Origin of the sequence: Pseudomonas sp. Irchel s3b5, assembly GCF_900187435.1 — a bacterium.
GTDB lineage: Bacteria > Pseudomonadota > Gammaproteobacteria > Pseudomonadales > Pseudomonadaceae > Aquipseudomonas.
In genome coordinates this window covers 159,156-214,136 of the sequence record NZ_FYDY01000008.1, presented here as the reverse complement: position 1 = coordinate 214,136, position 54,981 = coordinate 159,156, and the positions used below count along the sequence as shown (strand labels likewise).

The following is a 54,981-nucleotide window of genomic DNA, read 5'->3' as shown; positions in this document are numbered from 1 at the left end:
TCATCTCATGGTCGATGGCCCGGGCGACGATGTCCCGTGGCGCCAGCTCGGCCCGGGGGTCGAAACGCTGCATGAAGCGTTCGCCGTTGGGCAGTTTCAGGTGCGCCCCTTCGCCGCGCAGGGCTTCGGTGATCAGGAAACTCTTGGCCTGCGGGTGATAAAGGCAAGTCGGGTGGAACTGGTTGAACTCCAGGTTCGCCACCCGGCAGCCCGAGCGCCAGGCCATGGCAATGCCATCGCCGCAGGCACCGTCAGGGTTGCTGGTATAGAGGTAGACCTTGGCGGCGCCGCCGGACGCGAGAATGACAAAACGTGCGCCGTAAGTGTCGACCTGGCCGGTGCCGCGATTGAGCACATAGGCGCCGAGGCAGCGATCGCCTTCCAGGCCCAGGCGTTTTTCGGTGATCAGATCGACCGCAACCCGCTGTTCCAGCAATTCGATGTTGGGTCTTTTCCCGGCTTGATCGAGCAAGGTTCTGAAAATCGCCGCGCCCGTCGCATCCGCGGCGTGGATGATGCGCCGATGACTGTGGCCGCCTTCACGGGTCAGATGAAACTCGAACCCGCCATCGTCTGTGCTCGAGTGCTCATCACGGGTGAAAGGGACGCCCTGGTCGATCAGCCATTGGATGGCTTCCTTGCTGTGCTCGACGGTGAAACGCACGGCATCTTCATGACACAGGCCACCGCCCGCGTTGAGTGTGTCATCGACATGGGACTCAACGGTATCGGTGTCATCCAGTACAGCCGCGACACCACCTTGCGCCCAGAAGGTCGAGCCATTGGCGAGGTTGCCCTTGCTCAGTACCGCGATGCGCAAATGACCGGGCAAGGTCAGCGCAAGGCTCAAGCCGGCAGCGCCGCTGCCGATTACCAGAACATCGTGTTGAAACTGTTGGCTCATTTCAGGATTCCGCTCAAAGCGACCCGGGTCGGGGTTGGCGCACCTGGACTGGCGAGTCAAGGCAGCCGCACAGCCCACTAGTATATAGAGGAGGGGAGCGGCACAATACCCGAGCGAGCATGGCATTGTGAAACTACTGTGACGGAAAATACCGGACGCTTCGTCGGGTGGATTTTCTGCCTTTTAGGCGACACGAAGACTGTATCGTCGATTTAACAGTGTTTTTCCCTGCACGGTTGCACAATGTCGGGACAGCACAGCTATAAATAATTGGAACTTTTGCCAAAGTGCCAAGATCAATAGACCGTTGCCTGAATCAAGGGACAGTGTCGGTTTCGTTGCGGGATCGGTGTTTGATCCTTGCTGAAGAATCCGATGACAAGATTATTCGCGCAGCCGGGTCAACTCGCGCTGCGCTTTTCGTGCGTGCCAAATCAGAGCCCGCAGGAAACTTGCCTGGAGGGGGAGAACTTTTGCGAAAAGCCCGAGTCTATGTTTGCAAGTCTGGTGGTTTAGTTCTGCAAGCCTCCTCCGAGCTTATCGAGGAGTGTTCATGCTAACCCAGGAAGAGGATCAGCAACTGGTCGAACGCGTTCAGCGCGGCGACAAGCGTGCTTTCGATCTGCTAGTGCTGAAATACCAGCACAAAATTCTCGGGTTGATCGTGCGTTTTGTGCACGACACCCATGAAGCCCAGGATGTGGCGCAGGAAGCCTTTATCAAGGCCTACCGTGCGCTAGGAAATTTCCGCGGAGACAGCGCGTTTTACACGTGGCTTTACCGCATCGCCATCAACACGGCGAAAAACTATCTGGTTTCACGCGGCCGTCGGCCGCCGGATAGCGATGTCAGTTCCGAGGATGCAGAGTTCTACGATGGCGATCATGGCCTCAAGGATCTCGAGTCGCCAGAGCGGGCTTTGCTGCGGGATGAGATCGAAGGCACCGTCCATCGAACCATTCAGCAACTGCCGGAAGATTTGCGTACGGCGTTAACTTTACGTGAGTTTGATGGTCTGAGTTACGAGGACATTGCGAGCGTTATGCAATGTCCTGTGGGCACCGTGCGCTCCCGGATCTTCCGCGCCCGGGAGGCCATCGATAAAGCCCTGCAGCCGTTGTTGCAGGAAAACTAAAGACAGCGGCGACAGCCAAGAGAGGAACGCCATGAGTCGTGAAGCCCTGCAGGAATCGCTGTCCGCAGTGATGGATAACGAAGCGGACGAATTGGAATTGCGTCGGGTATTGAATGCCTGTGACGATGTTGAAACCCGTGACACCTGGGCTCGTTATCAGATCGCTCGGGCAGTGATGCACAAGGATCTGCTGCTTCCACGCCTGGACATCGCAGCGGCTGTTTCTGCTGCGCTGGCTGACGAAGCCGTACCGGCAAAAGCCTCCCGTGGACCATGGCGCAGCCTGGGTCGTCTGGCGGTCGCAGCTTCGGTGACCCTTGCGGTGTTGGCGGGTGTTCGCCTGTACAACCAGGACGAGATCGCCGGTGTTGAACTCGCGCAGCACTCCACCCAGCCTGGCCTGGCCGTTCCTCAAGTAAAAGGCCCAGCTGTTTTGGCCGGCTATAATGAGAGCTCGGAAGCTACCGGCCCAATGGCCAATGGCGTATTGCAAGGCCAGCCAGGCTTGAACGATCAACGTCTGCCAGGTTACTTGCGCCAACATGCACAACAGGCTGCATTGAAAGGAACTGAGAGCGCGCTGCCTTACGCTCGTGCTGCAAGCCTGGAAAACCGTTAAGGAGGATCATGCGCGCCATACCTCTACTTACGCTTCTGCTCAGTGGCTGGTTCATTGTTCCAGCCCACGCCGATGACGCTCAGGACTGGTTGAACCGTCTTGGCCAGGCCGAGCGACAGCAAAGCTTTCAGGGTACTTTCGTCTACGAGCGTAACGGTAGTTTTTCTACCCACAACATCTGGCATCGCGTCCAGGATGGCAAAGTCCATGAGCGGTTGCTCCAGCTCGATGGCTCTGCCCAGGAAGTTGTGCGCATTGATGGGAATACTCAATGCGTCAGCGGCATGTTGATAGCAGGACTGGGGGACTCTCCCAATTCTGCCGCTCGCGCACTCGATCCACAAAAGCTCAAGAATTGGTATGACCTTGCGGTTGTCGGCAAGTCGCGCGTGGCGGGTCGCCCCGCAGTGATTGTATCGCTGAAGCCCCGCGACCAGCATCGTTACGGTTTTGAACTGCATCTGGACAAAGAAACCGGCCTGCCACTCAAATCCTTGTTGCTGAGCGACAAGGGGCAATTGTTGGAGCGTTTCCAGTTCACGCGACTGGATACCGCGCAGGCCCCATCCGACAGCGAGTTGCAGCCAGGCGCCGATTGCAAACCGGTCAAACTCGAAAGTGACAAGGCTTCCGCCGTCAAGGTGGCGCAGGTTTGGCACTCTGACTGGTTGCCCCCAGGTTTCGAGCTGATTGCCAGTGCCGCACGCAAAGACCCGGCCACCAAAGCTCAGGTCAATAGCCTGATGTATGACGATGGTCTGGCGCGCTTCTCGGTGTTCCTCGAGCCGCTGAATGGTGCCCCGGTCATCGATACCCGCACTCAATTAGGGCCTACCGTTGCAGTGTCCCGGCGCTTGACCACGGCCCAGGGCGATATGATGGTGACCGTTGTCGGTGAGATACCGCTGGGTACTGCTGAACGAATCGCGCTTTCAATGCGCACCGACGCTACTGCAACCAAGCAGTGAGCTGAAATCGAAATGTTTGGTGAGCATTTCAGTTTGCAAAATCCCCCAAAATTTTTTATAGGTCAGAGCCCCTCGGCTCTGGCCTTGTTTGTTGTTCCCGGAACAAAAATACCGGCGTATTGTTCCCGGTGTTCCTTGCTCCATATCGCTTAACCCTGCTCGTCGTAACGGGAGCCGTATGTCGATACCAAGCTTGAAGTCTTATCTTTCCATCTTTGCCACTGTGCTGTTACTCGGTCAGGCGGTCACCGCGCAAGCGGTCGAATTGCCTGACTTCACGCAGCTGGTCGAGCAGGCCTCGCCTGCGGTAGTGAACATCAGTACCACGCAAAAGCTGCCGGATCGCAAAGTAAACCAGCAAATGCCTGATCTCGAAGGCTTGCCACCGATGCTGCGCGAGTTCTTCGAGCGGGGCATGCCGCCGCCTCAATCTCGATCGCCCCGTGATCGTCAGCGCGAAGCGACCTCTCTGGGGTCGGGTTTCATCATTTCACCTGACGGCTACATCCTGACCAACAATCATGTGATTGCCGATGCCGACGAAATACTCGTGCGTCTCGCTGACCGCAGTGAAATGAAAGCGAAGCTGGTTGGCACCGATCCGCGTTCTGACGTGGCGTTGCTGAAAATCGAAGGCAAGGACCTGCCGGTCCTGAAACTCGGTAAATCCCAGGACCTCAAGGCTGGTCAGTGGGTTGTCGCGATTGGCTCGCCATTCGGCTTTGACCACACCGTCACCCAAGGCATCGTCAGTGCCGTCGGTCGCAGTCTGCCTAACGAAAACTATGTGCCATTCATTCAGACTGACGTGCCGATCAACCCGGGTAACTCCGGTGGTCCGTTGTTCAACCTGAACGGTGAAGTGGTCGGGATCAACTCGCAGATCTACACCCGTTCCGGTGGCTTCATGGGGGTGTCGTTCGCGATCCCTATCGACGTGGCCATGGACGTTTCCAATCAGCTGAAATCCGGCGGAAAAGTCAGCCGTGGCTGGTTGGGTGTCGTGATTCAGGAAGTGAGCAAGGATCTGGCTGAGTCGTTCGGTCTGGATAAACCAGCCGGTGCGCTGGTGGCTCAGATCCAGGACGATGGTCCGGCTGCCAAGGGCGGTTTGCAGGTCGGTGACGTGATTCTGAGCATGAATGGTCAACCGATCGTCATGTCGGCGGATCTGCCGCATTTGGTGGGTGCATTGAAGGAAGGCGCGAAAGCTGATCTGGAAGTGATTCGCGACGGCAAGCGCAAGAATGTCGCGCTGACAGTTGGCGCTATTCCGGATGAAGACAAAGAACTGGATGGACTGCCTAAATCCAGCGTTGAACGCAGCAGCAACCGTTTGGGCGTGTCTGTCGTCGAATTGACCGACGAGCAGAAAAAAACCTACGACCTCAAGGGCGGTGTGTTGATCAAGGAAGTCCAGGACGGTCCTGCTGCCCTGATCGGCTTGCAGCCGGGTGATGTGATCACACATCTGAACAATCAGGCCATTGGCTCCACCAAGGAGTTCGCGGAAATCGCCAAGGCGTTGCCGAAGAACCGTTCGGTGTCGATGCGAGTATTGCGTCAAGGTCGCGCCAGCTTCATCACCTTCAAACTGGCTGAGTAATCCGGTTGTTGGCTGAATAAAAAACCGCCTCGAAAGAGGCGGTTTTTTTATGACTGAAACAAATCAGCCCATCATGTCCTTGATCATGCGCTCTTGCTCCATCAGCTCGCGTTGGCGTGCATCGATCCGTGACGACAGCGGGAAGTTGGTACCCGCCTTGCGCTTGGCGAAGTCCAGCTGCTGGATGGCCTGGCGATAGTCGCCGACCAGCGCAAAGTATTCGGCGCGCGCCTGATGCAGGCCGATGATGTTTCCGGACAGGCCACGAGTCTCCGCGACCTGATACCACACGTCCGGATCGTCCGGGCGCGACTTGAGCAGACCTTCGAGGGCCTTCTCCGCATCGGCGGTGCGGTTCTGTTTCAGCAACAAATCGACGCGCATCTGGTTCAGCGGATAATTGCCGGGATACTGGGCCAGCATCCGGTCAACCCGGGACTGGGCGTCCGGCAAGCGATTGTTGGTGATGTCCAGATCGACTTGAGCGAGGTTGTAGATGATCTCGTTTGGCGCCTTGGCCAGGAGCAACTTGAGATTCTCACGGGCCTCATTCAGTTGACCGCCCTTGATCTGAGCGATAGCCAAGCCATAACGCGCGACGTCACTTTTCGGGTTTTCATCAAGTAAGGCGCGGAAGCGTTTGGCGCCCAATCCCGGGGTTTCTTCATAGATCAGCTGGACGCGTGCGCGAATCAACTGATAGCGCAGGGAGTCTTCGATGCCACCTTTTGGGGCCTGCTCGGCGCGGTTGCGGGTGTCGGCGATCCGAGATTCGGTGACTGGGTGAGTCAGCAGGAATTCCGGCGGCTTGGCGTCGAAGCGATACTGACGGCCCAGGCGCTCGAACATGCTAGGCATTGATCGAGGGTCGTAACCGGCTTTTTCCAGATTGACGATGCCAATGCGGTCGGCTTCCTGTTCATTCTGGCGTGAGAACCGACGCTGTTCCTGAATCGCCGCTGCCTGGGTGCCTGCGATGGCGGCGATCCCGGCGTCGCCGGCACCTGCTGCGGCAATCACGATGCCGGCCAGCAGGGCCGCCATCATTGGCACTTGCATACGTTGCTGGGCTTCGACGCCCCGGGCGAAGTGGCGTTGCGACAAGTGAGCCAATTCGTGGGCCATCACCGAGGCATACTCGCCTTCGCTCTGGGCGTTAAGGAACAAACCGCCGTTGACCCCGACAATCCCGCCCGGCGCTGCAAAGGCGTTGAGCTGTGGGCTGTTGATCAGGATGAACTCCAGGCGCCGGTCACTGACCTGGCTGGTTTCAACCAGCCGATAAACACTGGATTCGACATAGTCCTTGAGCTGCGGGTCGTTGAGTTGCGATACCTGACTGCGCAGCATTGCCAACCAGGCGCGCCCTAACTGGTGTTCCTGTTGGGGCGAGACAATGGCAGAACTGGCGTCGCCGAGTGACGGCAAGTCGTCGGCGAAGCCCGGTGAGGCAAGCAGGCAAGCGAGCGTCAGCAGGGTAGGGCGCAAAAAAGTCATGCACAAAGCCTTAGAAGACAAAGACCTTACTGTAGCCGGACACCAGCGCTGCGACCAGATATTCTAGGCGACTCAACCACCTGAACCCGGAGTGATGCAATGATCGACGCTGTAGAGCATGACGTTGAGCTGGACGCCAGCGGCCTGAATTGCCCTTTGCCTTTGCTCAAGGCCAAGATGGAGCTCAATCGGATGGCCAGCGGCGCGGTGCTCAAGGTGGTTGCCACCGATGCGGGTTCTCAGCGTGACTTTCGCACCTTTGCCCGATTGGCCGGTCATACGCTGCTTCGTGAAGAAGATGAGGCGGGTGTATACCGCTATTGGTTGAAAAAAGCCTGAAATCTGCGGCGTTTTGTTCTTAAGGAATGTTGATGTTCAAAGTGTTACGCGACTGGATTCAGCGCTATTTCTCCGATGAAGAGGCGGTGGTGCTGGCTGTCCTGCTGTTTCTGGCGTTCACCGCTGTCCTCACGCTGGGCGGCATGCTCGCGCCGGTTCTGGCGGGGATGGTGCTGGCGTATCTGATGCAGGGGTTGGTGGTGTCTCTCGAGCGCCTGCGCGTTCCCGGCGGGGTGGCGGTGGGGCTGGTTTTTGCGTTGTTCATGGGGTTGCTTCTGGTCTTCATCGTGGTGGTCGTGCCGCTGCTGTGGCATCAACTGATCACGCTGTTCAACGAGTTGCCAGGCATGCTCGCCAAATGGCAGTCGCTTTTGTTGCTGTTGCCCGAACGTTATCCGCATCTGGTGTCCGACGAGCAGGTGTTGCGGGTCATCGAAGTGGCACGGGGCGAGATCGGCAAGTTCGGCCAGTTGGCGCTGACCTTTTCACTGTCGAGCCTGCCTCTGCTGGTGAACATCATGATCTATCTGGTGTTGGTGCCGATCCTGGTGTTCTTCTTTCTCAAGGATCGCGCAATGATCGGTGAGTGGGTGCGCGGTTATCTGCCTCGTGAGCGGGCGTTGATTACCCGTGTCGCCCGTGACATGAACCGGCAGATTGCCAATTACATTCGCGGCAAGGTCATTGAGATTTTCATTTGCGGCGGCGTGACCTACGTCGCCTTCGTTGTCCTCGAGCTCAACTATGCGGCGCTGCTGGCGTTGCTGGTGGGGATTTCGGTGGTAGTGCCGTATGTCGGGGCTGTCGTGGTGACGGTGCCGGTGTTTCTGATTGCACTGTTCCAGTGGGGTTGGAGCGATCAGTTCATTTATTTGATGGCGGTGTACGGGATCATCCAGACGCTGGATGGCAACGTGCTGGTGCCACTGTTGTTCTCGGAAGCCGTCAACATGCACCCGGTTGCGATCATCTGCGCGGTCTTGTTGTTTGGTGGGTTGTGGGGCTTTTGGGGTGTGTTCTTTGCGATCCCCCTGGCGACACTGTTCAAGGCCGTGCTGGATGCCTGGCCGCGTAAAGAGCCTGTGGTGGCACCGCTGCTTTAGATTGTAAAAAGATCGCAGCCTGCGTGGGAATATGTAATCCCGTAGCTGCCGCAGGCTGCGATCTTTTAGGAATCAGGCTTTATTCAGTGCCTGGGCCGCCGCCAAAACAGCGTCAACATGCCCGGGCACCTTCACACCGCGCCATTCCTGACGCAGCACGCCATCCTTGTCGATCAGGAACGTGCTGCGATCCACGCCCATGTATTCCTTGCCGTAGAGCTTTTTCAGCTTGATCACGTCGAACAGCTGGCAGAGCGCTTCCTCTTTGTCGCTGATCAGCTCGAAAGTGAACGCTTGCTTGGCTTTGAAGTTTTCGTGGGACTTGAGGCTGTCTCGGGAAACGCCGAACACTTCGGTGTTCGCGGCTTTGAAAGCCTCCAGCTGATCCCGAAAGCCTTGGCCCTGGGTCGTGCAGCCCGGTGTGCTGTCCTTCGGGTAGAAGTAGATCACCACCTGCTTGCCCTTCAGGCCCGCAAGACTGACGGTTTGCCCGCTGGTGGCGGGTGCTTCGAAATCGGCAACCGGTTGGTCGATGGCAACCGCCATGAGAACTTCCTTACATTGGGTTCTGTGGACGCCACGGTTCGATCAGGGCGTCGAGGTTCAGCGCGTCGGCGAAATCCAGGAACTGATCGCGCAGCCAGCTGATTTGTACGCCAGCAGGCAAGGTCACGGTAAACGTGGCATTGAGCATGGTGCCGCCGGTTTGTGGAGCCTGATACGTGTCGCACGTCAGGTTTTCCAGCTCGACGTTGTGGTCCATGAAGAACTGGCACAACTCGTTGATGATGTCCGAGCGGTAGGCCGAGCTCACGTAGGCAACGTACGGCAAAGCCTGCGGGCGGTTCTCCAGCGCTGCGCTACGCACCACGTTGACGGTGAACGCGTGTCGTTTGGCCAGAACAGGGAGGCTGCCTTCAAGGCGTGCCAGGGCATCCCAGCTGCCGGTGATTTCCAGTACGAGCGCACTGCATTCGCCATGACGGGTCAGGCGAGAGGTGACCACGGCGCAGCGGTTTTCATGGCTGGCGCGGCACAGGACGTTGGTCAGCTCCATGGGGTTGGCGCCGAGGGCACTGATGACAAGGAATTGTTCGCGAACTGTGGGGGTGGACATGCAGCATTCCTAAAGCGATGAGCGGTCGATACTGTCAGGGCAGTTTTTTCGGGAGCAGGCCTGCGGATGTCGAATTCAGAAAGCCTCAGGCGCAGGTTGCAACGTGCTCCAGTATGGCAGGAGCGGGGGGTGGCAACGCTGGAATGGGGCTTGTGATGCCGAAAAAGGAGGCAAAAACCCGACGGACGAGCTTGTCAGTACCGATCAAAGTCTGAAGGGTAGCGAAAAGCGGCGCCAAGGGGAATGGCGGCAGCGCAGTACTTCGCTTGTGCAAGCATCTTGGCGCCAGTACCATTACGGCTCTCTTTTTCCGGCAGGAGCGGTTGCATGATTGCGGGCAGTATGGTGGCACTGGTCACACCCATGGATGCACAAGGTCGTCTCGACTGGGACAGCTTGAGCAAACTGGTGGACTTTCACCTGCAAAACGGCACCCACGCCATCGTGGCGGTCGGCACCACAGGTGAATCGGCCACCCTTGATGTGAACGAACACATCGAAGTGATCCGCGCCGTGGTCAAGCAGGTCAACGGCCGAATCCCGGTGATTGCCGGTACCGGCGCCAACTCGACCCGCGAAGCGGTCGAGCTGACCCGTAACGCCAAAGAGGCCGGCGCCGACGCGTGCCTGCTGGTCGTGCCGTATTACAACAAGCCGACCCAGGAAGGCCTGTACCTGCACTTCAAGCACATTGCCGAATCGGTCGACATCCCTCAGATCCTCTACAACGTGCCTGGCCGTACCTCCTGCGACATGCAGGCAGAGACAGTGATCCGTCTGTCCACCGTGCCAAACATCATCGGCATCAAGGAAGCCACTGGCGACCTGAAGCGTGCAAAAGCCATCCTTGATGGCGTGAGCAAAGACTTCATCGTGCTCTCCGGTGATGATCCGACCGCGGTCGAGCTGATCCTGATGGGTGGCAAGGGCAACATTTCCGTCACTGCCAACGTCGCGCCGCGCGAAATGGCTGACCTGTGCGAGGCCGCGCTCAAGGGCGACGCCGAGACTGCACGCGCCATCAACGAAAAACTGATGCCGTTGCACAAGGACCTGTTCATCGAAGCCAACCCGATTCCGGTGAAGTGGGCTTTGGTCGAAATGGGCCTGATGCACGAAGGCATTCGCCTGCCGCTGACCTGGCTGAGCGCACCTTGTCATGAAACGCTTCGCACGGCCCTGCGCCAGTGCAGCGTCCTGGTTTAATTGAGGAAGTACAACGCATGAAGCGAATGGCCGGACTTTCCGCACTTGCCTTGGTCATCTCCAGCACGAGTGGCTGTGGATGGCTCTGGGGCCCGGAAGGTTATTTCCGTGACCGTGGTAGCGATTACCTGGAAGCGCAACAGACTGCACCGATGCAATTGCCGCCAGACATCACCACCGCCAAGCGTCTGGATCCACTGCTGCCGATCCCGCGCAACGTGGCGGATGACACCGCCAAGGGTGAATACATCGTTCCTCGTCCGCAGCCATTGACGGCTGGGGCCGACGCCAGCGCGTACTCCCTGCAGAAGAGCGGTGATTCGCGCTCGATCCTGGCGCAAAGTCCGCCGGCCGAAGTCTGGCCTGTGGCCGTTCAGTTCTACCAGGACAATGGTTTCCGCCTGGATGAGCAGCGTCCGCAAACCGGTGAGTTCACCACCACTTGGCAACGCTCCGATGAACTGTCCGCAGCCATGGCCAAGCGTCTGAGCGCGGCCGGTGTCAGCGCCGACAGCGAAACCCGCGTGCGGGTGCGCATCGAGCCGGGCGTGCAGCGCAACACCAGTGAAGTCTATGTGGTCAGCGCTGAACGTTCTGCCGGCAGCACCGCCGACGTCGATTTCACCAACCGTTCGGTCAACACTGGTCTGGACGCGGCACTGGTCGACGACATGCTCGCGAGCATGAGTCGCATCTCGGAGAAGGGCGGTTCGGTCTCCATGCTGGCATCGCGAGATTTCGATGCGCCTAGCCGTGTGAGCCTGAGTGAAGACGGCAGCGGCAACCCTGTGCTGAACGTCGGTACCGATCTGGATCGTGCCTGGTCGAGCGTCGGTCGTGCGCTGGAACAGGGCGAATGGCGCGTTGAAGACATCAACCGCAGCCTGGGCCTGTACTACATCAACCTGGCTGAAAAAGCCGAGAGCAAAGACGACAAGCCAGGCTTCTTCAGCAGCCTGTTCGGCAGCGCGCCGAACAAGGAAGAAGTTGAAGCCCGTGCCGAGCGTTATCAGGTTCGCCTGAGCAAGGTCGGCGAGAACGTCCAGGTGACAGTCGAGAAAAACATCAACACCGTCGCGCCAGCTGATGTGGCACGTAAAGTGTTGAGCGTGATTCAGGACAACCTGGGCTGATCTCATGCGTTTTGCCGTTCTCGGCAGCGGTAGCCAAGGGAACGGCACGCTGATAGCCAGCGCTGATACGTATGTGCTGGTGGATTGTGGTTTCTCCCTGCGGGAAACCGAAAAACGCCTGCTGCGCCTGGGTGTGAACCCTGCGCAGCTGAGCGCGATACTCGTGACCCACGAACATGCCGACCACGTGCATGGCGTGGGTTTGCTGTCTCGGCGCTACAATCTGCCTGTCTACCTCAGTCGCGGGACCTTGCGCGGGATGCGCAAACCGATTGAACCCGCAGGTTTCCTGGCGGGTGGCGAACAGCTGCAAGTCGGTGCCTTGAGCATTGGTGTCATTGCCGTGGCTCATGATGCACAGGAGCCGACGCAGTATGTGTTCAGTGACGGTGAGCGGCGTTTCGGCCTGTTGACCGACCTGGGTTCGTACTGCGACAAGGTGCTGGACGGCTATCGGGATCTCGATGCGTTGATGATCGAGTCCAATCATTGCCGTGACATGCTGGCTCGCGGTCACTACCCGTCCTTTCTCAAGCAGCGGGTTGGCGGTGAACTGGGACATTTGAACAACCACCAGGCGGCATTCCTGGTGTCCGAGTTGGGCTGGCAAGGCCTGCAACATCTGGTCCTGGCCCATCTGAGCAGCAAGAACAACCTGCCGCGGCTGGCCCGGCAATGTTTTGTCGACACCCTCGGGTGCGACCCGGACTGGCTGCAACTGGCCGATCAAGATTCAGGGCTCGACTGGCGACACATCGCCTAGCCCATCTACTTACCAAGCGGAGCCCATCATGGAAAAACGTGAAGAACTCTACCGCGGCAAAGCCAAGTCGGTTTACAAGACCGACGACGCTAACCGCTTGATCCTGCTGTTTCGCAACGACACCTCGGCGTTCGACGGCAAGCGCATCGAACAGCTCGACCGCAAAGGCATGGTGAACAACAAGTTCAACGCCTTCATCATGCAGAAACTCGAAGCGGCCGGCGTACCGACCCAATTCGACAAACTGCTGGGCGACAACGAGTGCCTGGTGAAGAAGCTGGACATGATCCCGGTTGAATGCGTCGTGCGTAACTACGCCGCCGGCAGCCTGGTCAAGCGTCTGGGTGTGGAAGAGGGCATGAAACTCAACCCTTACACCTTCGAACTGTTCCTCAAGGACGACGCCAAGGGCGACCCGTTCATCAACGAATCCCACGTCGTGGCGTTCGGTTGGGGCACTGCCGAGCAACTGGTTCGCATGAAAGAACTGTCGCTCAAGGTCAACGAAGTGCTGAACAAGCTGTTTGACGACGCCGGCCTGCTGCTGGTCGACTTCAAACTCGAATTCGGCGTATTCCACGACGGCACCATCGTCCTGGGCGACGAATTCAGCCCGGACGGCTGCCGCCTGTGGGACAAGGCCACCGGCAAGAAAATGGACAAGGACCGCTTCCGTCAGGGCCTCGGTGACGTCATCGAAGCCTACGAAGAAGTCGCCAATCGTCTGGGCGTACCGCTTTAATCGACGCAAGCATCTGATAGCACAGAAATATTTCGCTCAGGGGGTTCGCTTCCGGCGAAAGTGTTGTTATGATGCGCGCCGTTGGAGAGATGCCAGAGTGGCCGAATGGGACGGATTCGAAATCCGTTGTACCTTCACCGGTACCTAGGGTTCGAATCCCTATCTCTCCGCCATACATAGAAAAGCCCCGCAAATCAATGGTTTGCGGGGTTTTTTGTTTTTTGATAGTGCTACTCTGTTGTACTACTCAATCTTGCTGTTTTGCGGTTCCGCAACGGTCATTTCTTCGCATGTCTGTCAGCCAGTTGCTGGGCAACGTCTAACGCGAATTTCAGGACGTTTGCAGCCTCTGTGAACGCTTCTGGATCATTCGTCCCCTCGAAGATTATTCCGCCCTTTGTGATGTCTGAATCGAACCCGCTTTCGCGCAAGGTGATGTTTCAACGTCTATCCAGCCCGTTACAGGCTGGCGTTCGCTTTTTCCTCGTTCCTTCGCCCGCACCGCCATCGGCAGTTTTTGCAAATCTAGCTGCCCTAGAGTTTATTCCAGTGTCGCGACAACAAAATTTCGCCATTACCCGAATGTACCGCTAACCAATCGGCCGGCCGAAGTATCAGTTCGGCGACCTCAGAATCCAGAGGACGATGACGCAGAGCTGCCCAAGTGCCTACTCTACGATTCAGATCCAGGCGTTTTTTCCGGATCTTCGTTGACAACAAATCCTTGATGGCGAAATTTTGATACTACACGTCGAGTTGGCGGGAGCGACGAAGCGCTGACGGAGATTATTGTTTTCGCACAAAAGCAGGAAACAATAATCATGCTGCCGTCGACCAAGAAAATAGATTGCCACGTTCATTTTTATACTTCGGAAGATCTTCGTCGGGTGGCCGGTTCGTTGCCTTATACGTTACCTGAGCCGCATCCGCTGACTGCTTATTTGGATAGGTTGATCGATGCCGGAATTGCACCGACGCTTATCAATAATGTTCATCTAAGTATCCTGCCGGACTCAGAAAACGTGTTCGCTTCCTTTGAGGAACTCAACAAACTCCAGGCCGTAGACCCGCAGCGCTATGGCGGTATCAAACTGGTGGGCACGATCAAGGCAGAGCCTGCTTATGCCACTCAGGAGCGTCTCTCGCACCCGCAGGTGATTGGCGCTCGAATCGTCCTGCATGATGCGAGACCTGAAACGGTTTCTGATACGCGGTTCAGTGATGGGCAATGGTCGGCATTTTATGCCCGCCTGTTCCCGCACCAGCATCTGCACATTTACGCGAAGGAAGCCGAGACGAATCTGCGCGTATTGCGCCAGATCCCTCGCGATGTACGGGTCATCATCGATCATCTAGGCACCTGTCACTGCGAGCGTGACATTACTGAACCCGCTTATACCGCGCTACTCGCTGAAGCGAGAGATCGAGGCAACGTATGGTTCAAAGGTCCTGGCTATCGCACCTCTGTTCACCCCGAGGAAACCGCTCGTTTCGTGACGCAGATTGCTTACGCGGTCGGCACGGACAAGATACTTCTGAGCGCCACCGATGCACCTCATGTCGGAACTGACAACCAGGGTGTGCCGTATTCCGACCTTTTTGATTTGAACAAGGCCTTCAACTTTGTTGATGCCGTTGCACATTATGTTTCTAAAGAAACCCGAATTCCTGTTGGTCAACTTCTCCGTGGAGCACCTGACCAATTGGTAAGTTGATCTCCGCCCACGCTCCAACCTCGAGATATCTAGCGATGACGAACATTACAACAAAAGACATCAACTTCACCGTCAAGTATGGCGATGAAACCCTGAGCCTCAAAGGCACGGTTTTTCAGCCAGAACAACTCGACGCCGCGGCGCAAAAACTGCCACCGGTCATCTTCAACTCCGGCTTCACCGGCGGGGTCACGATGTACGGCCAACTGTTCGGTCGCGCCCTGGCAGGCCTGGGTTATCGCGTCATGACCTACGACGTGGCAGGCTTTTTTTCCAACAAGCACATCCGAAATACCCTCGAGTCAGGTGACAAGGTCATCACCAACGTCATCCTTGAAGATCAGAAAGATGAAGTGCTCGGTGCCGTTGAATGGGCACGCGAGAATTTCGGTGAGATGCCGGTGGTCGCATCGTGGGCGATGGGCTCGGTGGCAAGCCTCGGTGCGGTGGCTGAACTGGCTGCGGCCGGCGGTGAACAGATCCGCTTCTGGGTGCCGATGAGCTACACCAACATCCGCACACTGCAAGCCTTGCGTGCTGATCAGGCAGCAGCTGACGCGGCCATTCTGCAACTCGCGGATGACGCGCCGATCCCTCCATTCGACACCGGCACTGATGCGACCCGTCTCGGTTATTACCCGCTGGACCCTGAAACTCAGGCTTATGTTGATCAGCAGCTGGGTGGCTACACTGAAGCAGGCGGCGCGGACCGTTGGCCGGGCTGCACCTACGTGACGGCGAAGTCCTACAAGTCCTATGTGGCGTATGACCCGGAGCAGTCCATCGAGGGTGCCAAAGGCTTCCCGCCTGCACTGATTATCCACGGCGCCGACAACACCTTGCACATGCCGTCGGAGTCTGTGCGTCTGCACCAAAACTATCCGGGCGATGCCGGCCCGAATGCGCTGATCATTTCGCACATGCAACACGGCCAGCAGAATCAGGTCGACAGCCCTGTGTTCGAGTCGATGATCCAGAGCATCGACGAAGCTATCCGCGCGCGCGGCTGATCCGCTCGTCACTCTCCTGCGAGACCTCGGGCGTCGAGGCCTCGCAGCGATTTTTTACATCGTGGGGTGTATTCCTCCCGTCATTCTGATCGGTCGTAACGCTTCGGCATGGCTCGTTCACTTGTCTCAACGATTCAATCTGGCTGAATGCGTGCCCAACCCCTAACATGGTGTGTCCAAAGCCACTCCCTCGGGCTGGCCTAAGCTGTTCACTTGAACTGCTGGAACCAACCATGACAAGGACCCGGCGATGACAGCCCCCAGTGAATCAGCGACGTCTGTGAATAGCTCCACAACCAAGCGAATTGGGCTGCTCATTCTCCCTCAGTTCTCCATGATGGCCCTGGCAGGTGCCAGTGAGCCTCTGCGCGCGGCCAATCGACTTTCTGGCAAAGCGCTTTATGAGTGGAGCCTGCTTACGGAAACGGGTGGGCCGGTCAGCTCCAGCAGTGGTATCGAGATCCAGACCATGCCAGTTGATCAGGCCCCGGAACTGGATCGTGTTTTTGTCCTGGCGAGCCTGGATATCGAGCGTCAGAAACCACCGAAAATGCTGCGCTTCCTGCAGCGTGCAGCGTCTCGCGGGATAACCGTAGGCGCACTGAGCACCGGTACCTTCATCCTCGCCCGCGCCGGGCTACTCGAAGGTAAGCGCTGCACCTTGCACTGGGAGTCCATCGGCCAGTTTTCGGAGGAATTCCCCACGATCGAAGTCACGAAGGAGCTGTACGTCAATCATGGAAACCGTTGGACGTGTGCCGGAGGGACGGCGGCCATCGATCTCATGCTGGCACAAATCGCGCTTGATTTCGGTAACCAGCTGGCGGCGAACATCGCCGAACAATTTCTGCACGCCAGGATAAGAGCGCCGGAAGAGCATCAGCGGATGTCGATTCAGTGGCGGTTCGGCATTCACGATCGCAGGCTGACAGCCGCCATCGCCTTCATGGAGGACAATCTGGAGAACATCGTCGGCATCGAAGAAATCGCCGACCGATGCAACCTGTCCCACCGTCAACTTGAACGGCTGTGGCATCAGCACTTCGGCATGACGCCGAAGAAATTCTATCTGGAGCTCAGATTGAATGAAGCACGCCGGTTGCTGCAAGAAAGCACCCAGCCCATTGCGTCCATTGCCTACAGCTGTGGGTTCGTTTCAGCGTCACATTTGGGTGCAGCTTACCGTCGTGTCTGGGGATGTACACCCGGTGAAGAGCGGCGGAAATTTGATGATGCTCATTCCTGATTTCAGTCATTGAGTGCATGGATCAACAAACGCTAATCCCCAGAAAACATCCGTACCAACCCTCTCCTCAAAATCCCATAGCAAGCTAATGACTCGGTCAGACAGGCGGTGCGCTCTGGCAAACCTTGGTCATTTGGTGATCCCGCATACTTCCGTCTTCAATCGCCCCCGCGCCTTGCATTACGCGTTGATTTGTTACGTGACGTCGTTTTTTTGATAGAAATTGTCGAACCCGAATCTAAGAGGGTCTACGGTAGCGCGGTAATGTTTCCTACAGATCCGGCGCTCAATTCCAGATACGCGACCGATAAAAATAACAATGACTACAGAAGGCATAACAACCATGGAAACCTTGAGTTTCATTCTGGAAAACGTCGGGCTGATCAGTCTGCTACTTGGACAACACCTTCTCATCGTGGCGGTAGCGGTAGGTTTGGCAATCCTGACCGGCGTGCCTGTCGGGATCGCGATCTCTCAGCACCCCAGAACACGTCGTTGGGTCCTGGCCTTCGCTGCTGTCCTGATGACTATTCCTTCTGCCGCGCTGTTCGGGCTGATGATTCCGGCCCTGTCGCTGATCGGCTACGGGATCGGCGTCGTACCGGCGGTCATTGCGCTGTTTCTCTACTCCCAATTGCCCATCATCCGAAACACCACCACTGCGATTTCCAACATCGATCCTGCATTGCGCGAAGCGGCGATCGGGATGGGCATGTCGACCGGGCAACGATTGCGCAAAGTTGAACTGCCGATTGCGGTTCCGCTGATCATGGCGGGCGTGAGGATGGCGACCGTCATCAACATCGGCATCGCAGCCATCGCGGCCTACATCGGTGCCGGCGGTTTGGGCAGTCTCATCATTCGCGGCATTGCGCAGTCGGATACCCGACAGCTATTGGCCGGCGCGATCGTCATCAGTGTCATCGCCATTGCGGCCGATTACGCGTTGTACGGCTTGCAGCGCCTCCTGACGCCAAAAGGCTTGAACAAGAACAAAATGGCCACCGGCCAAATGAAGGAAGCGACGACGTGATCCAGATCGAAAACCTGAACAAGCAATTCGGCTCAATCACAGCAGTAGAAGATGTCTCATTCAATGTTGAAGAGGGGCAGATCTGCGTACTGCTTGGTCCGTCGGGCTGCGGTAAAACCACGACGCTGAAAATGATCAACCGACTGATCACGCCAACCTCCGGCACGATCAGGATCGGTGGTCGCGACACGTCCGAACTGGACAGCGTCACCCTTAAACGCTCCATCGGCTATGTGATCCAGCAAGTCGGCTTGTTCCCGAACATGACCGTCGAGGAAAACATCTGCGTCGTTCCGAATCTGTTGGGATGGGACAAAAGCAAAAGCCTAAAGCGCGCAGCGGAGTTGCTGGAAGTGGTCGCGCTGGATCCGTCCAAATTCCTCAAGCGCTACCCGTGTGAACTTTCCGGTGGTCAACAGCAACGCGTAGGCGTGGCCCGGGCCCTGGCAGCGGATCCGCCCGTCATGTTGATGGACGAGCCCTTTGGCGCGATCGACCCGATCAACCGAGAAGTGATCCAGGACGAGTTCATGCGCATCCAGCGACTCGTCAACAAGACCGTACTGTTCGTCAGTCACGACATCGATGAAGCGGTGAAGATGGCGGACTGTGTCGCCCTGTTCCATAACGGAAAAATCCAGCAATTCGGCAGCTCGGACGATCTGCTGGCCCGACCCAACAGCGAGTTCGTGGCGAACTTCATGGGCGGCGACCGAATCATGAAGCGTCTGCGTCTGCTGCGCGCGGTTGATGTGGCCAGCAAAGTCCCGCCGCGGGAACACATGCAGATCGTCGGCGGCAACAGCGGTGTTACTTCGCAATCGCACCTGATCGTTAAACCTGGGGATGACCTGCGTCAGGTGCTTTCGCAATTGCTGGGTCGCGGCCAGGACTGGGCACTTTGCAACGACAGCGACGGACGCTTTATCGGCTATGTCCACCAAACCGACATCTTGGCGCGACTTGTTGAAAACATTACTCCGGTGGTGCACTGACAATGTCTGACTTACTGATCAGATTGTGGGAAGGGCTGCAGTTTTACTGGGGCGACATCAGCTACCTGACGGTCCAGCATCTGCAGATCGTGGCAGTCAGTGGGGCACTTGCCCTGATCATCGCGCTGCCGTTGGGCGTCTGGATGAGCCGGCCGGCGAACCAGCGTTACGCCATGGCCAGCATGCAGGTCCTTAACGTAGGGCAGGCAATCCCTAAGCTCGCGTTGCTGGCGTTGGCCATGAGCTTCATTGGTGTCGGTAGCGGCGCGGCCATTATCGGGTTGTTTGTCGCGACGTTGTTGCCCGTGGCAGTCAACACCTATGAAGGCTTGCGCGCAGTGCCGCAGCACTTGCTTGAAGCCGCCGAAGCTATGGGTATGACGCCACGGGAAACGCTGTGGAAAGTTGAAATTCCGAACGCGATGAATGTGATTTTCGCGGGCATCCGCACGGCGTTGGCGATCAACGTCGGTACTGCGCCGCTGGCCTTTTTGGTCGGTGGCGGCGGGCTGGGCGAGTTGATCTTTACCGGGATCGACTTGAACGACTTCGGCATGATGCTGGCCGGTGCCGCAGCGACCGCGCTATTGGCGATTGCGGTCGATCTGGGCTGCGGCTTGATTCAAAACATTGCAGTGTCACGGGGCTTGAGGTTGACCGGGCGTGAATGAATCTGAAGACCATAGACAAAAATCAATAATATGAGGTGCACGATGATTTATCGAATGCTTGCCAGTTTGATCTTTACCCTGAGTCTTGTTTCTGGCGTTGTAGGCAGTGCTTCTGCCAACAATACGATTGTGGTCGGCGGCAAGAAGTTTACCGAGCAGCAATTGGTTGCCGAGATGACCACTCAGCTCCTGCGCGCCAATGGCTACAATGTCGACAAACGCCCTGACCTGGGTTCTTCCGTTTTGCGCGCGGCGCAAGAGAATGGTCAGGTCGATGTGTATTGGGAATACACCGGCACTTCGCTGATTACTTACAATAAAGTCATGGACAAGCTCAGCCCTGACGAAACGTACAAAAAAATCAGCGAGCTTGATGCGCAGAAAGGCATCACCTGGTTGAACTCTTCCAAGGCCAACAACACTTACGCCTTTGCCATGCGCAAGGAAGAGGCACAGAAGGATGGAATCGTCTCGATCAGCGATCTTGCGAAGCAGATCGAAACAGGCAAGTCCTATAAATTTGCCTCCAATGCTGAATTCTTTTCCCGGCCTGATGGCCTGGGTCCTTTGCAAGAGACATACAAGTTCAAATTTGAGCGCAAGAACATCGTCCGCATGGACGGCGGGCTGACCTATCAGGCGCTTAGGGACGGGCAGGTTGATCTGGCCTTGGTCCTGTCGACGGATGGGCGGATTCCGGCCTTCGGCTTTGTGGTGCTCAAAGACGATAAAGGTTTCTTCCCCAGCTATGCGTTGACCCCGGTTATTCGCACTGAGGTGTTTAAAGAGAATCCGAAGATCGGCGAGTTGCTCAACGCCCTGTCGTCCAAGCTGGATGACGACACCATCGCGGGCCTCAATTCCCGGGTCGATGTCGGCCGTGAATCCATCGAAAGCGTGTCCAAGGAATTTCTGCAAAAGAGTCAGTTGCTGTAGTTAATTCGGGGTGGCGTTGAAGTCACCCGGTTTGATCATAACTTTCCGGGCCAGCTCTCTTTAGCTGGCCTCTTTTTATCCTGCGTAGTTGTGACGCTCAGCCCAATCGCTTAGGGCGTGAGCTCATTCCGTTCGTCTGTACTTAGGGGAATTACAGAATCCGCGGAACACCAAGCGGGATGCTTCCGGCTCCAGCAGCGGTTCTGCCGCCGCCGTGGCGGCAGCGTTTGCACCGTTTGCGCTAGGGTCGGACACGAGCGGCTCGATCCGCGCGCCGGCCAGCGTCACCGGCACAGTGGGTTTGCGACCTTCGCTGGGGTTGATCAGCCGCAGCGGCATTATTCCGCTGTCGCTCGCGTTCGATACAGCAGGCGTCATCACCAACAGCGTGCTGGATCAGGCCATCGTGCTCGATGCGATCAAGGGCCAGGACAAAAGTGATCCGGCGACCCTCGACCTTGCTGCAGATAAAATACAGTTCGAACCGGCACTGAGCCGTTCCTCGTTGCTAGGCAAGACCATTGGCGTGATCACCAATTTCAAAGGCGCCAATCCAGAGGTGGATGCAGTCTTCAAGGCCGCTCAGGAAACCCTCGGCAAGCGCGGCGCTCGTGTCGTCTCCATCGAACTGCGAAAAGCTTTTGAAACCTTATGGAGCGATGTGCTCGGTCCAGTGGGAGAGGGCGAATTCAAGCCTCAATTCGAACGCTACCTCGCCACCCTCAATCCGGGCCAACCGCGAACGCTTGCGCAGTTTCTCGAGCTGGCCAGGCAAAATCAGGCGCAAAACGCTGCACACGGGATGAACCCGGCACGCCTGGCCGGACTGGAAACGGTCGCGAATGCCACAAGCACCGATTCGCCGCAGTACATCTCCATCCTCTCCCGGAAGATTCCTCAGTTGCGCGCGCAGCTGATGGAGATCATGAAGCAGAACAAAGTCGACAGTCTGTTCTTCGCGACCATCAACTGCCCGGCGTCGGTGGTGCATGGCGTGACCGATGACAGTTACGTCTGCACATCCGGCGATACCTATGCGTCGTCGTATATTGCCTCCGCCACAGGATTTCCCGAGATTACGGTTCCGGCAGGCACCATCAAGGGCAACCTGCCGGTCGGTGTTTCGTTCCTGGGCGGCTATGGCGAAGACGCCAAGGTGGTTGGTTTCGGCTACGCGTTCCTTGGTCGGTAATCGTCAGATCTGTGTCAGCAGCCAGGTACGAAACGCGACGAGTGATGGCAGCATTTCGTTGCGCGGCGGATAAGCCAGGTAATAACTGCGCTGGCTGGCAAAGGGTCGATCGAGACTGATGAGTTCGCTGTTGGCCAACTCGTCGGCCACCAGAATACGCGGTACCAGACCGATGCCGATGCCGGCCCTGACGGCCTGGATCAAGTGCGAAGTGAGTTCGAAGCTCGGGCCCAGCCGCATCATCCGATGGGGCAGGCCTTGGTGGCTGAACCACTCGCCCCAGACGTTGGCATTGCTCGCGACGTTGAGTAGCGTCTGACCGCCAATGCGTTCCGGGGTCCAGGTGTCGTGGGCTTCGGCCGCTTGTGGGGACATGATCACCATCAGTTCTTCGGTGTGCAGGCGATGGCTGATCAAGCCTGGAAAGTCGGCATTGCCAACGACAATCGCGGCGTCGATGCCGCTGGTTTCAAAGTCAATGGCGTCGATTCGGGAATTGATGTGTACCAGGATGCCTGGGTGGGTTTTGTAGAAATCATGCAGGCGCGGCAATAACCACTTTGAGCCGAAGGTCGGCAAGGTGGCCAGGCGTAACGTGCCGCTGCCTGATTGATAAGCCATGGCCTGCAACGTGGCGCTGCGTATGCGCCCGAGCGCTTCGCTCATTTCCCGCTGATAAAGACGACCGACATCGGTCAGTTGTACTTGCCGGCCTTCACGGCGGAACAGCGTCAGGCCCAGTTGCTGCTCCAGCGCTTGGACTTGCCGGCTCACGGCGCTTTGAGTCAGTGAGAGCTCCATCGCTGCACGGGTATAGCTTTCATGTCGGGCGGCGGCTTCAAACGCCAGCAGCAACGACATTGAAGGGGTGAGGTGACGGTAATTCATTCGTAAAAGTCATCGATAGCGGCAGGATTATCCGTTTGTCTGGTGCCGGACCCTGCAGGATCATTGGTGTAGCTGAAGACCTGAGGCTGCCGCATTAATGCTCAGGCGACAAGTGTTTTGAGTTTTCCGTGAATAGACCAACAAGAGACCCGCCTGCGATGATCGCTCAGTTGCCTACCGTTGCACTCGCGGCACAGTACCCGGAATTTCTGCAAGCCCTGCGTGCCAGCGGCTTTCGCGGTCAGCTCAGCGCTGACTACGCCACCCGCACCGTGCTGGCGACCGATAACTCGATTTATCAGCGTCTTCCGCAAGCGGCGGTGTTCCCCTTGGATGTGGATGACATCGTACGCATCGCGACCTTGATGGCCGAGCGACGCTTTCGCCAGATCAAGCTGACCCCGCGCGGTGGTGGCACCGGCACCAACGGGCAGTCATTGACCGATGGCATCGTGGTCGATCTGTCGCGGCACATGAACACCATCCTCGAAATCAACGTCGCCGAGCGCTGGGTGCGGGTGCAGGCGGGCGCGGTCAAAGACCAGCTCAATGCCGCGCTCAAACCTCACGGGCTGTTCTTCGCGCCGGAGTTGTCGACGTCCAACCGTGCCACCGTCGGCGGCATGATCAACACCGACGCCAGCGGCCAGGGCAGTTGCACCTATGGCAAGACCCGTGATCACGTTCTGGAATTGCATAGCGTGCTGCTCGGTGGTGAGCGCTTGCACAGCCATCCGCTGTCAGATGCGGAACTGGAGGCGGCTTGCACGCGGCCCGGCCGTATCGGCCATGTGTATCGGGTGGCGCGCAGTATTCATGAGACCCAGTCCGACCTGATCGAGGCGGTGTTTCCCAAGCTCAACCGTTGTCTGACCGGTTATGACCTGGCGCACCTGCGCAATGAGCAAGGGCGTTTCAACCTCAACAGCGTGCTCTGCGGTGCGGAAGGGTCACTGGGCTACATTGTCGAAGCCAAGCTCAACGTGCTGCCAATTCCAAAATACTCAGTGCTGGTGAATGTGTGTTACGGCAGCTTCATGGATGCGCTGCGCGATGCCAATGCGTTGTTGGTGCACAAGCCGTTGTCCATCGAAACCGTGGACTCCAGGGTGTTGCTGCTGGCGATGAAAGACATCGTCTGGCATAGCGTCGCCGAGTATTTTCCGACGGACGCCGAGCGCCCGACGCTGGGCATCAATCTGGTGGAGTTCAGCGGTGAAGACGTGACGCAAGTGAACGCTCACGTAGAGTTGTTCGTGGCGCATCTGAAGGCCGACACGACGATCGAGCGGCTGGGCCACACGTTGGCGGACGGCGCCGAAGCCGTGTCCCGCGTCTACACCATGCGCAAGCGATCGGTCGGACTGTTGGGTAACGTCGAAGGCGAGATTCGGCCACAGCCTTTTGTTGAAGACACCGCCGTGCCGCCGGAGAAACTGGCCGACTACATCGCCGAGTTTCGTGCGTTGCTCGATAGTTATGGCCTGAGCTATGGCATGTTCGGTCACGTCGATGCCGGCGTGTTGCATGTGCGCCCGGCGCTGGACATGAAAGACCCGGCCCAGGCTGCACTCGTCAAACCGATTTCCGATGCTGTGGCCGAGCTGACAAAGCGTTACGGGGGGCTGCTGTGGGGCGAGCACGGCAAAGGTTTACGCTCGGAATACGTTCCCGGGTTTTTTGGTGAGCTGTACCCGGCGTTGCAATCGCTCAAGGGGGCGTTCGACCCACACAATCAGTTCAACCCCGGGAAGATCTGCACACCCCCAGATGCTGCCCAAGGTTTGCTCAAGGTTAACGAAGTTTCGCTGCGGGGTGATTTGGATCGGCAGATTGATGAGCGTGTCTGGCAAAGCTTTGGCACCGCGATGCACTGCAACGGTAATGGCGCCTGCTACAACTACGACCCCAACGATGCGATGTGTCCGTCGTGGAAAGCTACACGTGAGCGGCAGCACTCGCCGAAGGGAAGGGCCTCGTTGATTCGCGAATGGTTGCGTTTGCAAGGCGCGGCCAATATCGATGTATTGCAAGCGGCCCGGGGCAAGTGGTCATGGTTGAGCGGGTTGCCGACGAGGTTGCGCAATAACCTGGCGCGCTCGCACGGCGAGTCGGACTTCTCGCATGAAGTCTATGACGCGATGGCGGGCTGCCTGGCCTGCAAATCCTGCGCGGGACAATGCCCGGTCAAAGTCAACGTCCCGGAGTTCCGCTCGCGTTTTCTGGAGCTGTACCACGGTCGCTATCAACGTCCTCTGCGTGACTACCTGATCGGCTCGCTGGAGTTCACGATTCCATACATGGCTTACGCGCCGGGCCTGTACAACGCAGTGATGGGCTCGAAATGGGTGAGCCGCCTTCTTGAGCGACAAGTCGGCATGCTCGACAGCCCACTGATCCACCGGCATGACTTGCAGGCCACTTTGACCCGCTGCAACGTCGCGGTCGCCAGCGTGCCAGCTCTGCGCAAACTGACCGAGGCACAACGTGAGCGCAGCGTGGTGTTGGTGCAGGACGCCTTCACCCGTTACTTCGAAACGCCGTTGCTGGCGAGCTTCATCCAGTTGGCTCATCAATTGGGTTATCAGGTGTTTCTGCCGCCCTATAGCCCCAACGGCAAGCCTTTGCACGTTCAGGGTTTCCTCGGAGCGTTCGCCAAGGCGGCGATCCGCAACGGCAATCAGCTCAAGGCTCTCGCCGACTGCGGCGTAGCACTGGTGGGATTGGACCCGGCGATGACGCTGGTCTACCGCCAGGAATATCAGAAAGTACCAGGACTCAATGATTGCCCGAAAGTCTTGCTCCCGCAGGAGTGGCTGTTCGATGTGTTGCCCGCAAACTCGCCTCCCGCTACCCAGACATTCCGTTTGTTGGCGCACTGCACTGAGAAGACCAATGTCCCGGCCAGTACTTCGCAATGGGAAGCCGTGTTTGCCCGGCTTGGGCTCAAGCTAGTGACAGAGGCGACCGGCTGCTGTGGCATGTCCGGCACCTACGGCCATGAGGCGCGGAATCAGAACACCTCGCGGACCATTTTCGAGCAGTCATGGGCTGGCAAGTTGGATGAAAAGGGCGAAGCGCTGGCGACGGGTTATTCCTGCCGCAGCCAGGTAAAGCGCTTAACCGACAGGCAGCTGCGTCATCCGCTGGACGTGGTGTTGGAGTATGCGCAGCTAGCTCACCGATAATGGGGGCGGCGTAAGTAGTCAGTGTATTCGTCCACTGTTGAGCATGTTTGACGTTTTTCCAACCGGCACGATGGGCCTCTATGTAATCGTTGGCTACGTCTTGGATCGTTACGGATTTCTGTATGCGATGGTGTTCAGCAGCCTGCTGTGCTGTGCGCTCATCATCACGCGCCTGCAACGGGTCAATGCCGTCCCGCAATAAACGTCGCTTATCGCTGCTGTTTTGCCGAGCCTCCTTTAAGCCGACTGCGGGGTAGGTGCCCAAGCCCATTTCTCTGCGTTTCCCCACAAGCTGGAACAGCAGTACCCAATATTTCTTCCCGTTGGGTTTGATCAGGAGGCGAAGACCATCACCATCCTCGTAGGCCGATTTCGCCTCCCACAACTTATCGATTGACTGCATTTTTTTAGGAGGTGTCCTACATCTTCCTGCGCTGTTTCGTATTGCTGTGTATCGATCTGAATGATTACCTAGCATCAACTCGTCAATGATTGGCGGGCTAATCATCTATTCAAATCCATGGAGGGTTCATGGCTAATGGTATTTTTGCCAGTACTCGGTATTAATGCGGTTTAGCCTGTCTTTTCCTTCTGGTGGGAGGCTCTTGGATAACATAAAAAAAGGTAAGCCTTATCAGGTGATCATTCAGGGAGAGTTACCGATCTCCATACGAAGGTGATCTAGGAAGTTACATTCTGAATTTGATCGAGAAAATCATGCCCGGAGCGGAAAAGCGTTTAATTGAGGAAGGTTTCATTGTCTCTGTTTTGCTATTTAACGTGGTTACCTTGATTCCGTGGGTGACATTTTTTTGGCATAGTCAGGGCAATGATTCCGGAAATGATGGTCCGGCTGCTATTTTTTTGCTGGTTGTTACGGCCGTCGGGACTTTGTTTGTTATGCCAGTTTACAGTTTGGCGATTTATTTGACCGGGATTATAAGTTCAAGACGCCGCTTAAAGTGGATGGTGGTTTTGCCTTTGGGTGTGGTTGTGCTTTTTTGTATTTGCTCATCATTGCTGTGGGCGAAGGTGGGGGTGGATGGGGCATATCTGTTTTTCTTTGCAGCGCTGGGGTACGCGGTGCACGCTATACGCCTGCTCAAACAAGTTGTTGGGGTTGTCAAAGGCTGTCCGTAGTCTGATGAGGGCGTCAAGTATTACAGTTGTGTAGGGGAGTGAGATTGTTCGAGTGAAAAGTTACTTGACGACGTCTCCATATTTCCCATCTTTTAAACCTTTGTCTGTCTCGCAAGTTTGAGGGGCTTTCTCGCAATATTCGCTGACATTGCAGTTTATCGCTGTAAAAAAACTTCATTTACTCTGGCATCCGCAGATCACTGATCTGCAGTTACCAGCCATCGCAAGGAGCGAACGATGTATTTTGAAATCTACAGGCAGATCCGAGGGACTCTACAGACTGGCAGGGGTCAGTGGCGCTGGCGCTTGAGGGCGGGCAATCATGAAACGGTGGCCAGTGGCGAGGCCTACGTCAACAAGGCTGATTGCGTGCACGCCATCAGTTTGATCAAGGGTACGCACGATCAGACGCCAACCAAGGAAGTCTGATGGTGTGTGGTGAAGCTGCTCGCTCAGAGCAGCTTCGTTTCAACAGATCTCAGGGTTGTGAATAGACGCCAGTTGCATCCACTACCTAAACTGTCGGCAGACTTAGGGACGGGGGCAGTGGATGAATCGTAACGAGCTACGCAAGGCTGATATCAACCTGATGGTGGTGTTCGAAACGCTGATGCTTGAGCGTAACGTGACTCGGGTGGCGGAAAAGCTGTTTCTCGGTCAGCCGACCATCAGCTCTGCGCTCAACCGTTTGCGGGCGATGTTCAATGACCCCTTGTTCATTCGGGTCGGGCATCGCATGGAGCCGACAGCGCGAGCGGAAGAGATCATTCGACATCTGTCTCCCGCGTTGGACTCGCTGTCGGTGGCCTTGAGCCTGACCCATGATTTCGATCCCGCCAGCAGCACCATGACCTTTCGTATCGGGCTGTCCGACGACGTCGAGTTTGGCCTCTTGCCACCCTTGCTGCGTGCATTGCGCCAGGAGGCGCCAAGCGTGGTGTTTGTGGTGCAGCATGTCGATTACTGGCGGATCCCCGACTTGTTGGCGTCCGGCGATATCACGGTGGGCATCAGCCAGACCCGCGGTCTGCCGGCCAATGCCAAACGCAAGTTGTTGCGACACATCCAGCCCAGCATTTTACGGGCCGACGCCTCCGACATGCCGCTGACCCTCGACGAATATTGCTCGCGTCCGCATGTGCTGGTATCCCATACCGCCAACGTCAGTGGCTACGCCGATGAGTGGCTGGCGGAGATCGGCCGTACGCGACAGGTGGTGCTCTCCGTTCCGCAATACAGTTCGCTGCCGGCCCTGCTGGCCGGGACCGATCTGATTGCCAGCCTGCCGGACTACACCGCTGAGGCGATGGCCGTCTCCGGTCAATTATTCAAGGAGCCGTTTCCGTTCAAGACGCCGACCCTGGACTTGTCCATGGTCTGGCTCAGTCATGTCGACACCGACCCGGCCGAGCGCTGGCTGCGTGCGCGCCTGGAAGCGTTCATGAGCGAGCGCGCTGTGTTGCCCCTACCTGAGTGAGCAGGGCGACAGCGTGATATATGTAGGATCTTTCCACCCACCATCAGGATCAATGTCATGCCTCACCTGCACATGGAATACACCGCCAACTTGCCTGAACTGAATGCCGACGTAGCGTTGATGCGGCTGAACAATACGCTGGTGGCTTCTGGTCAATTCGGTGTCGAGTTCGACATCAAGAGTCGTGCAGTGAAGGTCGAGACATTCAAGGTCGGAACGGCTTTGGCGGAGCGGGCGTTTGTGCATGTGAAGCTTGCGCTGTTGAGCGGCCGTTCCGCGCAGATCAAACAGCAGTTGTCGGAAAGCTTACTGGCTGTAGTGCAGGACCTGTGCGAATGGCCAGCAGGCATCGAAGTCCAGCTATGTGTGGAGATACTCGATATCGATCGCGAGTCCTACAGCAAGACGGCCATTAACAACTGAGACTCAGGCGACTTCCTGTTCCGTACAGGCCAGGATCACTTGTTCGCGTAGCCACCGGTTGGCGCCGTCCTGATCAAGGTGTTGGCTCCACTGCAGTTCGAGGCTGAACCCCGGCAAACCATCGGGTACTTCGCAGTGATTGAATGCCGCTTCGGCGGCAAGTAACTGCTGGATGCGCCGAGGCAAGGTCAGGATGAAGTCAGTGCCGGCGATCATCTTGAGCGCTGCGCTGTAGCTGTTGGCGCGCGCGACGATTTGACGTTTTTTGCCCTGTTGCGCGAGCCAGCCATCGACCATGTTGGTGGCGGACGTCCAGGGTGTCGGAAACACATGTCGACGCTCGACGTAGGCCGGCAGGTTTAAACGTGGCTCCAGCGGTGTAGCGTGTTTGTCGAAGACGCATACCAGATCGTCCTTGAGCAGTGTCCATGATTTGAGGCCTGCGTGGTCACGATGAAAATTCGGGCCGAAGCAAATCACCAGATCAAGACTGCCATCGCGCAAGGCGTCGACAGGAATCTCGGCTTCGAACTTGTGCATGTTGACCGTCACCGGAAGATCGGCGAGCGCAAAACGTTTCAACAAGTGCGGCAGGATTAACTGTTCGAAGTATTCCGGTGCACAGAGATTGAACGTCACCGATTGCAAGGTCGGGTCGAACATCGGCGAGCCTGCATGACATTGGTTGATGCTGTCGAGGATCTTCAGAATGTGAGGGTACATCGTGCCGGCCTTGTCCGTCGGCTGCATACCGGCGCGGGAATTGATGAACAGTTCGTCCTCAAAGCAGTTGCGCAGTTTTTTCAGGCAATAACTCACCGTGGACTGGCTGACGCAAAGCCGCTCGGATACATCGGTTACGTTGTTTCGCTCGAACACGGCAACGAACACCATGAGGTCCTGCATATCGAGCTTTCTGAGCAAATTACTGTTCAGCATCCATTCTGTCTCGCAGTGCTACTGGCGCAGAACGTGCGCAAGCTGTGGGAATTGATCCTAGCGGAGCGGAGGAGTCAGGAGAATGCCTTGTGGGACGTTTCATGGGTATTGGTGTCAGCCTTGTACCGTGACCGGCACGGTTCTGCGGCTGGATTTCAACAGTGCCAACATGCCGATGCCCACCAATGCGGCGCCGGTAACCTCCAAGGGCAGTGGCGCCTGGCGCCCCCATAACCAGTGAAACAGGGTGATGAACAGCGTGCTCAGGTAAATGTAGGAAATCACTGAAGAGGGGGCGATCACACCGATTGCACGGTGCAGCAACCAGAAGGTCGCCAGCGTCGCAAACAGCGCCAGATAGATCAGCCAGAAAAAATCATGGGCAGTCAGCAATGACGCCGAGCGCCAACCGCCGCTGAACCCACAGAACACCAGCAGAAACAATGCGCCGAACAACATGTTCCAGAACGTCATCGCCACCGGTCCTCGGCCCTTGAGGCTACTTCCTTTGAGTCGTTGGCTAAGCGGCGCATAGAACGCCATCGCCAGGCAGCCGATGCCATACACCGTCAATGCGTACAGCGATGGCAGTTCGTCCGGACCGTTGCCCTTCATGATCAGTAGCGCGGCCCCGGTAGCGGCAATCAGCATGGGCAAGATCCGTTGCTTCAGGCTGCTGTCAGGCGTCAGCACGGCTTCGAAAAGCAGGGTCAGCAATGGTACGAGCGTAAACAGGGTTCCAGTGTTGACCGCCGAGGTATAGCGCAGCGCCTCGAACAGCGAACCGAAATACAGCGCCAGCAGCAAACCGAGTGCGCAATGCCCGAGCAATCCGCGGGCGGTCATGGCGATATCGCCTTTGAGCAACAGCAGCGGCAAAAACACCGTGGCGCACAGCAGCAGTCGTAATCCGGTCAGCAAGATCGGGTCGATGGCCTGGCTGACCTGTGCCGCCGCAGAAAACGAAGCGGCGACCAGCAAGGCCCAAAGCAGCATGCCAACGTGGGCAGCGGCGAAACCGGTGGTTTTCATAGGTGATTCCGAAGTCAGTGATTGGGGCAGGTGTAGCGCCAGTCCCGATTAGGCGCGCCAAGCCTGAAGGCCGCAAATCAGAAAGTCCGAGAGGGAATCTGGAAATTAAATAGTGCTGACATTCAGAGGGCGGTCGCGAGCGATCAAACGCAGGTTATTTAAGTCAGATCTGAACAAAAGCTGAACAATTCTCAAATACTTGGCAGGTTTGGCTTAATGGCTGACGTGAACTAATCGTTATCTTATTTTTCACAAAAAATTGATGGTTGGCTGCTTAAAATTAGTGTTGTCTGGGTGAATGGAATTTTCACATTTACCGCAGTCATTCCTTTTCAGGGACAGCGAATCATCATGTTGAAGTTTAAAGCCGTGCGCCCGGAATGGGTGACGCTGAGTGCCAGTGCTTTTTTATTAATTGCATTCAACTCTGTACTCTGGGGGCATCTTTTCGATATCGCCACGCCAGATAGCAAAGGTATCACTCTGTTCGTGGCGTTCGGGGTGATGATTTTTGCAGCGTTCAATATTCTATTGACGCTGCTGGCTTTTCGGCCGTTGCTGAAGCCCGTCCTGACGCTGCTTTTCATGATCAGTGCTGGCGTGGCTTACTTTATGGGCCAATATGGCGTTCTGATCGACGCTGGTATGTTGCGTAATTTTGCAGAGACCAATGCCACGGAAGTGCGTGACTTGGTATCAGTCCAATTGTTTGTCTATGTTGTTTTTCTCGGCGTCCTGCCATCGTTGTTGTTGTGGAGAACACCGGTTGTTTATCGTCGCTGGCATCGCGAGTTGCTGAGTAAAGGGTTAGTGACGTTAGTGTCCGCCGCCGTCATTGGTGGCGTTGCACTGATTAACTACCAAGGTCTTGCTTCGCTGTTTCGCAATCATCATGAGTTGCGTTTGATGGTGGTGCCAAGCAATTACATTGGCGCAACGGTCAGGTATTTGGGTGAGCGGGTGGCGTCAGCGCAGCAACCGTTTGTGAAAATCGGCGAAGACGCTCAGTTAAACCCAGGCTGGCAAACCCATGGTCGTAAATCCCTGACGGTCCTGGTGGTAGGCGAAAGTGCCCGCGCGGAGAACTTTGGCATCCTCGGCTATGACCGTGATACCACGCCAAAACTTGATAAAGAACCTGGGCTGATCGCTTTTACCGATGTGACCTCGTGTGGCACTGAAACCGCTGTATCGGTTCCTTGCATGTTCTCCAACATGGGCCGCAAGGATTACAGCGCGAGCAAGGCAAAGAACGAAGAAGGTTTGTTGGATGTGCTCAAGCATGCCGGACTGGATGTGATCTGGCGGGACAATCAGTCCGGCTGCAAAGGCACCTGCGATCGCGTCACCCTTCAGGATGTGAGTAATCTCAAAGACCCGAGTCTGTGCGCCAACAGTGAATGCCGCGACGAAATTCTGCTGCAAGGGCTGCAGCACTTTATCGACACTCTGGATAAAGACACTGTGCTGGTATTGCATCAGATGGGCAGTCACGGTCCGGAGTATTTCAAGCGTTACCCGAAAGAGTACGAACGCTTTACTCCTGTCTGTGAAAGCAACGCGCTGAACAATTGCAGTCGCGAAAGTATTATTAACGGCTATGACAATACGCTGGTGTATACCGATCATGTGTTGTCGACCCTGATCGATTTACTGCGCAATAATCAGGAAAAGGTCGATACAGCCATGCTTTATCTGTCGGACCACGGAGAATCCCTGGGCGAATACAACCTGTTCCTCCATGGCACGCCTTACATGTTGGCACCGGAGCAACAGAAACATGTGGCGATGCTGGCCTGGTTCTCCGACAGCTATCAAAAATCGTTCTCTGTGGACACCCATTGCCTGCAATTGAGTCGTGAAAAACCCTTGAGCCAGGACAACCTGTTTCATTCGGTGCTGGGGCTGCTGGAGGTCAACAGTAAGGTCTACAACCAGAGTCTGGACATGTTTGCCGGGTGTCGGGGGGCGGTGATCGATGGCGTATTGGCTGGCAAATGAGGCGTCAGCGCTTTCACGTGACCTTCAAACAAACTCGCGTTACCAGCGTCGCAAGGCAAGTTAATCCAAGCTCAACGGACTATTCTTCTGAAAACCAGGCATTTTTGCTAAGCCTCTTGTTCAGTGGATGCGCGGAAATCGCCGGGGGCGATATATACTGCGCGCCATTCTTCAAGGGAGAGCCGTGTGGCCATCGATATTCACTGGATTCGCGACAACGATAGCCTCGGTCGGTTTTGTACCGAGTGGCAACAGCTGCCATTCGTTGCCCTCGACACCGAATTCATGCGGGTCGACACCTTCTACCCGATTGCCGGCCTGCTGCAGATCGGTGACGGCCAACGCGCTTACCTGATTGATCCGCTGACCATTAATGACTGGAAGCCCCTGGCCGCGTTGCTGGAAAATCCCGCCGTGGTCAAAGTCGTGCATGCGTGCAGCGAAGACCTCGAAGTCTTGCTGCGCCTGACCGGCAGCCTGCCGGCGTCGTTGTTCGATACGCAACTGGCCGCCGCTTACCTGAACCTGGGTTTCTCCATGGGTTACTCGCGGTTGGTGCAGGAAGTGCTCGGCATCGACCTGCCCAAGGGCGAAACCCGTTCCGACTGGCTGCAACGTCCGCTGTCCGAGACCCAAATCAGCTATGCCGCCGAAGATGCCGTGCACTTGGCGGAAGTTTTCGTACAGTTGCGCCCGAAGCTTTCGGACGATAAGTACGCCTGGGTCCTGGAAGACGGCGCCGAACTGGTGGCCAACCTGCGCCGCGAGATCGACCCTTACGAGGTCTATCGCGACGCCAAGCTGGCCTGGAAGCTGTCCCGCGCCCAACTCGTCGTATTGCGTGAGCTCTGCGCCTGGCGCGAGAAAGAAGCCCGCGCCCGTGACCTGCCGCGCAACCGCATTATCCGCGAGCATTCGCTGTGGCCGCTGGCGCGCACGCAGCCGGACAACCTTGGCGCATTGGCGAAAATCGAAGACATGCACCCGCGTACCGTGCGTCAGGACGGTGAGTTTCTGCTTGATCTGATCAAGCGCTCTGGCAGTGTGTCGCCTGATCAATGGCCGCCAGCCGTGCCGGAGCCATTGCCGGTGGACGCCGCCGTGTTGCTCAAGCAAATGAAAGCCATCGGCCAGGCTGAGGCCGAGCGCCTGAGCATTGCGCCGGAACTGATGCTGCGCAAGAAAACCCTGGAAGCGCTGCTCAAGAGCGGCTTCCCCAATGGTCCCTACCAATTGCCTGATTCGCTGCGTGGCTGGCGCCGCGAGTTGATGGGCCAGGCGCTGCTCGACAGCCTGGCCACCGCCGGAGAACAGCCTTGAAACGTATTTGTTCGATCTACCGCAGCACCAAGAGAAACGAAATGTACCTGTATGTGCTCAAGAGCGATGCTCTGGAGCGCGTCCCGGAAACGCTGATGGCCGCCTTCGGCAAAGCTATCCATGCCTTTGACCTGGTGCTGAGCCCCGAGCGCAAACTGTCGCGCGAAGACATCACGATCGTGCTGGAAAACCTCGATAAGCAGGGTTATCACCTGCAAATGCCGCCGGCTGAAGACGAGTACATCGAGCACTTGCCGGAAGAGTTGCTGCGTCGCAACGACCCGATGTAAGCGCCAGACAGGCTCGGTTCAGGGCCGCGATGAAACACTGATTGATTTTGGCGATGACCGCATCGATGGAGCGATACTCCACCGGCGGTCGTCCGCTCCGCTTTGGAAAGGTTTGAAGCATGCGCGTTCTGATTGCTGAACACGACCACCCCGTGTACGCCCGGTTGTTGCGCGAGGCTGCGCCCGATCTGGAAGTGCTGACCAGCGGCGACTCTGCTGAATTGGCCGCCCAGGCCGCCGATTGCCCGGTCTGGCTCGGTCAGCCTGATCTGTTGGCGACGCTGTTGCGTCAGGGCCACCAGCCGCAATGGCTGCAATCGACCTGGGCGGGCATCACGCCGCTGCTGGCCGACGGTTTGCCGCGACACTATCGTTTGTCCCGCGCGGTGGGGATCTTCGGGCAGGTCATGGCTGAATACGTGCTCACGTACATGCTCGGGCATGAGCGTGAAGTACTGGCGCGGCTGGTCAGCCAGGTCGAGCGCAAGTGGGACAGTCGCCATGGCCAGAGCCTGGCGGGGCGCAAGGTGTTGATTGTCGGTACCGGTGACATCGGACAGACCGTTGCGAAATTCCTCGTACCGTTTGGCGTCGAGTTGTACGGAATCGCCAGCAGCGCTCGCGAGCAGGCACCGTTTGTCGAAGTCGGTTCGCTGGCGGATCTGCCGCGTCTGGTCGGTGAAATGGATTTCGTGGTCAACCTGCTGCCCAACACGGCGGACACCCACGACATTTACGATGCCGCGCTGTTCAAGCAATTCAAGCCGACGGGGTTGTTCATCAATGTCGGACGCGGCGTGGCGGTGGTCGACGCGGACCTGGTTGAAGCGCTGAAGGAAGGGCATCTGGCGGGGGCGGTGATTGACGTGTGCCGTCAGGAGCCGTTGCCGCAGCGCCATCCGTTCTGGACGGCCTGGGGATTACTGCTGACCGGCCACAGTTCCGCGCCGACATCGCCGTCGATGATGGTGCAGTTGTTTGTCGAAAACCTGCGGGCGTATCAGGCGGGCGAGGCGTTGCGCGGGGAAGTGGATTTCAATCGCGGGTATTGAACCACCACTCACCCCTGTGGGAGTGAGCCTGCTCGCGATAGCGGTGTGTCATTCACATGTACTTTGACTGACACGGCCTCATCGCGAGCAGGCTCGCTCCTACAGGGTTTTGCCGTGTGGGTTAGAGGGTGAATTCACCTTCCGCTGCCAATTCGCTCAACGGACGGCGCGGGCTCGGCGCTTCACGGGCCTGCAGGTATTCCGCCAGGCTGGCCTTGTCGCCCAGCTTGCCAACGGCCACGGCCGCGTGCAGTGCGTAGCCTTCAGGAATGTTCAGTTCTTTGCGGGTCAGCTCCTGATCGAAACCGGCCATGCCGTGGGTGTGCCAGCCGCTGATGCTCGCTTGCAGCGCCAGATGACCCCAGGCCGAACCGGTGTCGAAGGTGTGCCACAGCGCCGGGGTTTCTTCGGTGGCGCCAGGTGCGGTAAAGGTGGTTTTCGAGATCACGATCACCAATGCCGAGGCATGCTGCGCCCAGCTGCGGTTGAACTCGTTGAGCAGGCCCAGGTAACGCTCCCAGTTCGGTGTATCGCGACGCGCATAGAGAAACCGCCATGGCTGCGAGTTGTACGCCGACGGCGCCCAGCGCGCGGCTTCGAAAAAGCTCAGCAGAGTTTCTTCGCAAATGGCTTCACCGGTGAAGGCGCGGGGCGACCAACGATCGGTGAACTGCGGGTGAATGGCGTACTCGGCAACGCGTGGGTTGGCACTCATCAATAGATTCCTTGCTACGTTTGAAGGTGTGGGCGACGCAAAACCCTACTTGGCGGCGCTAAAACTGACAAGCACGTTCTACCGGCAGTCGCCAATGCTTGGCCGCAAGGCCTGCGGGCACTAGACTGGCGGCCTTTTCACCACCTGATGTCGACGCTCGAACCATGGCTGCCAAAGTAGAACCGTTCTGGATACGCAAAACCCTCGATCAACTTGATCAGGAGGAATGGGAATCGCTGTGCGATGGTTGTGGCCTGTGCTGCCTGCAAAAGCTGGAAGACGAAGATGACAACAGCGTCTATTACACGCGCATTGCCTGCAAACTGCTGGACCTGAAAACCTGCCAGTGCACCGACTACCCGAATCGTCGTGATTCGGTGCCGGACTGTATCCAGCTCACTCCGGGCAAGGCTGATGAGTTCAAGTGGCTGCCGCCGACCTGCGGCTATCGCCTGGTCAGCGAAGGCAAGGACCTGCCGCTGTGGCATCACCTGGTGTGCGGTGATCGCGACGCGGTGCACCACGAACGCATTTCCCAGTCAGGGCGCATGCTCGCCGAAGGCAGCGTGCCGGAAGATGATTGGGAAGAACATCTGATTTTCCGGGCAGGCTGATCGCCCACGGATCTGACGTTTCACGAAGGAGTGTGTATGGCTGTGGGATGGCGGCTGGCGTTGACGGTTGGGTGTCTGGCCCTGGGCTCGCCCGTGTGGGCGGCTCAGAAGGTTGATCTGGATTATCACGTGCGCCTGTTGCCGCAAAGCGACCAGGCCGAAGTGCGTCTGACCCTGGCCCAGGGGGCAGCGGTGCGCAGTCTGGATTTCGACCTTGGCGACGGCAGTCACTACAGCGATTTCAAGGCTGACGGACAATGGCAACTGAGCCCCGGCAAGCAGGCTCGCGGTCTCTGGAGACCCGCCGCCGACAAGGCCAGCCTGACCTATCGCGTTCGCATTAGCCATGGCCGCAAGAGCGGCAGTTTCGATACGCGCATGACGCCGAACTGGGCATTGATGCGCGGCGACGATCTGGTGCCCGCCGCCCGGCTCGATCAGCAGGACGGCGTCGAATTGGTGTCACGTCTTGAGTTCGAGCTGCCCGGCGGCTGGAAGAGCGTCGAAACTGCGTGGCCGCGGATTGGCAAAAACAAATTCCGTATCGATAACCCATCCCGACTGTTCGATAGACCCACAGGCTGGATGCTCGCTGGCCACTTGGGCAGTCGCCGTACGCGTCTGGGGGAAACGGAAGTCACGGTCAGCTCCCCGCAGGGGCAGGGCATGCGCCGAATGGATGTGCTGACGCTGTTGACGTTCGTCTGGCCACAAGTGCAAGCCGTGTTCCCTCATCATCCCGCCAAGCTGCTGATTGTTGGCGCCAGCGATCCCATGTGGCGCGGCAGCCTGGCCGGGCACGAGTCGATCTACCTTAACAGTCGTCTGCCGCTGGTCAGTGAAAGCGGCACCAGTGCGTTGGTGCGGGAGCTGGCCCAGGTGTTCGGGCGAATCAACGACAAACAGCGCAGTGACTGGATCAGTGAAGGACTTGCCGAGTATTACGCGATTGAGTGGGTGCGTCGGGCGGGAGGGATGAGCGATGAGCGGTTCGAGAGCCTGCATGAAAAACTGCTCAAGAGCGGCGAGAAGGTCACGACCTTGCGCGGTGAGCAGGCCAGCCCGGCGCAGGTAGCCAGGGCGGTGGTGATGCTGCAGGAACTGGATCGCGAGATTCGCCTGAAGACGCGCAACAAGCGCTCGCTGGATGATGTGTTGCGCGCGGCGATACGGCTGGAGAGCATCGATACCAAGGCGTTTGTGCAGCTGTCGGAGAGTGTTATTGGCGACGCTTCGAAGGTCCTTGATACCGGGTTGCTTCAGTAGGGATCAAAAGATCGCAGCCTGCGGCAGCTCCTGCAGGGCGCGCACACACGAGCTGCCGCAGGCTGCGATCTTTTACTTTGAATCATCAAACGCCGGTTTTTGGCGAATTCAATGAATCATTGCCCGTAACCGTCGCGGTTTTGGTTGCTGCCTCGGCATTGGCCTTCAGCGTCTTCAGCTCTTCACCCGCCCGCTGGATTTTCGCCCGTACGTTGTCCATGTCCTGTCGGCTTTTCTCCAGCAGGCTTTTTGCCGAACTGTGGCCGGTGATACCACGGGCCAGGGCAACACCGCCGATGGCCACTTGAATCAAACCAAAGATCCCGCCGCGACGCAGGCCCTTGCCCACCATCACCACGCCACCCGCTATCGAGCCGATGCGCTCCCAGCCCTGGACGTTCTGTTCGGAAGGAGTCTGGAACGGTGTGGATTCGATACGCTCGACGCGTTTGAGTTCGCTCATGATCTATCTCCAGGCAGGGAAGGGCAGCTTCAGTCTCGATAGTTAAGCTGACTGCCGGGGCCTGTCGCTTGTTCCATCGAATGTGCGGTGGCTCAGCGGAATTTTGGCCCCGAGCGGGTGTTGAGCCCTTTGGCCATGCGGTCATAAAGCACGACGTTGACCGTGGCAGCCAGGTTCATGCAACCGGTGGTCGGGATGTAGACCACGTCTTCGCACCAGTCGCGAATCTCTTGATCCAGCGAACCGTCTTCAGGACCGAAGATGTACAGCGCGCGGTCCGGGTGGGTGTACTCCGGCAGCGGGCGGGCGCCCTCGACCAGCTCCACGGCGACCGGCACGCAGTTCAGCGGCAGGATTTTTTTCAGGTCGTCGATGCCGATCAGCGGGATGTCGTAGTGGACACGCTTGGTATCGGTGACGAAATCGGCGGCGCGTTCATAGCGTTTGCCGGTGTAGAACACCGACGCCACGCCATAACAGCCAGCGGCGCGCATCACCGAACCGACGTTCTCCGGTGATTTGGGGTTATACAAACCAATGCAGCTGTACCGTTTGTCTGCCACGAGCGGGGTGCCTTTCGGGAAAAAATCGCGATTATACGGGGAATGGGGCAGGGGTGTTCAGTTTGAGATTGGTGGTGGCCGGGCTATCGAAATCGCGGGCAAGCCCGCTCCCACAGGGTGCTGTGGTGTACACCACATTTGTGGTCACCATCAATCACTGTGGGAGCGGGCTTGCCCGCGATGGGGCCATTCCAGGCGCTGAGGATTTTCAGTCGTCTTTCTTCATCAGGCCAGCCAGCGCCGCAAACGGGTTATGTGTCGCCTTGGCGATTTTCGGTGTGCTCAGCGAGCCTTCATCGAAATACTGTTGGTCTGTGTAGCGCGAGTGTTCGTTGTCGTGACAGTACAGGCACAACAGCTCCCAGTTCGAACCGTCCTGCGGGTTGTTGTCGTGATTGTGGTCGCGGTGATGCACGGTCAGTTCGCTCAGGCGCTTGCCGGAGAACTCACGGGCGCAGCGGCCGCACACGTGCGGGTACATTTTCAGGGCCTTGTCGCGGTAACCCATTTCCTTGTCGCGCTGGTTGTCGGCGAGGATGCGGTCCAGTTTCGACGTGTTGGTTGGGGTGGACGAACTCATGGGTTCACCTTTGTAGAAAGACTAATGACGGTTATGCAGCCAGTTTAGCTCAGCCCTTGAGCTTCTCGGCAATCCAGATGGTATGGCGAGTGCCTTTGTTGCCGTGGGCGAAGACCTGCACTTCCTCGGCCTTGAACCCGGCTTTTTTCAGTTTGTCGGAAAACTGCCGGTCTGCACTGGCCGACCAGACCGCCAGCACGCCTTTGGGGCGCAGGGCTTTGGCACAGGCGCTCAGGCCGCCGGCGGAATACAGCCAGCTGTTGGCTTTCTGGGTCAGGCCTTCGGGGCCGTTGTCGACATCGAGCATGATCGCATCGAAACCCTGCGGCTCGGCTTGCAGGACCTTGGCCACGTCTTCCATGCGGATCACGGTGCGCGGGTCTTGAAGCGGGTTTCCCGCTTTCTCGCCGAGCGGACCACGGTTCCACTCCACAACGCCAGGGACCAGCTCAGCGACCACCACTTCGGCGGTCTTGCCCAGGTGCTTGAGGGCCGAGGCGAGGGTGAAGCCCATGCCCAGGCCACCGATCAATACACGTGAACTCGGCCGACCGGCGACCTTGCGGCAAGGGATCTCGGCCAGGGCATCCTCGGAGCCGTGCATGCGGGTGTTCATCAATTGCCCGCCGTCACCGCCCTGGATCTTGATGACGAAATCCTCACCGTATTCGAACAGGCACAGGGCTCCGCCGTTTTCCGGGATGGGGGTGGTGTCGAGCAGAACGAAACGTTTCATGGGGCTCACTTGAAGAAAATTGGCAGAACTCGAAGGGGCAAACAGACGCAGTTGGGAGTAGCCTGTTTATGACAACAAGGCTAACGGAGCCATTGATGAAGCGCACCATTCTAACGGTCATTGCCCTGGCCGCGCTCGCGATAACTGCAGCACAGGCCCAACCGTTGCAGGCCACGCCCATCAGTCCCGCTGCGATGCCCGGCTCACCGGGTACCGCGACGCCCACGCCCTATCCGCAAATCAGCCCGGCGCCATTGCCCAGGGTCGGCCCGGGTAGCAGCGGTCCGCCGTTGGTGCCCATCAACAAGCCGAGCCCGCCGACCAAGGACCAGCCACTGCCGGGGCTGGAGCCTAACCCACCGAAACCCAAGCCACCGGGCGGTTAGACCTGCTGGGAGAGCAGTTGCCCATCGGCCATGCGCAAGCGTTTGGACAGCGAAACGGCGAGGGCGCGGATGATCTTGGCAGCGATTTTCGGTGCGTCATTGAGCATTTTTTCCAGCGAGTCCTTACCCAGATTGAGCAGCTGACAATTGCTCGCCGCCACGCAACTGGCCGAGCGCCGTTCGCCGTCGAGGACGGCCATTTCGCCGAACGAGCGACCGCTGCGCAATGTAGCGATGGTTACTCGTTGCCCGTCAGCGGTGGTTTTCTGCACCGAGACCTGGCCGGTGTGGATGATGCACATGAAGCTGCCGGCATCGCCCTCCTGGAAAATCTGTTCGCCCTGGGCAATGGTGCTGATGCTGAAATAGCCCGATGCTGCGGCAAAGTCCGCTGGCAGCAGTTGATTGAACAGGCCGCAGTCCATCAGCCAGTCGCGAATTTCGTTGTTTAGAAAGGTTGGTTCTGACATGTCGTCATGGTCTTTTGTGTGTGTTGCCGACTCGAATTTGAAATCACCGTAAATCCCCTGTGGAAGCGAGCAGGTGTTGTATCGGCATTCGGTGTGCGGAATTAAGACCGGTTCATCGGCCCAAGTTCCTCAGGCAATACCCAAAACCTTGAACAAAAAGGCGTATTCGAGTGCTACGTCACGCAATCCCTGATAACGCCCGCTCATCCCGCCATGCCCGGCACCGAGTTCAGTCTTTAGCAGCAGGGGATTGTTGTCGGTTTTGCTCGCGCGCAACTTCGCCACCCATTTGGCCGCTTCCCAGTATTGAACGCGGCTATCGTTGTAGCCGGCAATGACCAGCGTCGCCGGATAGGCTTGTGCGGTGACGTTTTCGTACGGGGCATAGGCCTTGATCCGATCATAGACGTCCGGCTCTTCAGGATTACCCCACTCGTCGTATTCCGTCACGGTCAACGGCAGGTCCGGGTCGAGCATGGTATTGAGCACGTCGACGAACGGTACTTCGGCAATGGCCGCACCAAACAGCTCCGGCCGTTGGTTGAGTACCGCGCCGATCAGCAGTCCACCAGCGCTGCCGCCGCTGATCGCCAGTTGTGGCGCGGTGGTGAAGCCATTGGCGATCAGGTGTTCGGCACAGGCAATGAAGTCGCTGAACGTGTTGTGCTTGTGCTCCTGCTTGCCGGCGCGATACCAGGCTTCCCCCAGTTCGCCACCGCCGCGCACGTGCGCAATGGCAAACGCCATGCCGCGATCCAACAGGCTCAGGCGTGCGTGGGAGAACCAAGGGTCGAGGCTCTCGCCGTAGGCGCCGTAACCATACAAATACAGTGGAACCGGTTTGCCGAGGTTTTCGCGCTTGATCACCAGGCTGATCGGCACTTGGGTACCGTCCGGCGCGGTCGCCCACAGGCGCTGGCTGACATAGGCATCGGCATCGAACGGGCCAAGCACCGGGGTTTGCTTGAGGACTTTCTGCTCGCCGGTCGCCAGTTCAAGCTGGCGGATTTGCGCCGGACGGTTCAACGCTTCGTAGCGCAGGCGAATCCGGTCGCTGACGAACTCCAGGCTGTTTTGCACGTGCAGGCTGTAGGCCGCGTCCGGCAATTGCACGCGATAGGGCGACAAACCTTGTGGGTGAACTTCAATCACCGGCAGGCCGCCGATCCGCAGGCTCAGGGTCATGGCGCCGGTGTTCAGGCTGATACCGTCGATCATCACGCTGTCGCTGTGGGCAATCAGGCTTTGCCAGTCGGCCTCGAACGGCGCACTGCCGGTATCGACAGCCGTGTACAGGGCAAAGTTGATGCCGTCGCGGTTGGTGCGAATGAACCAGGTCCATTGACCATCGAGCATACCGTGGTCGACGTCATATTCATGATCCTCGACCCGTGGTGCGATGCAGGTAAAGGCTTGCTGTGGCTGGTTGGCGTCGAGGACCCAGGCTTCACTGGTGGTCTTGCTGCCCACGGACAGCAGCAATTGCTGTTCGGAGCTTGAGCGGTAGCAATGCATGAAGAAGCGCCCGTCCGGCTCATGGAACACTTCTTCGGCCGCCGTGCCGTCCAGACGGTAGCGGTACAGCTTGTGCGGGCGGTGAGTGTCGTCCAGTTCACCGAAAAACAGCGTCAGGCTGTCGTTGGCCCAGGTCATGCTGCCGTCGCAATCCTGGAACTCCAGTTCGCTGACACGCCCGTCGGACAGTTCCTTCACGAACAGCGTGTAAATCTCATCACCCGTGGCGTCGATGCTGTAGGCCAGACGCTGATGGTCCGGGCTGATGCTGAACGCGCCAAGGGAAAAGAAGCCGCCGTTGGCCAGCACGTTCGGGTCCAGCAGCAGTTGTTCCTGGTTTTCGTCGAGGGTCAGGCTGTCATCGGCCGGACGCGGGCAGCGGTAGTGTCGGGCATATTCGTCGCCTGCCGTGGTGCGCGTGTAATACAGATACGGTCCCCACGGCGAAGGCAGGGACAGGTCCGTCTCGAGAATCCGGCCTTTGATTTCCTCGAACAGCGTTTCGCGCAACCCGGCCTGATCGGCGGTTTGTGCTTCCTGATAGCTGTTTTCAGCCTTGAGGTAATCGAGCACGGCCGCGGTGTCGCGTTCTTGCAGCCAGGCATACGGGTCGGGACCTTCAGCCCTGTGGGCGATCGGGGCGTCGTGAATGTTGGCGGATAGAGGCATGAAGGACTCTCGAACAGTACGGAATAGGGGGCTTGGCAACCTGTGGGAGCGGGCCGGCTTAACTGTCAGGCATTGATGCAGCCTGATGGGCGAAAAGCCGTTATCATAAGCGCCTCTTTGCCTGCCTTGCCATGGACACCATGACCGAGAACGACTATCTGATCGCTTGGGGCCTCTACGCCTTTGCCGCTTTGGGCTGCCTGTTGGTGTGGATGCGCATTACCCACTGGATGTGGCGTTGGCTGCGCGAGCCGCTGCGGCTGCTGGTGGTGGTGCTGCTGTTCAGCCCGACCATCATTGACCCGGTGAAGGATAAAGTTGCACCGGCCATCGCCATTACCGCCCTGGACCTGTTGTTCAAGGTCGGCAACAACGCCTGGCGGGCGATTTCCGATCTGTTCATGTACGGCATGATCGCCTTTGGTCTCTATCTGGTGATGGTGGCGATCCGCTTCCCTATCGAACGTGCCTCCAGCGCTCGCAAGGAGCAGGCTGCCGCCGCCAAAGCGGCTGCCCGTGCCGACGAGTCGGGGGAGGATCATCCTTTCGGCGGTGCTGGCGATGATCGCTACGGTCGTCCGCCTGTGCCGAGCAATCCCCAGCGGATGCGCGTCGAACCCCGTCTGTAACCCCGGCCCTGTCATTGAGCGAGAATCCCGAGCATGTGTGAGTTATTGGGCATGAGCGCCAATGTCCCGACCGATATTGTCTTCAGCTTCACCGGGCTGATGCAGCGCGGCGGGCGCACTGGCCCGCATCGTGATGGCTGGGGTATCGCTTTCTATGAAGGTCGCGGGCTGCGCCTGTTCCAGGACCCGGCCGCGAGCAGCGAGTCGGAAGTCGCCAACCTGGTGCAGCGTTATCCGATCAAGAGTGAAGTGGTCATCGGGCACATCCGCCAGGCCAACGTCGGCAAGGTTTGCCTGTCCAACACCCATCCGTTTGTCCGTGAACTGTGGGGACGCAATTGGTGTTTCGCGCATAACGGCCAATTGGCAGACTTTCAGCCAACGGCCAGTTTCTACCGCCCCGTCGGTGATACCGACAGCGAGGCGGCGTTCTGTGATTTGCTCAACCGCGTGCGGGCGGCGTTCCCTGAACCGGTTGAGGTCGAAGCGCTGCTGCCGGACCTGGTGGCCGCTTGCGCCGAATACCGCAGCAAAGGCGTGTTCAACTGCCTGCTCAGTGATGGCGACTGGCTGTTCTGCTACTGCTCTACCAAGCTGGCACAGATCACCCGGCGTGCTCCATTCGGTCCGGCGCGCTTGAAAGATGTCGACGTGATCGTCGATTTTCAGGCCGAAACCACACCCAATGACGTGGTCACCGTGATCGCCACCGAGCCGTTGACCGAAAACGAAACCTGGACCCGTTACGAACCGGGTCAATGGAGCCTGTGGCGACGCGGCGAATGCGTCAGCCAGGGCCAGACCCTTTAAGGATTGTTCCCCATGTTGCTCAGTTATCTACGACTGGTGTTGTTTGCGGCGGGCCTGTTGATCGGTGTCCAGGTGCCGGGGTTCATCAACGATTATGCCAAGCGGGTCGAGGCGCATCTGATTGAGGCGCAAACCAGCCTGAGTGGGTTTCAGGGCACCGCCAATCAGTTTTTCAAGGGCGATATGCAGGCCTTGGTTGCCCATTATCGCGCCAGTGAAGACCCGATCTTTCGCAGCGATGCCGACAGCCTGAGCAACCTGTTGACCCGCCAGGTGGCGCTGGACAAGCAGTTTCAGGCGATGCAAGGCCCGTGGTACATCCGCTTCCTGCAAGTGGTGCTGGCCGCCGATCCGGACATTCGCAAGGAAACCTGGAATGGCTACAGCTATCAGATCCTGCTGACGCCTGAGGCGATGATCTGGGGCATGAGCGGCGCGTTGCTGCTGTCGTTCGGGATTGAATGCCTGTTCCGTCTGATCGACTGGGTGGTGCTGGGCGGCAAACGCCTGCGCCAGAGCCGGCCGATTGAAGAACGGGATTTGCGCGGTTTGTAAGAAAAGATCGCAGCCTTCGGCAGCGCGCTCATCTGTAGGAGCTGCCGAAGGCTGCGATCTTTTGATCTTCAGCGATTTAAAACGATGTAGCCCTCACCCACCTTCCGCGCATACCCCTCCAGCACCTGCTGACACAACGCCACAATCTCTTCGACCCACTCCACGCCCACCCGCCACGACACCACAACCTGCAAGTTCGGCGGACGTTGTTCGATGTCGAGCAAGGTCAATTCGCCGCGCGCCAGTTCTTCGGCCACCAGCACCGGTGGCAACGCGCCGATGCCAAAGCCGTCGCGTAACAAGCGGGTAATCGCCGACACCGAATTCACGCAGTTCAATCGAGGCGCCATCACGCCATTGGCTTGCATCAGGCTGAGCACTTCCTGATGCGGATGGGAGTTTTTCGAATAGGTGATGATCCGTTCGTTCGCCAGATCGGCGATGCCTGAATACTCACGGTTGTAGATGGAATTGCTGGCAACGATCCAGCCCATCGGGTGGCTCGCCAGTTCCAGGCTGCGCACGCTCTCATGACGCAGCAGGTCGGTTTGCAGGATCACATCGAGAAAGCCTTTTTGCAGCTGATCGCAGAGGTTGAGCGAGGTATCGGCCACCAGCTCGATTTCCACCCGCGGGTAGTGATCAGTCATCTGCGCCACCAAGGGGCTGAGCCAGGTGTGGATCACGGTGTCCATCACACCGATGCGCACACGTCCGGCCTTGCTCGAACGGGTTTCGATCGATTGTTTGAGCGCCTGCATGGTGTCCATCATCTGCTCGGCATAGTCGAGCACTTTCAAGCCTTCGGGCGTCAGGCTGACGCCGCGCGAATCACGCAGAAACAGCTTCACCCCCAGCTCGCTTTCCAGCACGGCAATACGGCTGGAAATCGACGCCTGGGTGGTGAAGAGCTTGTCGGCCGTGAGGCGAAAGCTCTTGAGTCGGGCGACCCAGACGAAGGTCTCGAGAAACTTCAGGTTCATGGGATAAAGATTTCTTATGGCTAAGGCGGGTTTTTATTAGTTGGACGCAGCAGGGGTGTGCGACCAAAAATCGGCGCATCCGGTTCCCACGATAGGCGTCGTCGGGGCTCAGAACAATACCAATAAAATCAGCGCGGAGATTTGCCATGAGTGCGCCCGACAGCACCGCCATCCCGAAAGCAACGGCCCGGCCGGGACCTTTCGACTGGTATCGAAACATCAATCAGCAAGAACGTCGCACCTTCTGGAGCTGCAAGATCGGCTATGGCCTGGATGGCATGGACACTCAAATGCTCAGCTTCGTGGTGCCGACCCTGATTGCGATGTGGGGCATCACCACCGGGCAGGCCGGGCTGATTCATACCAGCACCCTGATCGCCTCGGCCATCGGTGGCTGGGTAGCGGGGATTCTCTCCGACCGCATCGGTCGTGTTCGCACCTTGCAACTGACGGTGTTGTGGTTTGCCTTCTTCACCTTCCTCTGCGGCTTCGCGCAAAACTACGAGCAACTGCTGATTGCGCGCACGTTGATGGGCTTTGGTTTCGGTGGCGAGTGGACGGCCGGTGCAGTGCTGATCGGCGAAGTCATTCGTGCCAAGGACCGCGGCAAGGCTGTGGGCATGGTGCAATCCGGGTGGGCGCTGGGCTGGGGCCTGACGGCAATTCTGTATGCGCTGCTGTTCTCGGTATTGCCGCCGGAAGACGCCTGGCGTGCACTGTTCCTCCTTGGCATCGTGCCGGCGATTTTCGTGATTTTCGTTCGCCGGTTGGTGAAAGACCCGGAAATCTACCGTGAGGCCAAGGCTAAACAGGAGCCGAGCAATCCGTCGAAGTTCTACGAGATCTTCGCCCCCGACATGCTGTTCACCACCATTCGCGCTTCGCTGCTGACTACCGGTGCATTGGGCGGCTACTACGCCATCACGTCCTGGCTGCCGACTTTTCTGAAGAACGAACGCGGGTTGAGCGTACTCGGCACCGGCGGTTATCTGGCGATGGTGATCATCGGTTCCTACGTCGGCTATGTCATCAGCGCTTATTTGACTGACATCCTCGGACGAAAAAAGAACTTCATCCTGTTCGCGGTCGGTTCCTTCACCATCGTCCTGCTGTACACGCAACTGTCGGTCAGCAACGGCGTGATGCTGTGGCTGGGCTTCCCGTTGGGCTTCTTCGCCTCGGGGATTTTCAGCGGCATGGGCGCGTTCCTGACCGAGTTGTTCCCTACCCGGATTCGCGGTTCGGGCCAGGGTTTTTGCTACAACATCGGCCGTGCGCTGGCGGCGTTGTTTCCGCTGCTGATCGGTCTGCTCAGCCAGACCGTTCCGTTGAGTGTAGGCATCGGTGCCTTTGCGGCGGTGTCCTACGGCGTGGTGATCCTCGCGGCCCTGAGCCTGCCGGAAACCCGTGGCAAACAACTGGATGCGCAGTAACTGATAACCTGCGGGATCAGAAATGTCCCGCAGCTAAAAAGAATAAAGCCTACAGGAGTGTTCATCGTGAGCCGCCTGCTACTGAACTGCGACATCGGCGAGAGCTTCGGCAGCTGGACCATGGGTCTGGACGCCGAGGTCATGCCCTTCATCGATTGCGCCAACATCGCTTGCGGTTTCCATGCCGGCGACCCGAGCATCATGCGCAAGACCGTCAGCCTGGCTCTCAGCCATGGCGTGCAGATCGGCGCGCATCCGGCCTATCAGGATCTGGTCGGTTTCGGCCGTCGCTCCATGGCCTATGCCACCCAGGAACTTCAAGACATTCTGCACTACCAGATCGGCGCACTCGATGGCATCTGCCGCGCTCAGGGTGGGCGGGTGAGCTACGTCAAACCTCATGGCGCGATGTACAACGACATGATGGCCAACCCGGCCCAATTGCGTGCGGTGCTGCAAGCCGTGGCGTCCTACGACCGCAGCCTGCCGCTGATGTTGATGGCGACCAAAGACAACAGCGCCGCCCAGCAGTTGGGCGACGAGTACGGCGTGACCCTGTGGTTCGAAGCCTTTGCCGACCGCGCCTACGACAGCGCCGGCAGGCTGGTTTCGCGACAAACGCCGGGCGCCGTGCATCACGATCCGGAGCACATCATCGAACAGGCGCTGACGATTGCCCGCGGCGACCCGCTCACCGCGATTGACGGCAGCGCGTTGCATTTGCAGGCCAACACCCTCTGCGTACACGGCGACAACGCCCACTCGGTCGCCGCCGTGCAACACATCCGTGAAGCCCTGAACCGGCAGACCGCATCATGAAACTGCGGGTAGAAGTGGTCGCCCTCGATTGCCTGATGGTGCGTCTGTTCGACGAGATCGCCGAAGCCAACATGCCGTGGATGCTCGCCGCGAGTGAAAGCCTGCGCGCGGCGTTCGCTGAGCATTTGATCGACCTGGTGCCGTCCTACACAACGTTGATGGTGCATTACGACCTGACCGCGTTGAGCCCGAACCAGGCACGGGAGTTGATTGCCGAAGCGTTGATCGACCTCACGCCCAATGCGCGCACTCGTGGCACCTGCCATGTATTGCCGGTGTGGTACGACTTGAGCGTCGGCCCGGAATTGAGCCTGCTGTCGCAAAGCAGCGGGCTGCCGATAGAGGAGGTGATCCGCCGCCACAGCGCGCATGAATATCAAGTGTTCGCGCTGGGGTTTGCCCCGGGATTTGCTTTCATGGGCCTGGTGGAAGAAGTGCTCGCCGCGCCGCGCCTGAACACACCCCGCAAGAAAGTCGCGGCGGGCAGTGTCGGTATCGCCGAACGGCAGACGGCCGCCTATCCGGTGGTATCGCCGGGTGGCTGGAACCTGATCGGTCGTACACCAGCCAAATTGTTTGATCGAAATCGTGACGGCTACAGCCTGATGCAACCGGGCGATACCGTGCGGTTCGAAGCGATCGGCCATGCCGAGTTCATCAACCTGGGCGGTGATGACACACCGCAGGAGGCCTTGGCATGAGCGGTTTGACGATTGAGACGAGCACGCCGTTGTGCCTGTTGCAGGATGCCGGTCGATTCGGTGTGCGGCATTTGGGCGTGACCCAGGGCGGTGCGGCCGATTGGCGTTCGATGTCCTGGGCCAACTGGCTGTTGGGTAACGGGCTGGACGCGGCGGTGATCGAGATCACCCTCGGCGGATTCACTGTAGTGGCCGAAGACGATTGCGTGCTGGCGCTGGCCGGTGCGGATTTGGGGGCGCGGGTGGATGGCGAGGTTTTGGCGCCTTGGCGCAGTTTCCGGCTGCTCAAGGGTCAGCGCTTGCAATTCACCCAGCCGTTGCTCGGCGCTCGCGCCTATCTGGCGGCGCCGGGTGGGTTTGACGCGCCAAAGGTGTTGGGCAGCAGCGCGACGGTGGTCCGTGAAGAACTCGGTGGACTGGATGGCATGGGCCGTGCGCTGAGCAACGGCGCGAGTTTGCGCTATTCGGGCAATTCGCTGATGTTGCTGCGTGAGCTCACGGCGGACCAGCAACCCGATCTGACCCTGAATGCACCTCTGGATCTGGTCCTTGGCGCACAGATCGGCGAGTTCAGCGGGCAAAGCCTGTTCGATGCTTTCAACACTAATTGGACCCTCGACAGCCGAGCCGACCGGATGGGCATTCGCCTGTTGGGCACGGCGTTGCAGTACCAGGGCAAACCGATGATTTCCGAAGGCATTCCATTGGGCGCGGTCCAGGTGCCACCGGACGGGCAGCCGATTGTGCTGCTCAATGATCGGCAGACCATTGGCGGTTATCCGCGATTGGGGGCGTTGACGCCGTTGGCGCTGGCGCGGCTGGCGCAGTGTCTGCCGGGGGCGCAGGTGCGGTTGCGGCCGGTGGTGCAGGAAGTGGCGCATCGCGAACAGGTCGAATATCTGCACCGGTTCAGCTGACCCCCTGTAGGAGCCGGCTTGCCGGCGAAAGCAATCTTGATCCTTGTCGCGACAGATCGGACGCCTTCGCTGGCAAGCCAGCTCCTACAGGACAGAGGTGTTACTTGGACAAAAACCGCATCCCTTCCTCCAACCCCCGAAGGGTCAGCGGATACATCTGGTCGTCGATCAAATCCCGCACGATGTTGGTCGACGAGGTATAGCTCCACGTTTCCTTCGGATACGGGTTGATCCAGATGAGCTTCTTGTACTTCTCCTTGAAGCGCTGCATCCACACGTAACCGGCTTCTTCGTTCCAGTGCTCGACGCTGCCGCCGGGCTGGGTGATTTCATACGGCGCCATCGCGGCGTCGCCGATGAAGATCACTTTGTAGTCGGCGCCGTACTTGTGCAGCAGGTCCATGGTCGACGTGCGCTCGGAAGTGCGGCGCATGTTGTTCTTCCACACCGATTCATAAATGAAGTTGTGGAAGTAGAAGTACTCCAGATGCTTGAACTCGGTCTTGCAGGCCGAGAACAGTTCCTCGCAGATCTTCACGTGCGCGTCCATCGAGCCGCCGATGTCGAACAGCAGCAACAACTTGACCGTGTTGCGTCGCTCCGGACGCATCTGGATGTTCAGCAGGCCGGCATCCTTGGCGGTGTGGTCGATGGTGCCATCGATATCGAGTTCTTCCGCCGCACCCTGACGGGCGAACTTGCGCAAACGGCGCAGCGCGACCTTGATGTTGCGCGTGCCCAGTTCCACCGAATCGTCGAGGTTCTTGTACTCGCGCTGGTCCCAGACCTTGACCGCTTTGCCCTGGCGCTTGCCGGCGTCGCCGACCCGAATGCCTTCCGGGTTGAAACCGCCAGAACCAAACGGGCTGGTGCCACCGGTGCCGATCCACTTGTTGCCGCCGGCATGGCGTTCTTTCTGTTCTTCCAGGCGTTTCTTGAACTCTTCGATCAGCTTGTCGAGCCCGCCAAGGGACTGGATCGCCGCCCGTTCTTCGTCGGTCAGCGAACGCTCGAATTCCTTGCGCAGCCAGTCTTCGGGAATCAGCGCTTGCAAGTGGTCGTCGAGTTTTTCCAGACCATTGAAGTAAGCACCGAAGGCGCGGTCAAACTTGTCGAAATGCTTTTCGTCCTTCACCAGGATCGCCCGGGCCAAGTAGTAAAACTCGTCCATGTCGGCGAACGTCACGCGCTGTTTCAACGCGTTGATCAGGTCCAGCAGTTCACGCACCGAGACCGGCACCTTGGCTGCGCGCATTTCATTGAACAGGTTGAGCAACATGGCGTTGGCCCTTATCGACTGCCGCGACGGCTCATGAACGCCAGACGCTCAAGCAATTGCACGTCCTGTTCGTTCTTCACCAAAGCGCCGGCCAGCGGCGGGATGGCCTTGGTCGGATCACGTTCGCGCAGTACGGCTTCGCCGATGTTGTCGGCCATCAGCAGCTTCAGCCAGTCCACCAGTTCGGAGGTCGACGGCTTCTTCTTCAGGCCCGGCACCTTGCGCACGTCGAAGAACACGTCCAGCGCTTCGCTGACCAGGTCTTTCTTGATGTCCGGGTAGTGGACGTCGACGATTTTTTGCAGGGTGGTGCGGTCAGGGAAGGCGATGTAGTGGAAGAAGCAGCGGCGCAGGAAGGCGTCCGGCAGCTCTTTCTCGTTGTTGGAGGTAATGATGATGATCGGGCGTTTCTTGGCCTTGATGGTCTCGTCGATCTCGTAAACGTAGAACTCCATCTTGTCGAGTTCTTGCAGCAGGTCGTTAGGGAACTCGATGTCGGCCTTGTCGATTTCGTCGATCAGCAGGATCACACGCTCTTCGGACTCGAAAGCCTCCCACAGCTTGCCCTTTTTCAGGTAGTTGCGAACGTCGTGGACTTTTTCCGTGCCCAGTTGCGAGTCGCGCAAGCGGCTGACCGCGTCGTACTCGTACAGGCCTTGATGGGCCTTGGTGGTCGACTTGATGTGCCAGGTGATCAGCTTGGCGCCAAAGGATTCGGCCAGTTGCTCGGCGAGCATGGTCTTGCCGGTGCCCGGTTCGCCCTTGACCAGCAATGGCCGCTCCAGGGTGATGGCGGCGTTGACCGCCAGCTTCAGGTCATCGGTGGCGACGTAGGCCTGGGTGCCTTCGAACTTCATCTGCTAATCCTCGAACGGTAACGCCGACCTGAGCGAGGCAGGGCGGGGCGCAATAAAAATGGTCAGCCCCGACTATAACGCGGCGCCCCGTCGACTGTGAACGCAGACGGCTTATTCAGTCTCTGAATGGGGCGTCACATCTTGACTCAGTCTCGGCGTGTAGCCAGGCCGCCACCCTCGGTGATGACGGTTGGTGTGTCGAATGGCTCGAGCCGGATATCCAGATTGGCGCCGACACCTTGTATCTGGATGCCCTGGCGCAAAACGCAGCGGATGAAAATACCCGTATCTTTATCGACTGGCGTGCACGCACCGGGTTACCGCTCAATCAGGCCGCCGAGGCTCTGGGGGTCAGCACCCGCAGTATCAGTCGCTACAGCAGTGGTCGCGAAACGGTGCCGCGTTCTTTGGCCCTGGCCTGTCTGGGTTGGGATTTTCTGCAACAGCAATCGAACCCGTCCAGGGCGGCGGAGGAAACAGGTCGATACACCGTCACGCGTAAACGTTAACCGGATTCCGGCTTTGGCCGTTCGTACCGTGCGTTGAAGGCCTGGACGAAACCATTGCGCAAAATCTGTAAAAACGCCTGGAATCCGCTGATATCCCGTTGATGCACATTGCCTTTGAGTTCGACGCGCGTTGCGAACTGGTTTTTGCCCTGATTTTTCAACACGTTCTCAGTGCCGCCGACCAAGGCTTCCCATATGGAGCGAAACAGGCCCTTGTCCTTGTTTTCCACATCCTGCTGCCAATTGAACACGTCAACATCGCGTAGCAACGGCTTTATATAGCCGGTGAGGCGCCCCTTCTCGGCCTTGGCTTCTATCACCACATCGCCATGACCGGCGTTGAAGTCGAACTTGCCGTACGCCGCTGCGAAGTCGTTCAAGCGTTTGAGCTGGATGTCCGTGGCTCTCATCCGGAATTCGAAATCCTGGAAGTCGCTCAGGGGATCAAACGTTGCCGTGGTTTCCAGAGGGGCGTGGCCCAGCAGCAGTGCTTTGCCTTCGAAGCGCGCGTCGCGTTTGCCTTTTTTGTCCACCACGTTGGTCAGGTTGAAGATGCTGGCGTTTACCTTTGTGGCATTCATGTTGACCGGCGGTTTGGAATTGAAATTACGAAAGGTGATTCGGCCATCGTAAATCCGCACTTCGTCCAGGGTAATGGGCAGTAATTTACCCAATTGAGCCCGCCAGTCAGTGCCTTCACCGGTCTGTGAGTTTTTCTTGTTGGCCCCGCCATCGACGAAGTTTATTTCGGGGTCAAAAAAATGCACTTGAGCGACGACCGCGCGGTCGTACCACAAGGAGTGCCAACTGACAGAGAGGTCGATCAACGGCGCATTGACGAAGGGCACCGGCACCTTGCCATTGACCTTGACGATTCTCAGGCCATTGATTTTGTAAGCGCCGCGCCACAGGGCCAGGTCCACATCGATCACCTGGCCACGGTAGTCGCCCATGTCAGCCAGCCGCTCATTGAGATAATCACGCACCAGATAAGGCAGGGTGAAGTGCAAGGTAACCAACAGCACGACGAGGGCGGCGAAGGTCCACAGGGGCCAGCTGTATCGACGTTTCATGATGGCAAATCTCTGGCGATGTAATGCGGTTGACTGCGCGGGTAAGCGGACGTTCGACCTGACTGGACGCCTACGTGCAAGAGGCTTACCTTGATGCCCTGTTTTTAATGTTGAAGTCATGAGTCAAGGACACAGCCATGAGCCGAATTTTTGCTGACAACGCCCATTCCATCGGCAATACACCGCTGGTGCAGATCAACCGAATCGCCCCGCGTGGCGTCACTATCCTGGCCAAAATCGAAGGTCGTAACCCGGGTTACTCGGTCAAGTGCCGGATCGGCGCGAACATGATCTGGGACGCCGAAAGCAGCGGTAAACTCAAGCCGGGCATGACCATCGTCGAACCGACCTCCGGCAACACCGGCATCGGCCTGGCCTTCGTGGCCGCTGCCCGTGGCTACAAATTGATGCTGACCATGCCCGCGTCCATGAGTATCGAACGGCGCAAAGTGCTCAAGGCCCTGGGCGCCGAACTTGTGCTGACTGAGCCCGCCAAGGGTATGAAAGGCGCCATCGAGAAAGCGGGCGAAATCGTTGCCGGCGATCCGTCCAGATATTTCATGCCTGCGCAGTTCGACAACCCGGCCAACCCGGCCATCCACGAAAAGACCACCGGCCCGGAAATCTGGAACGATACCGATGGCGCTGTCGACGTGCTGGTAGCCGGCGTCGGAACGGGCGGAACGATCACGGGTGTTTCGCGGTATATCAAGAATACCCAGGGCAAACCGATTATTTCGGTGGCGGTAGAACCGGTGG

At 58.1% G+C, this 54,981-nt stretch carries 56 protein-coding genes, 1 tRNA gene and 2 pseudogenes (2 of these 59 running past the window's edge); 40 read left to right on the top strand and 19 right to left on the bottom strand.

Annotated features, from left to right (window positions below):
- Positions 1 to 904 carry the 5' portion of an L-aspartate oxidase gene (gene nadB / locus CKW15_RS12145; RefSeq protein WP_095060270.1) on the bottom strand. It extends 713 nt beyond the left edge of the window, so 904 of the gene's 1,617 nt are visible here — the first part of the coding sequence; it begins with the start codon at positions 902 to 904; its stop codon lies off the left edge, out of view.
- 553 nt (positions 905 to 1,457) lie between these two features.
- On the opposite strand from nadB, the gene rpoE reads away from it, so the two are divergent.
- The 4 genes from rpoE (at position 1,458) to CKW15_RS12120 (ending at position 5,232) form a co-directional block, all read left to right on the top strand.
- Positions 1,458 to 2,039 carry an RNA polymerase sigma factor RpoE gene (rpoE, locus tag CKW15_RS12140; protein ID WP_003172477.1) on the top strand — a complete coding sequence of 194 codons (582 nt, stop codon included), beginning with the start codon at positions 1,458 to 1,460 and terminating at the stop codon, positions 2,037 to 2,039.
- A gap of 31 nt (positions 2,040 to 2,070) precedes the next feature.
- On the top strand, positions 2,071 to 2,658 hold the full coding sequence (locus CKW15_RS12135; RefSeq protein ID WP_095060272.1) for a sigma-E factor negative regulatory protein: 588 nt from the start codon (positions 2,071 to 2,073) through the stop codon (positions 2,656 to 2,658).
- An 8-nt stretch (positions 2,659 to 2,666) separates the two neighbouring features.
- On the top strand, positions 2,667 to 3,626 hold the full coding sequence (locus CKW15_RS12130) for a MucB/RseB C-terminal domain-containing protein (RefSeq protein WP_095060274.1): 960 nt from the start codon (positions 2,667 to 2,669) through the stop codon (positions 3,624 to 3,626).
- Positions 3,627 to 3,804: 178 nt separating this feature from the next.
- Positions 3,805 to 5,232 (top strand): DegQ family serine endoprotease, encoded by a 1,428-nt coding sequence (locus tag CKW15_RS12120; RefSeq protein ID WP_095060278.1) that lies wholly within the window; start codon positions 3,805 to 3,807, stop codon positions 5,230 to 5,232.
- A gap of 63 nt (positions 5,233 to 5,295) precedes the next feature.
- Here CKW15_RS12120 and CKW15_RS12115 read toward each other — a convergent pair whose 3' ends face one another.
- Positions 5,296 to 6,729 carry a M48 family metalloprotease gene (locus tag CKW15_RS12115; RefSeq protein WP_095060280.1) on the bottom strand — a complete coding sequence of 478 codons (1,434 nt, stop codon included), beginning with the start codon at positions 6,727 to 6,729 and terminating at the stop codon, positions 5,296 to 5,298.
- A 99-nt stretch (positions 6,730 to 6,828) separates the two neighbouring features.
- Between CKW15_RS12115 and CKW15_RS12110 the strand changes: the two genes are divergently transcribed.
- Together CKW15_RS12110 and CKW15_RS12105 are read left to right on the top strand one after the other, a co-directional pair.
- Positions 6,829 to 7,068 carry a sulfurtransferase TusA family protein gene (locus tag CKW15_RS12110; RefSeq protein WP_095060282.1) on the top strand — a complete coding sequence of 80 codons (240 nt, stop codon included), beginning with the start codon at positions 6,829 to 6,831 and terminating at the stop codon, positions 7,066 to 7,068.
- A 32-nt stretch (positions 7,069 to 7,100) separates the two neighbouring features.
- Positions 7,101 to 8,171: an AI-2E family transporter gene (locus tag CKW15_RS12105; RefSeq protein ID WP_095060284.1), complete on the top strand. Its 1,071-nt coding sequence runs from the start codon at positions 7,101 to 7,103 to the stop codon at positions 8,169 to 8,171.
- A 72-nt stretch (positions 8,172 to 8,243) separates the two neighbouring features.
- Here the strand turns inward: CKW15_RS12105 and CKW15_RS12100 are convergent, their stop codons facing one another.
- Both CKW15_RS12100 and CKW15_RS12095 read right to left on the bottom strand, forming a co-directional pair.
- Complete coding sequence (locus CKW15_RS12100) at positions 8,244 to 8,717, bottom strand: peroxiredoxin (RefSeq protein WP_095060286.1); 474 nt, start codon at positions 8,715 to 8,717, stop codon at positions 8,244 to 8,246.
- A gap of 10 nt (positions 8,718 to 8,727) precedes the next feature.
- A complete protein-coding gene (locus tag CKW15_RS12095; RefSeq protein ID WP_095060288.1) occupies positions 8,728 to 9,288 on the bottom strand; it encodes a glycine cleavage system protein R in 561 nt (186 codons plus the stop codon).
- A 327-nt stretch (positions 9,289 to 9,615) separates the two neighbouring features.
- Here CKW15_RS12095 and dapA point away from each other — a divergent pair, with 327 nt between their 5' ends.
- The 13 genes from dapA to CKW15_RS12025 all read left to right on the top strand — a co-directional run bounded on the left by dapA (position 9,616) and on the right by CKW15_RS12025 (position 21,930).
- Entirely contained in the window at positions 9,616 to 10,494 is an 879-nt protein-coding gene (gene dapA / locus CKW15_RS12085; protein WP_095060292.1) for a 4-hydroxy-tetrahydrodipicolinate synthase, read from the top strand.
- Positions 10,495 to 10,511: 17 nt separating this feature from the next.
- Positions 10,512 to 11,627, top strand: coding sequence for an outer membrane protein assembly factor BamC (gene bamC, locus CKW15_RS12080; RefSeq protein WP_095060294.1), 1,116 nt, complete (start codon positions 10,512 to 10,514; stop codon positions 11,625 to 11,627).
- 4 nt (positions 11,628 to 11,631) lie between these two features.
- Positions 11,632 to 12,390, top strand: coding sequence for an MBL fold metallo-hydrolase (locus tag CKW15_RS12075; protein WP_095060296.1), 759 nt, complete (start codon positions 11,632 to 11,634; stop codon positions 12,388 to 12,390).
- A gap of 28 nt (positions 12,391 to 12,418) precedes the next feature.
- Complete coding sequence (gene purC / locus CKW15_RS12070; protein ID WP_095060298.1) at positions 12,419 to 13,132, top strand: phosphoribosylaminoimidazolesuccinocarboxamide synthase; 714 nt, start codon at positions 12,419 to 12,421, stop codon at positions 13,130 to 13,132.
- Between the two features lie 83 nt (positions 13,133 to 13,215).
- Positions 13,216 to 13,305 (top strand) — tRNA-Ser (locus tag CKW15_RS12065).
- A gap of 648 nt (positions 13,306 to 13,953) precedes the next feature.
- Positions 13,954 to 14,847: an amidohydrolase family protein gene (locus CKW15_RS12060; protein ID WP_095060300.1), complete on the top strand. Its 894-nt coding sequence runs from the start codon at positions 13,954 to 13,956 to the stop codon at positions 14,845 to 14,847.
- A 35-nt stretch (positions 14,848 to 14,882) separates the two neighbouring features.
- Complete coding sequence (locus tag CKW15_RS12055; protein ID WP_095060302.1) at positions 14,883 to 15,857, top strand: alpha/beta hydrolase; 975 nt, start codon at positions 14,883 to 14,885, stop codon at positions 15,855 to 15,857.
- Between the two features lie 250 nt (positions 15,858 to 16,107).
- Entirely contained in the window at positions 16,108 to 17,103 is a 996-nt protein-coding gene (locus CKW15_RS12050) for a GlxA family transcriptional regulator (protein ID WP_095060304.1), read from the top strand.
- Between the two features lie 343 nt (positions 17,104 to 17,446).
- Positions 17,447 to 18,136 (top strand): ABC transporter permease, encoded by a 690-nt coding sequence (locus CKW15_RS12045; protein ID WP_060541253.1) that lies wholly within the window; start codon positions 17,447 to 17,449, stop codon positions 18,134 to 18,136.
- Positions 18,133 to 19,131: an ABC transporter ATP-binding protein gene (locus tag CKW15_RS12040; RefSeq protein WP_095060306.1), complete on the top strand. Its 999-nt coding sequence runs from the start codon at positions 18,133 to 18,135 to the stop codon at positions 19,129 to 19,131. The genes CKW15_RS12045 and CKW15_RS12040 overlap by 4 nt, the downstream gene beginning before the upstream one ends.
- A 2-nt stretch (positions 19,132 to 19,133) precedes the next feature.
- Positions 19,134 to 19,802, top strand: coding sequence for an ABC transporter permease (locus CKW15_RS12035; RefSeq protein WP_060541255.1), 669 nt, complete (start codon positions 19,134 to 19,136; stop codon positions 19,800 to 19,802).
- A gap of 66 nt (positions 19,803 to 19,868) precedes the next feature.
- Positions 19,869 to 20,738 carry a glycine betaine ABC transporter substrate-binding protein gene (locus CKW15_RS12030; RefSeq protein WP_256580370.1) on the top strand — a complete coding sequence of 290 codons (870 nt, stop codon included), beginning with the start codon at positions 19,869 to 19,871 and terminating at the stop codon, positions 20,736 to 20,738.
- Positions 20,739 to 20,874: 136 nt separating this feature from the next.
- Positions 20,875 to 21,930, top strand: a complete 1,056-nt coding sequence (locus CKW15_RS12025; RefSeq protein WP_256580382.1) for an amidase family protein — start codon at positions 20,875 to 20,877, stop codon at positions 21,928 to 21,930.
- A gap of 3 nt (positions 21,931 to 21,933) precedes the next feature.
- Here CKW15_RS12025 and CKW15_RS12020 read toward each other — a convergent pair whose 3' ends face one another.
- Positions 21,934 to 22,818, bottom strand: coding sequence for a LysR substrate-binding domain-containing protein (locus CKW15_RS12020; protein WP_095060604.1), 885 nt, complete (start codon positions 22,816 to 22,818; stop codon positions 21,934 to 21,936).
- Positions 22,819 to 22,976: 158 nt separating this feature from the next.
- Here CKW15_RS12020 and CKW15_RS12015 point away from each other — a divergent pair, with 158 nt between their 5' ends.
- On the top strand, positions 22,977 to 26,006 hold the full coding sequence (locus tag CKW15_RS12015; RefSeq protein ID WP_095060606.1) for an FAD-binding and (Fe-S)-binding domain-containing protein: 3,030 nt from the start codon (positions 22,977 to 22,979) through the stop codon (positions 26,004 to 26,006).
- A 37-nt stretch (positions 26,007 to 26,043) separates the two neighbouring features.
- Here the strand turns inward: CKW15_RS12015 and CKW15_RS29055 are convergent.
- A pseudogene (locus CKW15_RS29055) lies at positions 26,044 to 26,409 on the bottom strand (Arm DNA-binding domain-containing protein); the annotation flags it as partial.
- 299 nt (positions 26,410 to 26,708) lie between these two features.
- On the opposite strand from CKW15_RS29055, the gene CKW15_RS12005 reads away from it, so the two are divergent.
- The 4 genes from CKW15_RS12005 (at position 26,709) to CKW15_RS11990 (ending at position 29,046) form a co-directional block, all read left to right on the top strand.
- Entirely contained in the window at positions 26,709 to 27,146 is a 438-nt protein-coding gene (locus tag CKW15_RS12005; protein ID WP_143498419.1) for a hypothetical protein, read from the top strand.
- Between the two features lie 237 nt (positions 27,147 to 27,383).
- Positions 27,384 to 27,575: a DUF1508 domain-containing protein gene (locus CKW15_RS12000; protein WP_095060610.1), complete on the top strand. Its 192-nt coding sequence runs from the start codon at positions 27,384 to 27,386 to the stop codon at positions 27,573 to 27,575.
- Positions 27,576 to 27,696: 121 nt separating this feature from the next.
- A complete protein-coding gene (locus CKW15_RS11995; RefSeq protein WP_095060612.1) occupies positions 27,697 to 28,623 on the top strand; it encodes a LysR family transcriptional regulator in 927 nt (308 codons plus the stop codon).
- Positions 28,624 to 28,680: 57 nt separating this feature from the next.
- Positions 28,681 to 29,046: a 5-carboxymethyl-2-hydroxymuconate Delta-isomerase gene (locus CKW15_RS11990; protein ID WP_095060614.1), complete on the top strand. Its 366-nt coding sequence runs from the start codon at positions 28,681 to 28,683 to the stop codon at positions 29,044 to 29,046.
- 3 nt (positions 29,047 to 29,049) lie between these two features.
- Here CKW15_RS11990 and CKW15_RS11985 read toward each other — a convergent pair whose 3' ends face one another.
- Positions 29,050 to 29,985 carry a LysR family transcriptional regulator gene (locus tag CKW15_RS11985; protein ID WP_095060616.1) on the bottom strand — a complete coding sequence of 312 codons (936 nt, stop codon included), beginning with the start codon at positions 29,983 to 29,985 and terminating at the stop codon, positions 29,050 to 29,052.
- Positions 29,986 to 30,099: 114 nt separating this feature from the next.
- On the bottom strand, positions 30,100 to 31,017 hold the full coding sequence (locus CKW15_RS11980) for a DMT family transporter (protein ID WP_095060618.1): 918 nt from the start codon (positions 31,015 to 31,017) through the stop codon (positions 30,100 to 30,102).
- A 351-nt stretch (positions 31,018 to 31,368) separates the two neighbouring features.
- On the opposite strand from CKW15_RS11980, the gene CKW15_RS11975 reads away from it, so the two are divergent.
- From CKW15_RS11975 to CKW15_RS11960, 4 genes are all read left to right on the top strand, one after another.
- Positions 31,369 to 33,018 (top strand): phosphoethanolamine transferase, encoded by a 1,650-nt coding sequence (locus CKW15_RS11975; protein ID WP_095060620.1) that lies wholly within the window; start codon positions 31,369 to 31,371, stop codon positions 33,016 to 33,018.
- Positions 33,019 to 33,204: 186 nt separating this feature from the next.
- Positions 33,205 to 34,338: a ribonuclease D gene (gene rnd / locus CKW15_RS11970; RefSeq protein ID WP_095060622.1), complete on the top strand. Its 1,134-nt coding sequence runs from the start codon at positions 33,205 to 33,207 to the stop codon at positions 34,336 to 34,338.
- Positions 34,335 to 34,628 carry a YcgL domain-containing protein gene (locus CKW15_RS11965; protein WP_095060624.1) on the top strand — a complete coding sequence of 98 codons (294 nt, stop codon included), beginning with the start codon at positions 34,335 to 34,337 and terminating at the stop codon, positions 34,626 to 34,628. Before rnd ends, CKW15_RS11965 begins: the two co-directional genes overlap by 4 nt.
- Positions 34,629 to 34,747: 119 nt before the next feature.
- Positions 34,748 to 35,680: a D-2-hydroxyacid dehydrogenase gene (locus CKW15_RS11960; RefSeq protein ID WP_095060626.1), complete on the top strand. Its 933-nt coding sequence runs from the start codon at positions 34,748 to 34,750 to the stop codon at positions 35,678 to 35,680.
- A 121-nt stretch (positions 35,681 to 35,801) separates the two neighbouring features.
- Here the strand turns inward: CKW15_RS11960 and CKW15_RS11955 are convergent, their stop codons facing one another.
- The gene (locus CKW15_RS11955) at positions 35,802 to 36,395 is read right to left on the bottom strand and encodes a nitroreductase family protein (RefSeq protein ID WP_095060628.1); all 594 of its coding nucleotides are present in this window, start codon (positions 36,393 to 36,395) and stop codon (positions 35,802 to 35,804) included.
- 164 nt (positions 36,396 to 36,559) lie between these two features.
- Between CKW15_RS11955 and CKW15_RS11950 the strand changes: the two genes are divergently transcribed.
- Positions 36,560 to 37,009 carry a YcgN family cysteine cluster protein gene (locus tag CKW15_RS11950; RefSeq protein WP_095060630.1) on the top strand — a complete coding sequence of 150 codons (450 nt, stop codon included), beginning with the start codon at positions 36,560 to 36,562 and terminating at the stop codon, positions 37,007 to 37,009.
- Positions 37,010 to 37,045: 36 nt separating this feature from the next.
- Positions 37,046 to 38,275, top strand: a complete 1,230-nt coding sequence (locus CKW15_RS11945; protein ID WP_095060632.1) for a hypothetical protein — start codon at positions 37,046 to 37,048, stop codon at positions 38,273 to 38,275.
- Between the two features lie 85 nt (positions 38,276 to 38,360).
- On the opposite strand, the gene CKW15_RS11940 is transcribed toward CKW15_RS11945, so the two are convergent.
- The 4 genes from CKW15_RS11940 to CKW15_RS11925 all read right to left on the bottom strand — a co-directional run bounded on the left by CKW15_RS11940 (position 38,361) and on the right by CKW15_RS11925 (position 40,617).
- Positions 38,361 to 38,738, bottom strand: coding sequence for a DUF2892 domain-containing protein (locus tag CKW15_RS11940; protein WP_095060634.1), 378 nt, complete (start codon positions 38,736 to 38,738; stop codon positions 38,361 to 38,363).
- A gap of 92 nt (positions 38,739 to 38,830) precedes the next feature.
- Entirely contained in the window at positions 38,831 to 39,301 is a 471-nt protein-coding gene (locus CKW15_RS11935; protein ID WP_095060636.1) for an RNA methyltransferase, read from the bottom strand.
- Between the two features lie 208 nt (positions 39,302 to 39,509).
- Positions 39,510 to 39,881, bottom strand: coding sequence for a YajD family HNH nuclease (locus CKW15_RS11930; protein ID WP_017336997.1), 372 nt, complete (start codon positions 39,879 to 39,881; stop codon positions 39,510 to 39,512).
- A gap of 49 nt (positions 39,882 to 39,930) precedes the next feature.
- Positions 39,931 to 40,617, bottom strand: a complete 687-nt coding sequence (locus CKW15_RS11925; protein ID WP_095060638.1) for a spermidine synthase — start codon at positions 40,615 to 40,617, stop codon at positions 39,931 to 39,933.
- A 95-nt stretch (positions 40,618 to 40,712) separates the two neighbouring features.
- Between CKW15_RS11925 and CKW15_RS11920 the strand changes: the two genes are divergently transcribed.
- On the top strand, positions 40,713 to 41,003 hold the full coding sequence (locus CKW15_RS11920; RefSeq protein WP_095060640.1) for a hypothetical protein: 291 nt from the start codon (positions 40,713 to 40,715) through the stop codon (positions 41,001 to 41,003).
- Here CKW15_RS11920 and CKW15_RS11915 read toward each other — a convergent pair.
- The gene (locus CKW15_RS11915) at positions 41,000 to 41,473 is read right to left on the bottom strand and encodes a Crp/Fnr family transcriptional regulator (RefSeq protein ID WP_095060642.1); all 474 of its coding nucleotides are present in this window, start codon (positions 41,471 to 41,473) and stop codon (positions 41,000 to 41,002) included. The genes CKW15_RS11920 and CKW15_RS11915 overlap by 4 nt on opposite strands.
- Before the next feature lie 129 nt (positions 41,474 to 41,602).
- Positions 41,603 to 43,657, bottom strand: coding sequence for a S9 family peptidase (locus CKW15_RS11910; protein ID WP_095060644.1), 2,055 nt, complete (start codon positions 43,655 to 43,657; stop codon positions 41,603 to 41,605).
- Between the two features lie 131 nt (positions 43,658 to 43,788).
- Between CKW15_RS11910 and CKW15_RS11905 the strand changes: the two genes are divergently transcribed.
- Genes CKW15_RS11905 through CKW15_RS11895 form a run of 3 tightly spaced genes read left to right on the top strand, consistent with a single transcriptional unit; the run spans position 43,789 to position 45,651 of the window.
- Positions 43,789 to 44,286 (top strand): MFS transporter, encoded by a 498-nt coding sequence (locus CKW15_RS11905; protein WP_095060645.1) that lies wholly within the window; start codon positions 43,789 to 43,791, stop codon positions 44,284 to 44,286.
- Between the two features lie 33 nt (positions 44,287 to 44,319).
- A complete protein-coding gene (locus CKW15_RS11900; RefSeq protein ID WP_095060647.1) occupies positions 44,320 to 45,096 on the top strand; it encodes a class II glutamine amidotransferase in 777 nt (258 codons plus the stop codon).
- Between the two features lie 12 nt (positions 45,097 to 45,108).
- Positions 45,109 to 45,651 carry a DUF2937 family protein gene (locus tag CKW15_RS11895; protein WP_095060649.1) on the top strand — a complete coding sequence of 181 codons (543 nt, stop codon included), beginning with the start codon at positions 45,109 to 45,111 and terminating at the stop codon, positions 45,649 to 45,651.
- A 68-nt stretch (positions 45,652 to 45,719) separates the two neighbouring features.
- Here the strand turns inward: CKW15_RS11895 and CKW15_RS11890 are convergent, their stop codons facing one another.
- Positions 45,720 to 46,634 carry a LysR family transcriptional regulator gene (locus tag CKW15_RS11890; protein WP_095060651.1) on the bottom strand — a complete coding sequence of 305 codons (915 nt, stop codon included), beginning with the start codon at positions 46,632 to 46,634 and terminating at the stop codon, positions 45,720 to 45,722.
- A 146-nt stretch (positions 46,635 to 46,780) separates the two neighbouring features.
- Between CKW15_RS11890 and CKW15_RS11885 the strand changes: the two genes are divergently transcribed.
- The 4 genes from CKW15_RS11885 to CKW15_RS11870 all read left to right on the top strand — a co-directional run bounded on the left by CKW15_RS11885 (position 46,781) and on the right by CKW15_RS11870 (position 50,504).
- Positions 46,781 to 48,067: an MFS transporter gene (locus CKW15_RS11885; RefSeq protein WP_095060653.1), complete on the top strand. Its 1,287-nt coding sequence runs from the start codon at positions 46,781 to 46,783 to the stop codon at positions 48,065 to 48,067.
- A gap of 66 nt (positions 48,068 to 48,133) precedes the next feature.
- Positions 48,134 to 48,886: a 5-oxoprolinase subunit PxpA gene (locus CKW15_RS11880; RefSeq protein WP_095060655.1), complete on the top strand. Its 753-nt coding sequence runs from the start codon at positions 48,134 to 48,136 to the stop codon at positions 48,884 to 48,886.
- Complete coding sequence (locus CKW15_RS11875) at positions 48,883 to 49,587, top strand: allophanate hydrolase subunit 1 (protein ID WP_095060656.1); 705 nt, start codon at positions 48,883 to 48,885, stop codon at positions 49,585 to 49,587. Before CKW15_RS11880 ends, CKW15_RS11875 begins: the two co-directional genes overlap by 4 nt.
- Entirely contained in the window at positions 49,584 to 50,504 is a 921-nt protein-coding gene (locus CKW15_RS11870; protein ID WP_095060657.1) for a biotin-dependent carboxyltransferase family protein, read from the top strand. Before CKW15_RS11875 ends, CKW15_RS11870 begins: the two co-directional genes overlap by 4 nt.
- Positions 50,505 to 50,604: 100 nt before the next feature.
- On the opposite strand, the gene CKW15_RS11865 is transcribed toward CKW15_RS11870, so the two are convergent.
- Positions 50,605 to 51,783 (bottom strand): VWA domain-containing protein, encoded by a 1,179-nt coding sequence (locus CKW15_RS11865; RefSeq protein WP_095060658.1) that lies wholly within the window; start codon positions 51,781 to 51,783, stop codon positions 50,605 to 50,607.
- 11 nt (positions 51,784 to 51,794) lie between these two features.
- Positions 51,795 to 52,640 carry a MoxR family ATPase gene (locus tag CKW15_RS11860; protein ID WP_034150015.1) on the bottom strand — a complete coding sequence of 282 codons (846 nt, stop codon included), beginning with the start codon at positions 52,638 to 52,640 and terminating at the stop codon, positions 51,795 to 51,797.
- Positions 52,641 to 52,804: 164 nt separating this feature from the next.
- Between CKW15_RS11860 and CKW15_RS11855 the strand changes: the two are divergent.
- Positions 52,805 to 53,149: pseudogene (locus CKW15_RS11855) on the top strand (helix-turn-helix domain-containing protein); the annotation flags it as partial.
- Here CKW15_RS11855 and CKW15_RS11850 read toward each other — a convergent pair.
- On the bottom strand, positions 53,146 to 54,222 hold the full coding sequence (locus CKW15_RS11850) for a DUF748 domain-containing protein (RefSeq protein WP_095060659.1): 1,077 nt from the start codon (positions 54,220 to 54,222) through the stop codon (positions 53,146 to 53,148). The pseudogene CKW15_RS11855 and the gene CKW15_RS11850 sit on opposite strands and share 4 nt — an antisense overlap.
- 137 nt (positions 54,223 to 54,359) lie before the next feature.
- Here CKW15_RS11850 and cysK point away from each other — a divergent pair, with 137 nt between their 5' ends.
- A protein-coding gene (cysK, locus tag CKW15_RS11845; RefSeq protein WP_095060660.1) for a cysteine synthase A crosses the window boundary here: on the top strand, positions 54,360 to 54,981 show its 5' portion. Its footprint extends 353 nt past the window's final position; the window shows 622 of its 975 coding nt (coding positions 1-622); the start codon lies at positions 54,360 to 54,362; its stop codon lies off the right edge, out of view.

Coding starts and splice junctions, on each gene's coding strand:
- rpoE (WP_003172477.1), top strand. CDS start 1,458: ATGCTAACCCAGGAAGAGGATCAGCAACTGGTCGAACGCGTTCAGCGC.
- CKW15_RS12135 (WP_095060272.1), top strand. CDS start 2,071: ATGAGTCGTGAAGCCCTGCAGGAATCGCTGTCCGCAGTGATGGATAAC.
- CKW15_RS12130 (WP_095060274.1), top strand. CDS start 2,667: ATGCGCGCCATACCTCTACTTACGCTTCTGCTCAGTGGCTGGTTCATT.
- CKW15_RS12120 (WP_095060278.1), top strand. CDS start 3,805: ATGTCGATACCAAGCTTGAAGTCTTATCTTTCCATCTTTGCCACTGTG.
- CKW15_RS12115 (WP_095060280.1), bottom strand. CDS start 6,729: ATGACTTTTTTGCGCCCTACCCTGCTGACGCTCGCTTGCCTGCTTGCC.
- CKW15_RS12110 (WP_095060282.1), top strand. CDS start 6,829: ATGATCGACGCTGTAGAGCATGACGTTGAGCTGGACGCCAGCGGCCTG.
- CKW15_RS12105 (WP_095060284.1), top strand. CDS start 7,101: ATGTTCAAAGTGTTACGCGACTGGATTCAGCGCTATTTCTCCGATGAA.
- CKW15_RS12100 (WP_095060286.1), bottom strand. CDS start 8,717: ATGGCGGTTGCCATCGACCAACCGGTTGCCGATTTCGAAGCACCCGCC.
- CKW15_RS12095 (WP_095060288.1), bottom strand. CDS start 9,288: ATGTCCACCCCCACAGTTCGCGAACAATTCCTTGTCATCAGTGCCCTC.
- dapA (WP_095060292.1), top strand. CDS start 9,616: ATGATTGCGGGCAGTATGGTGGCACTGGTCACACCCATGGATGCACAA.
- bamC (WP_095060294.1), top strand. CDS start 10,512: ATGAAGCGAATGGCCGGACTTTCCGCACTTGCCTTGGTCATCTCCAGC.
- CKW15_RS12075 (WP_095060296.1), top strand. CDS start 11,632: ATGCGTTTTGCCGTTCTCGGCAGCGGTAGCCAAGGGAACGGCACGCTG.
- purC (WP_095060298.1), top strand. CDS start 12,419: ATGGAAAAACGTGAAGAACTCTACCGCGGCAAAGCCAAGTCGGTTTAC.
- CKW15_RS12060 (WP_095060300.1), top strand. CDS start 13,954: ATGCTGCCGTCGACCAAGAAAATAGATTGCCACGTTCATTTTTATACT.
- CKW15_RS12055 (WP_095060302.1), top strand. CDS start 14,883: ATGACGAACATTACAACAAAAGACATCAACTTCACCGTCAAGTATGGC.
- CKW15_RS12050 (WP_095060304.1), top strand. CDS start 16,108: ATGACAGCCCCCAGTGAATCAGCGACGTCTGTGAATAGCTCCACAACC.
- CKW15_RS12045 (WP_060541253.1), top strand. CDS start 17,447: ATGGAAACCTTGAGTTTCATTCTGGAAAACGTCGGGCTGATCAGTCTG.
- CKW15_RS12035 (WP_060541255.1), top strand. CDS start 19,134: ATGTCTGACTTACTGATCAGATTGTGGGAAGGGCTGCAGTTTTACTGG.
- CKW15_RS12020 (WP_095060604.1), bottom strand. CDS start 22,818: ATGAATTACCGTCACCTCACCCCTTCAATGTCGTTGCTGCTGGCGTTT.
- CKW15_RS12015 (WP_095060606.1), top strand. CDS start 22,977: ATGATCGCTCAGTTGCCTACCGTTGCACTCGCGGCACAGTACCCGGAA.
- CKW15_RS12000 (WP_095060610.1), top strand. CDS start 27,384: ATGTATTTTGAAATCTACAGGCAGATCCGAGGGACTCTACAGACTGGC.
- CKW15_RS11995 (WP_095060612.1), top strand. CDS start 27,697: ATGAATCGTAACGAGCTACGCAAGGCTGATATCAACCTGATGGTGGTG.
- CKW15_RS11990 (WP_095060614.1), top strand. CDS start 28,681: ATGCCTCACCTGCACATGGAATACACCGCCAACTTGCCTGAACTGAAT.
- CKW15_RS11985 (WP_095060616.1), bottom strand. CDS start 29,985: ATGCTGAACAGTAATTTGCTCAGAAAGCTCGATATGCAGGACCTCATG.
- CKW15_RS11980 (WP_095060618.1), bottom strand. CDS start 31,017: ATGAAAACCACCGGTTTCGCCGCTGCCCACGTTGGCATGCTGCTTTGG.
- CKW15_RS11975 (WP_095060620.1), top strand. CDS start 31,369: ATGTTGAAGTTTAAAGCCGTGCGCCCGGAATGGGTGACGCTGAGTGCC.
- CKW15_RS11960 (WP_095060626.1), top strand. CDS start 34,748: ATGCGCGTTCTGATTGCTGAACACGACCACCCCGTGTACGCCCGGTTG.
- CKW15_RS11955 (WP_095060628.1), bottom strand. CDS start 36,395: ATGAGTGCCAACCCACGCGTTGCCGAGTACGCCATTCACCCGCAGTTC.
- CKW15_RS11950 (WP_095060630.1), top strand. CDS start 36,560: ATGGCTGCCAAAGTAGAACCGTTCTGGATACGCAAAACCCTCGATCAA.
- CKW15_RS11945 (WP_095060632.1), top strand. CDS start 37,046: ATGGCTGTGGGATGGCGGCTGGCGTTGACGGTTGGGTGTCTGGCCCTG.
- CKW15_RS11940 (WP_095060634.1), bottom strand. CDS start 38,738: ATGAGCGAACTCAAACGCGTCGAGCGTATCGAATCCACACCGTTCCAG.
- CKW15_RS11930 (WP_017336997.1), bottom strand. CDS start 39,881: ATGAGTTCGTCCACCCCAACCAACACGTCGAAACTGGACCGCATCCTC.
- CKW15_RS11925 (WP_095060638.1), bottom strand. CDS start 40,617: ATGAAACGTTTCGTTCTGCTCGACACCACCCCCATCCCGGAAAACGGC.
- CKW15_RS11920 (WP_095060640.1), top strand. CDS start 40,713: ATGAAGCGCACCATTCTAACGGTCATTGCCCTGGCCGCGCTCGCGATA.
- CKW15_RS11915 (WP_095060642.1), bottom strand. CDS start 41,473: ATGTCAGAACCAACCTTTCTAAACAACGAAATTCGCGACTGGCTGATG.
- CKW15_RS11910 (WP_095060644.1), bottom strand. CDS start 43,657: ATGCCTCTATCCGCCAACATTCACGACGCCCCGATCGCCCACAGGGCT.
- CKW15_RS11905 (WP_095060645.1), top strand. CDS start 43,789: ATGGACACCATGACCGAGAACGACTATCTGATCGCTTGGGGCCTCTAC.
- CKW15_RS11900 (WP_095060647.1), top strand. CDS start 44,320: ATGTGTGAGTTATTGGGCATGAGCGCCAATGTCCCGACCGATATTGTC.
- CKW15_RS11895 (WP_095060649.1), top strand. CDS start 45,109: ATGTTGCTCAGTTATCTACGACTGGTGTTGTTTGCGGCGGGCCTGTTG.
- CKW15_RS11890 (WP_095060651.1), bottom strand. CDS start 46,634: ATGAACCTGAAGTTTCTCGAGACCTTCGTCTGGGTCGCCCGACTCAAG.
- CKW15_RS11885 (WP_095060653.1), top strand. CDS start 46,781: ATGAGTGCGCCCGACAGCACCGCCATCCCGAAAGCAACGGCCCGGCCG.
- CKW15_RS11875 (WP_095060656.1), top strand. CDS start 48,883: ATGAAACTGCGGGTAGAAGTGGTCGCCCTCGATTGCCTGATGGTGCGT.
- CKW15_RS11870 (WP_095060657.1), top strand. CDS start 49,584: ATGAGCGGTTTGACGATTGAGACGAGCACGCCGTTGTGCCTGTTGCAG.
- CKW15_RS11865 (WP_095060658.1), bottom strand. CDS start 51,783: ATGTTGCTCAACCTGTTCAATGAAATGCGCGCAGCCAAGGTGCCGGTC.
- CKW15_RS11860 (WP_034150015.1), bottom strand. CDS start 52,640: ATGAAGTTCGAAGGCACCCAGGCCTACGTCGCCACCGATGACCTGAAG.
- CKW15_RS11850 (WP_095060659.1), bottom strand. CDS start 54,222: ATGAAACGTCGATACAGCTGGCCCCTGTGGACCTTCGCCGCCCTCGTC.